At 39.9% G+C, this 57,671-nt stretch carries 61 protein-coding genes, 1 tRNA gene, 1 pseudogene and 1 other annotated feature (1 of these 64 cut by a window edge); of the genes and pseudogenes, 27 read left to right on the forward strand and 36 right to left on the reverse strand.

Going from position 1 to position 57,671, the window contains the following annotated elements; translation table 11 throughout:
- Positions 1-742: 742 nt before the first annotated feature.
- A complete protein-coding gene (locus BLR93_RS05330) occupies positions 743-1,192 on the reverse strand; it encodes a DUF305 domain-containing protein (protein WP_093211902.1) in 450 nt (149 codons plus the stop codon).
- Between the two features lie 291 nt (positions 1,193-1,483).
- Here BLR93_RS05330 and BLR93_RS05335 point away from each other — a divergent pair, with 291 nt between their 5' ends.
- The 4 genes from BLR93_RS05335 (at position 1,484) to BLR93_RS05350 (ending at position 4,774) form a co-directional block, all read left to right on the forward strand.
- Positions 1,484-1,735, forward strand: coding sequence for a hypothetical protein (locus BLR93_RS05335; protein WP_425440920.1), 252 nt, complete (start codon positions 1,484-1,486; stop codon positions 1,733-1,735).
- A gap of 441 nt (positions 1,736-2,176) precedes the next feature.
- Entirely contained in the window at positions 2,177-3,574 is a 1,398-nt protein-coding gene (locus tag BLR93_RS05340; RefSeq protein WP_093211904.1) for an L-cystine transporter, read from the forward strand.
- Positions 3,575-3,908: 334 nt separating this feature from the next.
- Complete coding sequence (locus BLR93_RS05345; RefSeq protein WP_093211906.1) at positions 3,909-4,367, forward strand: LytTR family DNA-binding domain-containing protein; 459 nt, start codon at positions 3,909-3,911, stop codon at positions 4,365-4,367.
- Positions 4,364-4,774 carry a DUF3021 domain-containing protein gene (locus tag BLR93_RS05350; protein WP_093211908.1) on the forward strand — a complete coding sequence of 137 codons (411 nt, stop codon included), beginning with the start codon at positions 4,364-4,366 and terminating at the stop codon, positions 4,772-4,774. Before BLR93_RS05345 ends, BLR93_RS05350 begins: the two co-directional genes overlap by 4 nt.
- A 213-nt stretch (positions 4,775-4,987) precedes the next feature.
- On the opposite strand, the gene BLR93_RS05355 is transcribed toward BLR93_RS05350, so the two are convergent.
- The 3 genes from BLR93_RS05355 to BLR93_RS05365 form a co-directional block, all read right to left on the reverse strand.
- Positions 4,988-5,764 (reverse strand): N-acetylmuramoyl-L-alanine amidase, encoded by a 777-nt coding sequence (locus BLR93_RS05355; protein ID WP_093211910.1) that lies wholly within the window; start codon positions 5,762-5,764, stop codon positions 4,988-4,990.
- 281 nt (positions 5,765-6,045) lie between these two features.
- Positions 6,046-6,267 (reverse strand): hypothetical protein, encoded by a 222-nt coding sequence (locus tag BLR93_RS05360; RefSeq protein WP_093211912.1) that lies wholly within the window; start codon positions 6,265-6,267, stop codon positions 6,046-6,048.
- Between the two features lie 106 nt (positions 6,268-6,373).
- Complete coding sequence (locus tag BLR93_RS05365) at positions 6,374-6,796, reverse strand: hypothetical protein (protein WP_093211914.1); 423 nt, start codon at positions 6,794-6,796, stop codon at positions 6,374-6,376.
- Between the two features lie 405 nt (positions 6,797-7,201).
- Here BLR93_RS05365 and BLR93_RS05370 point away from each other — a divergent pair, with 405 nt between their 5' ends.
- From BLR93_RS05370 to BLR93_RS05385, 4 genes are all read left to right on the forward strand, one after another.
- Positions 7,202-8,128 carry a M23 family metallopeptidase gene (locus BLR93_RS05370; RefSeq protein ID WP_093211916.1) on the forward strand — a complete coding sequence of 309 codons (927 nt, stop codon included), beginning with the start codon at positions 7,202-7,204 and terminating at the stop codon, positions 8,126-8,128.
- Between the two features lie 245 nt (positions 8,129-8,373).
- Positions 8,374-8,658, forward strand: coding sequence for a YolD-like family protein (locus BLR93_RS05375; protein WP_093211918.1), 285 nt, complete (start codon positions 8,374-8,376; stop codon positions 8,656-8,658).
- Between the two features lie 85 nt (positions 8,659-8,743).
- A complete protein-coding gene (locus tag BLR93_RS05380; protein WP_093211920.1) occupies positions 8,744-9,235 on the forward strand; it encodes a hypothetical protein in 492 nt (163 codons plus the stop codon).
- A 251-nt stretch (positions 9,236-9,486) separates the two neighbouring features.
- Complete coding sequence (locus tag BLR93_RS05385; protein ID WP_093211922.1) at positions 9,487-10,509, forward strand: hypothetical protein; 1,023 nt, start codon at positions 9,487-9,489, stop codon at positions 10,507-10,509.
- 692 nt (positions 10,510-11,201) lie between these two features.
- Here BLR93_RS05385 and BLR93_RS05390 read toward each other — a convergent pair.
- The 5 genes and pseudogenes from BLR93_RS05390 to BLR93_RS18490 form a co-directional block, all read right to left on the reverse strand.
- Positions 11,202-11,471, reverse strand: coding sequence for a hypothetical protein (locus BLR93_RS05390; RefSeq protein WP_245690065.1), 270 nt, complete (start codon positions 11,469-11,471; stop codon positions 11,202-11,204).
- Positions 11,464-11,589, reverse strand: a complete 126-nt coding sequence (locus BLR93_RS18350) for a hypothetical protein (RefSeq protein WP_281241678.1) — start codon at positions 11,587-11,589, stop codon at positions 11,464-11,466. Before BLR93_RS18350 ends, BLR93_RS05390 begins: the two co-directional genes overlap by 8 nt.
- 877 nt (positions 11,590-12,466) lie before the next feature.
- Positions 12,467-12,565 (reverse strand): hypothetical protein, encoded by a 99-nt coding sequence (locus BLR93_RS18235; RefSeq protein WP_245690066.1) that lies wholly within the window; start codon positions 12,563-12,565, stop codon positions 12,467-12,469.
- A gap of 517 nt (positions 12,566-13,082) precedes the next feature.
- Positions 13,083-14,594 (reverse strand): HNH endonuclease, encoded by a 1,512-nt coding sequence (locus BLR93_RS18240; RefSeq protein WP_245690067.1) that lies wholly within the window; start codon positions 14,592-14,594, stop codon positions 13,083-13,085.
- Between the two features lies 1 nt (position 14,595).
- Positions 14,596-14,960: pseudogene (locus tag BLR93_RS18490) on the reverse strand (DUF6884 domain-containing protein).
- 555 nt (positions 14,961-15,515) lie between these two features.
- On the opposite strand from BLR93_RS18490, the gene BLR93_RS05425 reads away from it, so the two are divergent.
- The 5 genes from BLR93_RS05425 (at position 15,516) to BLR93_RS05445 (ending at position 19,370) form a co-directional block, all read left to right on the forward strand.
- Positions 15,516-15,917 (forward strand): DNA/RNA helicase domain-containing protein, encoded by a 402-nt coding sequence (locus tag BLR93_RS05425; RefSeq protein WP_093211928.1) that lies wholly within the window; start codon positions 15,516-15,518, stop codon positions 15,915-15,917.
- The gene (locus BLR93_RS05430; RefSeq protein WP_093211930.1) at positions 15,902-16,666 is read left to right on the forward strand and encodes a hypothetical protein; all 765 of its coding nucleotides are present in this window, start codon (positions 15,902-15,904) and stop codon (positions 16,664-16,666) included. The genes BLR93_RS05425 and BLR93_RS05430 overlap by 16 nt, the downstream gene beginning before the upstream one ends.
- Before the next feature lie 209 nt (positions 16,667-16,875).
- Positions 16,876-17,088, forward strand: a complete 213-nt coding sequence (locus BLR93_RS05435; protein ID WP_093211932.1) for a hypothetical protein — start codon at positions 16,876-16,878, stop codon at positions 17,086-17,088.
- Positions 17,089-17,610: 522 nt separating this feature from the next.
- Positions 17,611-18,468 carry a hypothetical protein gene (locus tag BLR93_RS05440; RefSeq protein WP_093211934.1) on the forward strand — a complete coding sequence of 286 codons (858 nt, stop codon included), beginning with the start codon at positions 17,611-17,613 and terminating at the stop codon, positions 18,466-18,468.
- Positions 18,469-18,581: 113 nt separating this feature from the next.
- Positions 18,582-19,370, forward strand: coding sequence for a tyrosine-type recombinase/integrase (locus BLR93_RS05445; protein ID WP_175559251.1), 789 nt, complete (start codon positions 18,582-18,584; stop codon positions 19,368-19,370).
- 113 nt (positions 19,371-19,483) lie between these two features.
- Here the strand turns inward: BLR93_RS05445 and BLR93_RS05450 are convergent.
- From BLR93_RS05450 to BLR93_RS05455, 3 genes are all read right to left on the reverse strand, one after another.
- Positions 19,484-19,556: transfer RNA gene (locus BLR93_RS05450), tRNA-Val, on the reverse strand.
- A gap of 111 nt (positions 19,557-19,667) precedes the next feature.
- On the reverse strand, positions 19,668-19,826 hold the full coding sequence (locus BLR93_RS17950; RefSeq protein WP_175559252.1) for a glycine zipper domain-containing protein: 159 nt from the start codon (positions 19,824-19,826) through the stop codon (positions 19,668-19,670).
- A gap of 88 nt (positions 19,827-19,914) precedes the next feature.
- Positions 19,915-20,688 (reverse strand): HAD-IIB family hydrolase, encoded by a 774-nt coding sequence (locus tag BLR93_RS05455; protein WP_093211938.1) that lies wholly within the window; start codon positions 20,686-20,688, stop codon positions 19,915-19,917.
- A 164-nt stretch (positions 20,689-20,852) separates the two neighbouring features.
- Between BLR93_RS05455 and BLR93_RS05460 the strand changes: the two genes are divergently transcribed.
- Entirely contained in the window at positions 20,853-21,173 is a 321-nt protein-coding gene (locus tag BLR93_RS05460) for a hypothetical protein (RefSeq protein WP_093211940.1), read from the forward strand.
- A gap of 9 nt (positions 21,174-21,182) precedes the next feature.
- On the opposite strand, the gene BLR93_RS05465 is transcribed toward BLR93_RS05460, so the two are convergent.
- Positions 21,183-22,118: a VanW family protein gene (locus tag BLR93_RS05465; protein ID WP_425440926.1), complete on the reverse strand. Its 936-nt coding sequence runs from the start codon at positions 22,116-22,118 to the stop codon at positions 21,183-21,185.
- Between the two features lie 165 nt (positions 22,119-22,283).
- Between BLR93_RS05465 and BLR93_RS05470 the strand changes: the two genes are divergently transcribed.
- On the forward strand, positions 22,284-23,378 hold the full coding sequence (locus tag BLR93_RS05470; protein WP_093211944.1) for an NAD(P)-dependent alcohol dehydrogenase: 1,095 nt from the start codon (positions 22,284-22,286) through the stop codon (positions 23,376-23,378).
- Positions 23,379-23,469: 91 nt separating this feature from the next.
- On the opposite strand, the gene BLR93_RS05475 is transcribed toward BLR93_RS05470, so the two are convergent.
- Positions 23,470-24,039, reverse strand: coding sequence for a general stress protein (locus BLR93_RS05475; RefSeq protein ID WP_093211946.1), 570 nt, complete (start codon positions 24,037-24,039; stop codon positions 23,470-23,472).
- A 260-nt stretch (positions 24,040-24,299) separates the two neighbouring features.
- Between BLR93_RS05475 and BLR93_RS05480 the strand changes: the two genes are divergently transcribed.
- From BLR93_RS05480 to BLR93_RS05495, 4 genes are all read left to right on the forward strand, one after another.
- Entirely contained in the window at positions 24,300-25,022 is a 723-nt protein-coding gene (locus BLR93_RS05480) for an alpha/beta hydrolase (protein WP_093211948.1), read from the forward strand.
- A 207-nt stretch (positions 25,023-25,229) separates the two neighbouring features.
- The gene (locus BLR93_RS05485) at positions 25,230-25,748 is read left to right on the forward strand and encodes a YjcG family protein (protein WP_093211950.1); all 519 of its coding nucleotides are present in this window, start codon (positions 25,230-25,232) and stop codon (positions 25,746-25,748) included.
- A 7-nt stretch (positions 25,749-25,755) separates the two neighbouring features.
- On the forward strand, positions 25,756-26,178 hold the full coding sequence (locus BLR93_RS05490; RefSeq protein ID WP_093211952.1) for a GNAT family N-acetyltransferase: 423 nt from the start codon (positions 25,756-25,758) through the stop codon (positions 26,176-26,178).
- A gap of 261 nt (positions 26,179-26,439) precedes the next feature.
- Positions 26,440-27,117 (forward strand): DUF421 domain-containing protein, encoded by a 678-nt coding sequence (locus BLR93_RS05495; protein WP_093211954.1) that lies wholly within the window; start codon positions 26,440-26,442, stop codon positions 27,115-27,117.
- 69 nt (positions 27,118-27,186) lie between these two features.
- On the opposite strand, the gene BLR93_RS05500 is transcribed toward BLR93_RS05495, so the two are convergent.
- From BLR93_RS05500 to BLR93_RS05515, 4 genes are all read right to left on the reverse strand, one after another.
- The gene (locus BLR93_RS05500; protein WP_093211956.1) at positions 27,187-28,098 is read right to left on the reverse strand and encodes an MBL fold metallo-hydrolase; all 912 of its coding nucleotides are present in this window, start codon (positions 28,096-28,098) and stop codon (positions 27,187-27,189) included.
- Positions 28,099-28,182: 84 nt separating this feature from the next.
- Complete coding sequence (locus BLR93_RS05505; protein ID WP_093211958.1) at positions 28,183-28,473, reverse strand: hypothetical protein; 291 nt, start codon at positions 28,471-28,473, stop codon at positions 28,183-28,185.
- Between the two features lie 76 nt (positions 28,474-28,549).
- A complete protein-coding gene (locus tag BLR93_RS05510) occupies positions 28,550-28,762 on the reverse strand; it encodes a hypothetical protein (RefSeq protein ID WP_093211960.1) in 213 nt (70 codons plus the stop codon).
- A 75-nt stretch (positions 28,763-28,837) separates the two neighbouring features.
- Positions 28,838-29,065 (reverse strand): hypothetical protein, encoded by a 228-nt coding sequence (locus BLR93_RS05515; protein WP_093211962.1) that lies wholly within the window; start codon positions 29,063-29,065, stop codon positions 28,838-28,840.
- Between the two features lie 289 nt (positions 29,066-29,354).
- On the opposite strand from BLR93_RS05515, the gene BLR93_RS05520 reads away from it, so the two are divergent.
- Positions 29,355-29,810: a CotY/CotZ family spore coat protein gene (locus tag BLR93_RS05520; protein WP_093211964.1), complete on the forward strand. Its 456-nt coding sequence runs from the start codon at positions 29,355-29,357 to the stop codon at positions 29,808-29,810.
- A gap of 58 nt (positions 29,811-29,868) precedes the next feature.
- Here the strand turns inward: BLR93_RS05520 and BLR93_RS05525 are convergent, their stop codons facing one another.
- The 4 genes from BLR93_RS05525 to mgtE form a co-directional block, all read right to left on the reverse strand.
- Positions 29,869-30,447: a CotO family spore coat protein gene (locus BLR93_RS05525; protein ID WP_093211966.1), complete on the reverse strand. Its 579-nt coding sequence runs from the start codon at positions 30,445-30,447 to the stop codon at positions 29,869-29,871.
- Positions 30,448-30,621: 174 nt separating this feature from the next.
- Positions 30,622-31,398, reverse strand: coding sequence for an enoyl-ACP reductase FabI (fabI, locus tag BLR93_RS05530; RefSeq protein ID WP_093211968.1), 777 nt, complete (start codon positions 31,396-31,398; stop codon positions 30,622-30,624).
- A 291-nt stretch (positions 31,399-31,689) separates the two neighbouring features.
- Entirely contained in the window at positions 31,690-33,543 is a 1,854-nt protein-coding gene (locus BLR93_RS05535) for a monovalent cation:proton antiporter family protein (RefSeq protein WP_093211970.1), read from the reverse strand.
- 13 nt (positions 33,544-33,556) lie between these two features.
- The gene (mgtE, locus tag BLR93_RS05540) at positions 33,557-34,924 is read right to left on the reverse strand and encodes a magnesium transporter (protein WP_093211972.1); all 1,368 of its coding nucleotides are present in this window, start codon (positions 34,922-34,924) and stop codon (positions 33,557-33,559) included.
- A gap of 373 nt (positions 34,925-35,297) precedes the next feature.
- Between mgtE and BLR93_RS05545 the strand changes: the two genes are divergently transcribed.
- Together BLR93_RS05545 and prpE are read left to right on the forward strand one after the other, a co-directional pair.
- On the forward strand, positions 35,298-36,464 hold the full coding sequence (locus tag BLR93_RS05545) for an FtsW/RodA/SpoVE family cell cycle protein (RefSeq protein ID WP_093211974.1): 1,167 nt from the start codon (positions 35,298-35,300) through the stop codon (positions 36,462-36,464).
- 75 nt (positions 36,465-36,539) lie between these two features.
- Positions 36,540-37,286 (forward strand): bis(5'-nucleosyl)-tetraphosphatase PrpE, encoded by a 747-nt coding sequence (gene prpE / locus BLR93_RS05550; RefSeq protein WP_093211976.1) that lies wholly within the window; start codon positions 36,540-36,542, stop codon positions 37,284-37,286.
- A 436-nt stretch (positions 37,287-37,722) separates the two neighbouring features.
- On the opposite strand, the gene BLR93_RS05555 is transcribed toward prpE, so the two are convergent.
- The 3 genes from BLR93_RS05555 to yjbM are packed head-to-tail and all read right to left on the reverse strand — an operon-like array spanning position 37,723 to position 40,069.
- The gene (locus tag BLR93_RS05555; protein WP_245690069.1) at positions 37,723-38,601 is read right to left on the reverse strand and encodes an RluA family pseudouridine synthase; all 879 of its coding nucleotides are present in this window, start codon (positions 38,599-38,601) and stop codon (positions 37,723-37,725) included.
- Between the two features lie 27 nt (positions 38,602-38,628).
- Positions 38,629-39,429, reverse strand: a complete 801-nt coding sequence (locus BLR93_RS05560) for an NAD kinase (RefSeq protein ID WP_093211978.1) — start codon at positions 39,427-39,429, stop codon at positions 38,629-38,631.
- A 19-nt stretch (positions 39,430-39,448) separates the two neighbouring features.
- Entirely contained in the window at positions 39,449-40,069 is a 621-nt protein-coding gene (gene yjbM / locus BLR93_RS05565; RefSeq protein WP_093211980.1) for a GTP diphosphokinase, read from the reverse strand.
- Between the two features lie 215 nt (positions 40,070-40,284).
- On the opposite strand from yjbM, the gene BLR93_RS05570 reads away from it, so the two are divergent.
- From BLR93_RS05570 to BLR93_RS05580, 3 genes are all read left to right on the forward strand, one after another.
- Complete coding sequence (locus BLR93_RS05570; protein WP_093211982.1) at positions 40,285-40,863, forward strand: CYTH domain-containing protein; 579 nt, start codon at positions 40,285-40,287, stop codon at positions 40,861-40,863.
- A 162-nt stretch (positions 40,864-41,025) separates the two neighbouring features.
- On the forward strand, positions 41,026-41,427 hold the full coding sequence (locus BLR93_RS05575; RefSeq protein ID WP_093211984.1) for a globin domain-containing protein: 402 nt from the start codon (positions 41,026-41,028) through the stop codon (positions 41,425-41,427).
- Complete coding sequence (locus BLR93_RS05580) at positions 41,424-42,320, forward strand: ClpXP adapter SpxH family protein (RefSeq protein WP_093211986.1); 897 nt, start codon at positions 41,424-41,426, stop codon at positions 42,318-42,320. Before BLR93_RS05575 ends, BLR93_RS05580 begins: the two co-directional genes overlap by 4 nt.
- A 576-nt stretch (positions 42,321-42,896) precedes the next feature.
- Here BLR93_RS05580 and pepF read toward each other — a convergent pair.
- The 11 genes from pepF to BLR93_RS05640 all read right to left on the reverse strand — a co-directional run bounded on the left by pepF (position 42,897) and on the right by BLR93_RS05640 (position 56,377).
- Positions 42,897-44,714 (reverse strand): oligoendopeptidase F, encoded by a 1,818-nt coding sequence (gene pepF, locus BLR93_RS05590; RefSeq protein ID WP_093211988.1) that lies wholly within the window; start codon positions 44,712-44,714, stop codon positions 42,897-42,899.
- 115 nt (positions 44,715-44,829) lie between these two features.
- Positions 44,830-46,032 (reverse strand): competence protein CoiA, encoded by a 1,203-nt coding sequence (locus BLR93_RS05595; protein ID WP_093211990.1) that lies wholly within the window; start codon positions 46,030-46,032, stop codon positions 44,830-44,832.
- 201 nt (positions 46,033-46,233) lie between these two features.
- Positions 46,234-46,929, reverse strand: a complete 696-nt coding sequence (mecA, locus tag BLR93_RS05600) for an adaptor protein MecA (protein ID WP_093211992.1) — start codon at positions 46,927-46,929, stop codon at positions 46,234-46,236.
- Positions 46,930-47,415: 486 nt separating this feature from the next.
- A complete protein-coding gene (gene spxA / locus BLR93_RS05605; RefSeq protein WP_093211994.1) occupies positions 47,416-47,811 on the reverse strand; it encodes a transcriptional regulator SpxA in 396 nt (131 codons plus the stop codon).
- Between the two features lie 355 nt (positions 47,812-48,166).
- On the reverse strand, positions 48,167-48,760 hold the full coding sequence (locus BLR93_RS05610) for a GNAT family N-acetyltransferase (RefSeq protein WP_093211996.1): 594 nt from the start codon (positions 48,758-48,760) through the stop codon (positions 48,167-48,169).
- A 175-nt stretch (positions 48,761-48,935) separates the two neighbouring features.
- On the reverse strand, positions 48,936-50,147 hold the full coding sequence (locus BLR93_RS05615; RefSeq protein ID WP_093211998.1) for a putative glycoside hydrolase: 1,212 nt from the start codon (positions 50,145-50,147) through the stop codon (positions 48,936-48,938).
- Between the two features lie 263 nt (positions 50,148-50,410).
- Positions 50,411-51,346: an ABC transporter ATP-binding protein gene (locus BLR93_RS05620; RefSeq protein WP_093212000.1), complete on the reverse strand. Its 936-nt coding sequence runs from the start codon at positions 51,344-51,346 to the stop codon at positions 50,411-50,413.
- Complete coding sequence (locus tag BLR93_RS05625) at positions 51,343-52,410, reverse strand: ABC transporter ATP-binding protein (RefSeq protein ID WP_093212002.1); 1,068 nt, start codon at positions 52,408-52,410, stop codon at positions 51,343-51,345. Before BLR93_RS05625 ends, BLR93_RS05620 begins: the two co-directional genes overlap by 4 nt.
- A gap of 15 nt (positions 52,411-52,425) precedes the next feature.
- Positions 52,426-53,574: an oligopeptide ABC transporter permease gene (gene opp3C, locus BLR93_RS05630; RefSeq protein WP_093212004.1), complete on the reverse strand. Its 1,149-nt coding sequence runs from the start codon at positions 53,572-53,574 to the stop codon at positions 52,426-52,428.
- On the reverse strand, positions 53,574-54,503 hold the full coding sequence (opp3b, locus tag BLR93_RS05635) for an oligopeptide ABC transporter permease (RefSeq protein ID WP_093212006.1): 930 nt from the start codon (positions 54,501-54,503) through the stop codon (positions 53,574-53,576). The genes opp3C and opp3b overlap by 1 nt, the downstream gene beginning before the upstream one ends.
- A gap of 158 nt (positions 54,504-54,661) precedes the next feature.
- A complete protein-coding gene (locus tag BLR93_RS05640) occupies positions 54,662-56,377 on the reverse strand; it encodes a peptide ABC transporter substrate-binding protein (RefSeq protein WP_093212008.1) in 1,716 nt (571 codons plus the stop codon).
- 344 nt (positions 56,378-56,721) lie between these two features.
- On the opposite strand from BLR93_RS05640, the gene BLR93_RS05645 reads away from it, so the two are divergent.
- Complete coding sequence (locus BLR93_RS05645) at positions 56,722-57,090, forward strand: DUF3899 domain-containing protein (protein WP_093212010.1); 369 nt, start codon at positions 56,722-56,724, stop codon at positions 57,088-57,090.
- A 58-nt stretch (positions 57,091-57,148) separates the two neighbouring features.
- Positions 57,149-57,372: a binding site (T-box leader), on the forward strand.
- 100 nt (positions 57,373-57,472) lie between these two features.
- Positions 57,473-57,671 carry the 5' portion of a tryptophan--tRNA ligase gene (gene trpS / locus BLR93_RS05650; RefSeq protein WP_093212398.1) on the forward strand. It continues 797 nt past the right edge of the window, so 199 of the gene's 996 nt are visible here — the first part of the coding sequence; its start codon is at positions 57,473-57,475; its stop codon lies beyond the right edge, outside the window.

Below are 57,671 nucleotides of genomic sequence, written 5' to 3' on the forward strand. Positions count from 1 at the left end.
CCCCCCCCCCGGAAAATTACCGCACATTTACCAAGCCTGTATAAATCCATCCACAATTTAAAGAACAATGATAAAGTGTCCTTCTAATAATTATTCATTTCAAACTTGATATACAACCATTCCTCACATTGGTTTGAACGGGAACACCAGTAAAGGTCTTTAATCACACGGACAGATTGCCGTAAACAAACATAAATCCACTTGCAAAAACCGAACGAGGTGCCGTAATGCATATATATGGTGATGTACCAGTAAATGGTTCCTTATTAGTATCGGATAAGCATTAGTACTGCGCTGCGGAAATACACTACGCTTTCCGCGGGCGGCTGGTGAGCCTCCTCGAGCTTGCGCTCTGCGGGGTCTCACCGAGGCCTTCCTCCCGCAGGAGTCTCCGTGGATTTCCCCCTCTGAAAGACTGCGTACTGTTTCTAACCGATAGTATGGTTTACTTGAAATCGCGGTCGTTATGCAAGGTAGTGAGAACAGCCCTATCATCGCAGCCAAAAATGGCTCCTTTATTTTCAAGGAGGCTGAAGCCGTCCCCACTGAAAGCGGAGTAATCTGCCTGCGCAAGTTTAAGCACCCAACCTTGTTAGAAAGAAGAAATAGAGTTGTCACTGTGTCCGCAGTTTAAAGGAAGCATTAGCAAAGAAAAATCGAACGAGTTCGAATGTTACTCGAATCTCGTTCGATTTTTGCTTTAGCCACTATCTTTTTGTCCCAACTTCTTTTTATCCTGGAATTATTCATCCTCAATGTCTTTTATCAATTTCTTCATTTCGCTAATTTCTTTGCGTTGCGCCTTTATGATTTCATCCGCAAGTTTACGAACTCTCGGGTCTGTTATTTCTGCACGTTCACTCGTTAATATCGCAATGGAATGATGAGGAATCATAGCTTCCATATAGTCTGTATCATCAACTAACGTTTGGCTTCGCAGCAGGAACAGCGAAAGAAAAAATACTATAACACTTCCAGCAGCAATGCCAATGTTTACTTTCCGTTTTTTTAACATATGGAGCATAAAAACAAGCATAATCATAGTCATGGCTGCGCCCATCATTAGAGCCATATAAGCTCTTGTTTCGCTAAAAAAAAGATGATCAAGCTTAAAGGTACTAAAATACTTGAAGATATACATCGCAACCGTAGAGGTTAAAACCATCCCGGCAAATTTTAGGTAGGGTTTCATTATAAACACTCCTTTTATAAATTCTAATAGAAGTAAATACCCGTGTTTCATGCAAAGTATTCTAGCATTCAACATTATCCAGGAATATTTAAAAATTAATCCTTACTATATAGTGTTTTTTCTATTAAATAGAGAGCTAAGTATATTATAGGTTTCTTGCTAACCTAATGGAAATGTATAGTTAGTCTCCATTTCATCTATTCCCGTAAGTATTCACAGTAAACAGGCTACATTCTTACTTTAAGTTAATACAATATGAGAGAACGAGCAGAAAGGAGGATAAAGTGCATCATGAATTATGAACATCAGGAATATCCAGGCCCTGAACAACAGGCAATGTATGGAGAAAATAGAGGACGACCATTTTTCGGGCCACGGCCTTTTTTTGGTTATCCTCGACCTTTTTATAGACCGAGGCCATATTATGGAGGTTTCGGCAATCCCTTTATTGGAGGAGTGCTAGGCGGTCTTGTCGGCAGTACACTTTTTTACCCGCCTTACGGATATGGTTACCCGCCATATTATGGTGGGTATTACTACTGACAAAATAGCTAAAAACGACGTGAAAACAGCAAAGGAGAGACTGTTCCGCTTAACAGTCTCTTTTTCTATTAGATCCCGAGGCTTAAGACAGGCAGTTCCTGTTCTCAGACTTTCTTTAGCTCATCTGAGAGACACTTTTTGTGAACGACCACTTGGTAAGTATATTCCTTCATCCCCAATCGTCATTCCTGACAAAGCAGCCTTTATTACCGACTTTTCCCCCAGCTACTTTCTACCTTCCAACGGATTGGCTTCTCATTGGCTCCGGAAATTTTTTAAAAAAAATATAAAGTCATTAGCCGATAAATCTGGTAACAGAAACTTAACAATTCCTATAAATGAATTAAGTCATACTAGTTACCTCGGATTTATATGTATTAGTAAGCAATCAACTGTTAGGTGCATATGCTAACATAATCAAAATTAACAGGGGGTTTATGGATGGAAATTGTCTTCGTCTTCATTAATATCATCGTTTTACTTGCAATTATTGGTGTGCTAATTACGATGCAGCGCAAGCACATTTCATTTTCAAAACGGGTGTTTACCGGATTAGGATTAGGAATTGTGCTCGGTTCAGTTTTACAATGGATTTATGGCAGCGGTTCTGATGTACTCGCGACTACAACGGATTGGTATAGTATTGTCGGCCGGGGCTATATCAGCTTTTTAATGATGATTGTTATTCCACTTGTAATGGTATCGATTATCCAATCGATTATTAACTTGGACAAATCAGCAGAACTCGGAAAAATGTCCGCGTGGATCATCGGTATCCTCATTACCACGACCATGATTGCGGCATTAGTAGGAATTGGTGCCGCAAGTATATTTGATTTAAATGCCGAGCAGATTGAAGCAGGGCAAGCGGAACAGGACCGCGGGGCTTCGCTTGAAACTACACTGAGCGATGTAGTGGAAAACCAAACCACCCCTCAAAAAATCTTGAACTTCATCCCTTCCAATATCTTTTTGGATATGACTGGCCAGCGTTCCACATCGGTCATCGCAGTTGTCATTTTTTCCGTTATTGCAGGGATAGCCGTGTTAGGGCTGCGAAAGAAAAACCCTGAACAAGCGCAAATGTTCACCAATATTGTTAATGCGCTATATGGAGTAGTCATGCGGATTGTGACGCTAATTTTACGTCTAACTCCTTTTGGTATCTTGGCGTTAATGGCAAATACCGTAGCAGCTACCGACTTTGCAGGAATTCTAGAGCTTGGGAAGTTTGTACTGGCATCCTATTTGGCCTTAATTACAATGTTTGTGATTCACTTAGTATTAGTTGGCGTTTTCGGGTTAAACCCGGTGACGTTTTTGAAAAAAGTCATCCCTGTATTAGGCTTTGCATTCACTTCCCGTTCCAGCGCTGGTACAATTCCATTAAACATTTCAGCACAAAAAAATACCCTCGGTGTTGATCAGGGAATCGCAAATATATCCGCATCCTTTGGGGCAACGATGGGACAAAACGGCTGTGCAGGCATTTATCCAGCGATGCTGGCTGTTATGATTGCCCCAACCGTGGGAATCGATCCGCTGGACCCTCTATTCATACTTCAACTGGTCGTGATTATCGGAATCAGTTCCTTCGGTATTGCTGGCGTTGGCGGCGGTGCAACATTTGCCGCATTAATCGTGTTATCTTCGCTGAACATGCCGGTGGCGTTAGCAGGTTTATTGATCTCTATCGAAGCGTTCATTGATATGGGACGTACTGCATTAAATGTAAATGGCGCCATGGTTTCAGGTACACTAACCTCCCGAATATTAGGCAAGCTCAATATGAAAACATTTAATGACAAAACAGCGATTGACGAAAGCCAATCCTTATAGCGAAACGTTAATGATAGCAACTCCTTGAAAAGGTCGGCCAAATTACAAGAGGCTGTTCCAATGTTACGTTGGAACAGCCTCTATTTTTTTGAAGATCTCCATTTAAGTGGAAATCTTTATCATCAAGTTTGCTCATACATTTATCAACACCTTTACAAAAAAATTCTCAAACAGGTACAGTAATGAAGGTTTATTTGACAACTCTTCATGCAGGATGTACAGATGAATTTGCATCTTGTGGCGATAGTTCGACGCTTCGCCTCCATCATGGTGACAATTGGAATCGCCGCATCTATACTAATTTTAGAGCCTTAACTTAAAGGAGAGAGAAAGCATGAAGGTCATACTCGATGTCGATCGTAATCACGAAAAAACGGCGGTTACGATCCACTGTAAGGAAATTAGCGATTCTATTAAGGAAATCTTGGATTTTCTCGAAAAAAGAGAAACAAAATTTATCGTCGGAAGAAAGGGGGATATGCAGCATATTTTGAAACCCGAGGAAGTTCACTATTTTCACTCTGAAGGAGATACAGTCATGGCAACGACTTCTGAAGGCCTCTTCAAAGTTAAAGAAAAGTTGTATGAGCTGGAAGATTCACTTCCATCCAACCGGTTTATCCGGCTGTCGAAGTCTGTCATCGCCAACCTTCATGAAATGAGCCATTTCGAACCATCATTCAATGGCACGCTCTGTGTGTATTTTAAATCTGGAGGGAAAGAATATGCCTCCAGACATTATGTAAGCAACATAAAAGAAATATTACGACTAAACAGGAGGGAAAACAAATGAAAACTTTTTTATTCAGAAGTATTATCGGCATCTTTTTTGGAGCATTCATAGCAGTAATGGCGACTAATGCTCTTGTTTATTTTGGCGGGGAGAATGTATTAGACGGTAATCTTTTTCTGAAAAACTCCCTTGGCTGCATCTTTTGCGGTTGGTTATTTTCGGTGACACCGCTCTACTTTGAGATAAGGTCTTTACGTCTTCCGCAGCAGACAGCACTTCATTTTATAACGGTCAATATTGTCTATTTTATTTTAGCCTATAAAATCGGCTGGATTCCGGCCGGAACAATTAATATTTTGATTTTCCTGGCCATATCGCTTGTCATCTATGCAACTTTCTGGATCTGTTTCTACCTTTATTTCAAAAATGAAGCCAAAAAACTTAATGAAGATCTAAAGCATATTTAATAGCGGGTGTTCTCTTAACTGCTGTGCCAGCCGGGTTTGTTTATTGGCTCAGCAAACTTTCCCAGAGACGATCATCGACCACTATAAAAAGAGGGAGATTATTAAATTAATCCCCTCTTTTGTTTTATCGATTAAATGGCCAGCATAATGCTATTTCTATTTTTGTGTTATCGCCCGGAATGAGGCTTTAACTAGGTTACTAATATTGGTTTGTTACCTAGTATAATACCTGACATAAGTCGGATTAGCAGTAATATACAAGCCGCTCTTTATTTGATACATATAGCCGCCAGCAACTGGGAATTTGTCCCGAATAACGGTAAATACTTCCCCTCTGTTTACTACAACTGCTTTATCAGCCCAGTCAGCAGAGTTGTAAGTCCATAGTGAATCGACTATTATCTCTACATATTTTTGCGTACCGTCATCTCCCCCTCCGCTGTTTGGTGTTAGACCAAGTGCATTAGCCACTCCTATAACATGCCCGCGAGCAACTCGTGTTAAAAACGCATCTGATTTCAGAGCTGCCGCATCCGAAGAATTGTCAATGAACCCATTCTCTGTTAGGACAGCTTGCATCGCTGATTCTCTAACCATGTGGAAGTTTGCTTCTTTTTTACCGCGATCCCTAAAACCTGTTTCTATGACAATCGCATCATGAACAATGCTTCTTAGACGGTTTGTCTCCGTTTTTCCCGGATAATTTCCGTTGTACGTGTAAGATTCAAAACCGGTACCACCGCCAGCATTAATGTGAACAGAGACTAGATAGTCAGCACCCCAGCTATTTGCCATGTTGGTACGTTGGCTTAATGACAGGGTTTGATCTGTTGTACGTGAAAGCATTACAGAGTGCCCTTGATAATCACGGTTTAAAAGATCGCGAATCTTTAGTGCAATAGCTAACGTTACATCTTTCTCCTGTAATCCATTACCTATTGCCCCTGGATCATTGCCTCCATGTCCTGGATCGATAAAAATTTTTGTCATAAAATCCCTCCTTCCTATTTTTTATGCCAAAGATGCTTCTTCCGCTTGGACTAGCCATTTGACTAGTAACGAAGACAGATATGTTTTTTTGTAGAAAAAAGCACCCACCAAAGGGCTGTGTTTCGGCTTTGACGGGTACTTTTGTTCCAATAGTTTTCTTTTAGTTTCATCATCCAAAAACTCAATAACAGCTGATTTAACTCTTTGTTCATCAGTGATAGTAACACCCTCTCATTGCCTTCAACCCCAACCTTCGATAAAAGGAGGGTTCTTCCTACACTTTAATGAGCTAAAGGAGTTTGTGCCCAAAAATAAATTCCGCCTAAAACTCCTATACCAATAAAACCTCTCATTAATTTATCAGGCAACCGCAAACTCTTCGCTAGAAAACCTGTTAAAAAACCACCAGCGAGCATTATTAATAATAAAATTCCAAAATTTAATGCAAGCTCATTTACTGGACCTCTGTTTGCCCGAAGAGCTTTGCTAACTTCCCCTTCCATAGTTTCACCTCCAACTAATTCATAAAATATTTATAAAAGAAAAAGCACTCCGTTTAGGAATGCTTTAACTTACTTATTTTTAATAAAAAGACATCTTCTTTTTCATTTAGTAAACAGTTCTTAATTGAAAATCATAACCGTATGATGAAGTGGTTCCTGCCCGAACAACCAAGTAGTACCACGAATTACCATCAACTTGCATTATCCTGTCGTCGTCTTCTAAAAACGCGATTTGTGTATAGTTTTCATCATAAATTTCCATGTTGTAATATGCATCTAAAGAAAAGATGCTAAATCCTGCTTCAGTTGAATAAGGAAACATAACTTTATATACTTTAGGATCTGCATATCTGTTTATTATTGTACTAGTAATTGTCTCCCCAGCATCAATCTCGTAAGCATTATCAAAATTAATATCATCCACAGACTGCACAGTTACTTTGGTCTCCTCATCACTTGCGGATGCGTTTGTCGCAAATCCAGCAACCGCCAAGACCAATACACCTACTAATGTTAAAATCTTTTTCAAAAAATCTCCTCCTTTAAATTGGTAAATAAATACTTTCCTTACTATTATCGGTATCAATTAGATAAGGTTTAGAAAATAATTGAATTTTTTCATAATAAATCCATAACGTTTTTTTCTTAAAACAATCCCAAACGGGGCACAAGGCATCGCTGTCAATAGCCAAATAATAAACGATGGCAAGAGAAAAACAAAAAACATGCAAAATAATAAAACATCAGATTAAATTGAGACGGCTGTTTCAGGAGCGTGAAAAGTTACTGATGAAAAATGAATAATAAGGTTTCACCCCTTCTCTATATCGAGGAGGGGTTTTTATAGTTTTTCATGGAATATTTTGAATAATCTTGCAGGTGTTTTTATGGATTAGTCGAATCCATTGTATATAAACTTTTAGGAGGTTGATTTATGAAATTGATTCTTCATCGGTTTTTTATCAGTTTTCTCCTCGTAATGATCGTTTCTTCAACATTGTTAATTAGTCCTACCTTGGCTAATGCAGACACAGGGTACTTTAGATGGCCTGCTGACGGAACAATTACTTCAGACTATGGCTACAGAGATTATGACAACAAATTTCATCATGGACTTGATATCGCAAAGACGGGTACAGTACCAGTTAAAGCGGCATATTCAGGGATTGTTACGCGCTCAACTGTTAGTTCTGGTAGTTACGGAACCTATATAACTATTAAACATATCATTAATAAAACCAAATACGAGACACTATATGCCCATCTCCGTAGCAAAAGTGTATCAGTTGGCGACTTCGTGGAAATTGGGGATACCATTGGATATATGGGGAATACAGGAAATTCAACAGGACAGCATTTGCACTTTGAAGTACATCAGCCCTACTGGAACGCGAGCAGATCCTATTCTTTAAATCCTGAAAGTTATTTAGGTAGCAGAGTAGGGGTTTTAGATGGCACCGAATTCAATCCCGATAACGGCTCTTATGGTTATGTACAAATAGATACTTCCCCTGAATATGGGGTCAATTACTATGATGCCCCTAATGGTAAGTTTTTAGGTAGACTTCCCGGACAAAATATTTATGGCGTTTATGCAGAGAGAGACGGTTATTACAACCTTGGTGGCGGAAAATGGGTGAAGGAAAGCAGTGTGATTTTCAAACGTTTTAGGGCCTACGTGAATTACGATTATCGGTACGGGGTAAATGTTTATGATGCTCCTAACGGAAACTATGTTAGAAAGCTGAGTGGAAATGATGTATTTAATGTTTACACTTATAGTGATGGTTACTATGGCTTAGGTGCAGACGCCTGGGTGAAATCTGATAACTTAATCATTATCAAGCCACAATTTAATTAAAGAAAAGGTCCCGATAATAGGGGCCTTTTTATTATTACCAAAACATTTTTCCCACATGTGATTGGCCAGTTGTTCCATCAAAGAGATACCACATCTATAAATGTGATTGTCTTTTAAGCTTGACCAGTCAATGCCTAATTCAAATTCCAAATATTTCCAATTTATACAGGTAAGGTTGTCACAAATGCTAAGCCCGGTACTTCTTATCACAACGAGGCGGAAATGTTAAATGGGAAGCTTTCAAAATGATAATGCCAGAGCATGTTGAGATGTTAAATGAATGGTATGAATCAGAAAACTTTGTAGAGAAACCCATACTTAGTGAAGACCAGCTGCAAGAGATGAAGCAAACCATCCAGGAAGCAGTGAAATTCAAGCGTAAGATTTTCATATTCTTCTACGATAACGGCAAAGTGGGATTAGTCGAAGGAATAATCAAAGGTCACGGTATGGGTAAGTTGGAAGTGGAAAATAATGATGGGGTTGATTATTTGGCTCCATCTGAAGTCGTAGATGTTTCAATCGTTTGAAAAGAGGCTTACTTAAAAAGTCTCTCTTTTCTATCCTTGTCTATTTATATTCTCTTGCTATAATAATTGGATAAGAGGTGAAATTATGGCTAGACTTTCCAAAAACAACAGAAAATACATGAGTAAACCAGACATGATTAAATCTCTGGTAAAGATATATGAATTATACTCTCGATCAGAGGTGCCCTTAGCAAATGTACATATCCTTTTAGATCATTTTTTGTGGGGATGGACCGAATTTGAAGGTAAGTATAAAGGCTGCAAATGGTGGTCCGAAAATGCATATAATCAATTCATCAATTCCAAAAAGGAAACTGCTGGATTAATTCATGAACATGTAGTTCCTAGAAACGTAATAAGGGTAAAATTCCTGGAAATGCTAGATAACGGTTGTAACGAAGAAGAATTGTATCGTTTCCTGTATCAATATCTCTTTGCTTGTATAATTACAAAAGAGGAAGATCATTTGCTTAGGAATTCTGGTTTTAAAAATCAACTAGGTCAAGAACTCCATAAAGAGACGATTTGGTATAGGTATGAACAAGCAAAAATAAAGGTTAAACAGATTTCATGGTAACCATTCGAAGGTAGAGCAGTGAATAGTAGCTTTGTTCGGCTTTATAGTCGCTTCCAGGCTTTGATTTCCGTTTAGTTCTTCGGGCAGTTCGTGAGTTGCTTGTAACGGGAACTCCTTTCCTTCCAAATCCCGGACACTTAATACACATTTTGCATGGCATCACCTCCTATATAATTACTAAAATCCTATCGTTATAATAAGAAATACGTGGTACAATTAACAAAAAATATCCAAAAATCAGGGGTGTTATCATGTCTCTTTCGACTTTCATTAAGCAAAACGAAAAAGTATTCAAAGGTTCGCAAGATATCAAGTATTTCTTCTGGCCATCTGAAAAGCCTTCTAAAAACTTGGTTGTAATTTTTTCTGGTTTTAATGGTAGTGAAGCAAAAGGTGTCCCAGCCACGTATAACTACATAAAGCCAATGAGTAAAATCGATTGCAATAGATTGTTTATCCTCGATGATTATAGAGGCCATCCCTGCTATTACTTAGGCGAAAATAAAAAACTTGATTACGAAGTGTCCGTTATTTCTTTGATTTATCGTATAGCAAACAAACTCAATATACCTCCTGAGAATATTATTACTTGTGGTTCAAGTAAAGGAGGTACTGCTGCTCTTTATTTAGGTTTAAAATACCAATTCGGCCATATAGTCACCGGAGGCTTTCAAATCAAAGTAGGTGATTACTTGCATTCCGTGCATAATTATGGAAGAGATAAGGTTTTAAAGTTAATTACTGGCGGTAGTACAGGTTTATATAAAGAATATTTGAATGAATTTTATTTGGATTTTATAAATAATGTTAAAGTAAAAGATACTTCTTTATATATACACGGCGGAAAGGGTGATTCACATTATTTAGAGCATGTAACTATTTTTAATGAAACAATGAACAAAAGAAATATCCCTTATAACTTAGACATTCAAAACTATTCCTCACATGCTGAAATCGGTCCTCATTTTGTTGAATTTATCTTAGATAAAATACCAGAAATAACAAGGACGCTTTTAATTAAAGATACCTTTATTACAAAGACTCAAAATAACGAAATAAAAGTTTCCTGTACCGTTAACGACCGTAAATCAACTATTCAATACGCATATTATATCTACAAAGAAGGAAAAACTGAGCCTGTTGATAAAATCATGTACACTTCAGATACTTCAATAATATACAAAATAAAAGAACCTGGAAAATACCGAGTGCGAATTTTTGCACGAAGAGGAGATCAAAAAGTAGCTCTTGGCACATCCAGTGTTTCATTTTAGTTATCCCATCAAGAAAGATTCAAAAGAATGAAAAGTTATATTGGTATTTGGGTCAGTTAGTCTACACTCTAATCAAAAAAAGTGTTGCAGTAAGTAAAGGTAAATACCCACTGTCATTATAAAAACCCAACCTGACACTCCCCGTCTAATCAAATATTTTGTTTCGAAATTCATAAATTATCTCCCCTCCTTCGAACTAATTCGACAAAAGGAAGGGTTTTCCTCCATAATTGGAGAAAGGATACGAGAAAGGAGAGGAACTAAATGTTATATAACTTACTAAATGAAATATTAATAGAACCCATAAAACGTTTAGGTATTGTGGCCTTTTCGCTTGTGGCAGGCTTCGTTCTTGCTGGTTGGGCTCTATCTACAGTTATTAACTACGACGTAAGCAACTTTATGAGTTTTCTCAATACCACGCCTTAATTGGTGTGGTTTGTTAAAATAAAAGACACCCGTTAGGGTGCCCTTAACAACTCTCTTCGGCCAGATAACTTTGCCTCGCCGTCCTCCCTTCCAGTTTAACCACAACGCCTATGATTTGCAATTTCTCTGCAAAGTGTGCATTTTGTGCAATTCTGTCCACCACATCATCACGAAGGTTGTAAACATGACGCCTGGACAGTCCCATGTGATTGCTAATCGCTCCCATACTCATACCATCCAACAAACACTCCAGCACAGCCTTCTTACACTCGTCTACGACTACATACATGCGTTCCTGGATAAACGACCTTCTTCTCCAACTTATCAATCCAAGTATGCTTTTTATCTCTTCTGATGACTTCCCGGACGACTGGATCACCCGAGTCTCCCTGTGCTTTTGGCATAGCAGATTCGATTCCTGATTGAGCAACTAAATTAGTACCGGCATCTTTTAATAATTCTCGCTGTCTCTTAATCTCGTTCACCATCCAATGGTAGTTGCACAACGTATCTGCAATCTGTTTTTTATTCATTCCGCTCAGTTCCAATCCTCATCAATTGTTTAGCATAGTCACTCTGCTTAATCGACTTTTGCACCGGTTTATCTCTATCCCTGCGATACTCACTGATTTTCCATTGAAACTTATACATAACTAGTCCCCCTTATTTAGTAAAAAAAGGACACCAACTAAGCAGTTGCATGTGCAACTTACTTAATCAGTGTCTCCAGCTGGTAGAACTTTTTAATTTCTTTGGATAATTAATTAAACTTAAAGAATGCTTAGCTATTTTTTATTAATTCAATAATCCTAATTAGTAAAGATGAAATCAGTGCTAAAAGTAAACAAATAAATATGAGAATATGAAAAACTGCCCCTTCACTATTAACATCTAAAGCAGTTGCCGACATTATAAACAATATATATATAACTATAGCGATAGAGAAAAAATATCCTAAAACTTTAAGCAAATGTACCACCTTCCAAGAATATTTATGTAATTTTATTTGAATTATCTCTACTATTATATTAAAGATAACAGAGAAAGCATAGAATAACTAATTTAATAGCAATCTTCTCCATCAAAAGTGAAGGATTTAACTTGCACCTTTATCTGTTCTTCTCCTCTTACACCTATTATGTGGAACGAAGAAGATTGTATCTCCGGAGAACAAGGTATAAAGTCCTTTTAATTAAATCAGCTCTGGTCATTAGTTAAGCTATTTGCTCTTTTCCCTGATTTCTTCCATATATAAAATCCCTCCCCTCTTATTACGTAATGCGCAGATACATTTAGTTTGTCATACACAACAACCGATTTTTTCGTCCTTAATATACGAAACGCAACCACCTGTAATTTCGGGCATCATTTTTGGCAAAAAAAATACGCCACCTCTCGAAAGAAGTGACGCAAGTATAGTTATCGCCTATTTATTTTTATTGGACGATTAAGCTTTCCTATTACGTTATTTATCGGGATAGGCGCTTTGCTGACGGTTTATTGATCGTTGTGATAAGTAAGTATATCGTTAGACCATACGCAAATCGGAATGCCCTAGAATCATTTGCAAATGGCGTATATTTCTTCCGTTTTCGAGGAACATTGTCGCCGCGGTATGGCATAACAAATGCGGATGCCACCTCTTTTTAACTCCCGCTTTCTTTGCGTAATTGTATAACCTATTTCATACTGTTTAGCGTCGACTTTGCTCGCCCTCTGCGATTTTTTTTTCGTAAAATATTCGGTATAAATAGTTGAGATTATAGGCGGCAGTTTTCACTTTACTTTGCGTCTTCGTGCGCTTACCCTTCCGTTTGGTGGACCGTGGTTTCATCGTTCATTATATCGCTCCTCATTCGTATTTTATCGAATAAGTCCTGCGCCACCCTGTACGAAATAGCACCGTCACCTTGAGGTCTAAGTCACCGGACAAGTCACCGTTCATTGAGACGTAAAAACCGCGCTAGCACAAGGTTCCAACGCGGTAAAATTCGGTATGATTCCGATTGGGCTCGAACCAACGACCTCCACCATGTCAAGGTGGCGCTCTCCCAGCTGAGCTACGGAATAACTGCACAAATATGTGCATGATTTACGATTATCATATACTTGGTCACAACTTTGTGACCGCTATGTGACCAATACTAAAGCTCTATATTGCTTAATTGTTCTTCGTATAGATTTTCTCTATGCCAGCGAATAAATTCCAACTGATGCAAGTCAAATTGTATCCTCATGTCCTCGTATAAATTCATAAATGTTTTAGTAGGACCACCTAGGGTACTTGAAATTAAAATTCTTCCATCATCATCAAAACTTATATAACCTTTGTCAAACAAGTAATCATGATTTGGACAAAGTAATAAGCCATTGTTCACATCTAGCCGCTCCTGGTTGTTTGATTTACTCCATGGCTTAATGTGACTTGCGACTAAAAATCTTTCGTCAGTTACTCCACATAACTTGCATTTCTTTTCTCTATTTAATAATGATTTCTTAAACTGTGAATGACCAATTCTTGCCTTGATAACCTGCTCTTTTTCACTTTCTGTAATTTCTGTACTACTATCAACCTCTTCTATAAGTTCATCTATTTCTTTAATTAAAGCTTTTTCTAGTTCTGTTTCCTTTTGTAATTCATTATGATACTCATTAAACAACTCTCTTAAGACGGTTATTGAGTCTTTCTCCCATGGTTTACCGTTTGGTCTATCGAATTTAAAGTGAACCATAGTCGTGTTATTTATATTTGCATTGGAATTATACTCAAGTAAGAGCCTAATTCCTGTTTGTTTTGCTGGCGTTAATAGATTCTTGCTTTCTCGGTCAATTACAGTATCAGTTGCTACTTTATTATGATTTTCAAGCACATATACCTCATATACTAAAGTTGGATAATTAACTGTAATAATATAATACTTTGTGTCTTTCCCTTTGACATATTCTCTTTTTCTAAAAGAATCTTGGAAAAGTGCATTCTCAAACCTTCCATCTAGTATCGCTTCCCCATTAAAACTAAAGTTTTCTGTTATTGCTATTTGATACTCATTGTTATTATATTTAATAAATTTCATCTTCAACTTGCTTTGTGACTCACCTTTGGCTTTGTATTGTCCATATTCATTTGGATAGTCTAATCTAATTGCATTGGAAAGGTGTCCTGACCAACGCATTTTGGAACGAGGATTATCCATTTTATCAAATTCGATTGTTGCATCATATTGCTTTTCATTATAAATTAATGTGATATTTTGTTTTTGTCCTTCTTTAAAGTGTACAATGTCAAAAAAACTTCTAATCTCTTTAGGGAGACCTGTACCATTATGTAAAAACACAGATTTATCAATTACCTTAAATGCAACCTCGTTAGATTGAATGGTCCATGAATGACTACTTACTCCAAACTTTTCAATTTTAAAACCCAACTTTTTTAAGTAGTTATTTGTTTCCTCCCCCCCACTAAACAATTCTGGAGACAACTCTTCATCATTTGCATAAAGATTTGCTATTGACAAAACATATTTTGGAGAATACAACTTTCCGTCATAGTTCATATGAAATTTAGTAGCTTCTCTCTCTTCTGGAGTACCATACTTTTGAATGTGGAAAATTGCTTGAAGTATATGTTTCTCCTCAATATTTTTAGGTATTGGCATTCTATGAACCTCCATTGTTAAAGTTGTCGTTGTAGAACTTCATTTGTTTTCCGATATTTAAACTTTCTAAAGGAACTTTGCAAATTACTCCTTTTCGCTCAAGTAATGGTATAAGAAACTCTCTATATCTTTTCCCTGCATAAAAATCCACTTGCTTTATGTTGAAGCCGTCTAAGTCTTGTGCAACTCTTTCAGCCCAACGTCTTCTTTCTTTAACTCCCATATCATTTAAAGTCTCATAGTACGTTTCAATTCTTTCCCTTTTTGTAACAGTCCATATTTAGCAGATAAAATCAGCCAGTCATCATATTCATTGTTCTCAACATACCTTACCGCTTTTGAAAACAATTGTGACTTAGAATACATTTGGGCAGCTTCACACGTGATAATTCTTTTTTCTTTGTACAACTAATAAGAGCAATACGTTTCATATTATTCTCCTTTCTTTTAAAACTTCATACATTTACAGTTACTAAGGTTTGTCATGGCGATTCATATACTAGACTAGAAAGAAATAATAAAGTTAAGAATTATCATGAAGTATTGGAGAGTGGTATTTATTGGTGTATTATACAGGTATAAGTAACTATAAATACATGAACGGAACATGTATAAAGGAGGGGGAATTTCCAGATGTGTACATAGTTTGTTTAAACCTTCAACCTATCTAGTCTCTCCATTTAATTCAACGACCAAGTTTATAAATGGAGAGTATTTTTTAACAGACCACCAAAATAGTATAAAAAAAGATATTATAAATCTTTTCACCTCCAGCTCTGCTGAATTTGTATCAGTCATTGGTAACCCCGGTACAGGTAAGACCCTACTAACATATGATATAGCTAATCATTATATCAATAATAAGCTTAAAGTTTTGGTAGTTCATTGTGTTAAGTTAAACAATGGGCATAGTACTTTAGCATGGACTTACCATGGAATATAAAATCTATTAAATCCTTAAGCGTAATGTCATTACATGATTTTGATATATTAATTGTAGATGAAGCACAAAGACTACAACCTCATCAATTAGATAAAATTCAATGTACTGTTAATTCATTACAAGGAAAATGTATATTCAGCTATGACCCTGCTCAAACTTTTACAAATCAAGAATCTTTTCGAAAAATCGGTTCAATAATTGAACAAAATCTAGCAACTAAAACCTATTGGTTAACAGATAAAATTCGTACTAACAAAGAAATAGCATCATTTATAGTAAATCTCTTTGACTTAAGTAAAACCAACCCAATTTTTTATGCTAGAACTATATTTATGTTTCCACTTGACGAGAGGAGGGCATCCCTATGGATATTACACTAGGTTCAATAAGCAATCCAAAGATTGTCTATGAGATTCCTGTGTACATACTTTTCACAGTTTTAGCAACATTCATAGTAGCAATATTAACACAGGTACTTTCACATTTTTTCGCTAACAGAAGAGATAAAAAGAAAGAGTTTATGCAAAAATACCAAGATTTATATTCAAATACTTTAGCGCCGTTATCAAACTATATGTATATAAAAACTAATCCTATGAAGGGACACGATGTACACGAGGCTGTGGAAGAGAACGACCTACTAGAAATTACATTAATCAAATTAAAAGAAAATATTAAACATGCATCACCAGCTTTGTTAAAAGTACATGAGAGATATTTCGGACACGGATATAAATCAGATGGTTTGGGAGGTGGGAAAGAGAGAGACAAACATGCACTTGTTTACTTTCTATTAGAAGACATGCTTAGAACTAGTAAATGGACTGGAATATTTAGTAGAAGTGATAGACAAAGGTTAAAGCAGAGTAAATATTATTATGGATTGAGTGCTATCACACTTCATTTTTTTAATATGAAGTTTGCAGAGTTAGTACTCCAAATGGAGTATCGGGGGGAAGCTAGAAAAAAAGTTAAATATAGAGGTTTAGGAAAAGAACTACTCACACTTGACCATGTTAAGATGAAAAAGCAACTCCTAAAACATCTGAGTTCAGCAAATGTTAATGAAGATAAAGTATATAGAGATATTATTGAAAAATTATCATATAAAAGAGGAACATCCACATGAGATATTCCTCAAACCAATCGTATAAAAATATTAATGTTCAATTCTTTAATGATGACAACTCAGCTAAAAACTATGCTGAAAATCTTTCTAATAAGGGATAGGAAGTAATAAATTTTACTAACTCGCTATATTATAAAGTTACTTATGACAGTTACCAAAATGAACAAAATAAAAACTCACACGAAGTAATAGCACAAGAATATGATAATGTGGCAGTTTTTATTGACGAACATTTCTTTTACGATACAAATAAAAAATTATTTGCAACTTCAGTTAATGGAGGAGCTTATGCAATTGATAAAATGTTGTATCAAAATTTAACTAGAACTCGTGAAAAGCTAAATGTGATTATAATCAATAATGAAGCAATACTATCAGCTATATTAGAGATTTTATTACAAAAAACAAAAGCAGCTGTATAAACACAAAAATAGTATAAGATGTTTAAACCTTATACTATTTTTATTTTTTCTTATACCTGTCAAACCTTACTACTTTAATATTTAAAACATTCGTAACTCCTTCCGGCTCAATTAAGTATTCCCTTTTATTTTTAACGTCTTTAGCTTAATCCTTTTTGTATTCTCAATTTACGAGTAAAAGCCGATAATTTATAAATAAATCACCACAAAAATGCTTTCGAATCGCATATTTATTACTGAAGTTTCTGACTTGAAGTGTAATTGATAGTTTTTTGTTTTCAATGTTTTGAAGCGACCACATAATGTAGCAACCATAGTTCATGTTTAGTTAATCATCAAATACTCGGGGGGGGGCTACCACAAACATTGCATTCAATTCTATCATTTCTTTTAGTAAAAAAATACATTCTCATATCTTTTGAATAATTTGTATTTTTAGTGAATTTATTGTAAAAAAATAGAATTTATTGGTATAATATTTACTAGATATATTTAATCTTTCATGGTGAGGAGAGGATTTCTATGCCAATTGATGCGGTTTATAGAGATGGAAATAAATCAGTCACCGTAGATGCAAATGATGTAGACAGCAAGACATATTTAGAAAAGTACAAAGGAAAATTGTTTTGTAGTACTGATAATTGTAATGCTCGATTATCGTTGGTGTTTAGAGCCTCGAGACCGAATTTCTTTAAGACATGGCGTAATGACAATCATAATGAGGATTGCTTACATTACTTTGATAGAGTTGCTGATAGAACTGGAGTAAATGTCGAGAATGTGATTAGTCTAGCATTGTCAGAAGCACACAAGAGGAGAGCGTTAAAAGAAGCGTATGCCCAATCAAAAATGACCGAAGAACAGATAGAGGAACAAAAACAAAGAAGAAAATCAAAAAGAAGGAAAAATTCAGTTACTAACAGGAAAAGAAATAACTCGAGAGTTGATATCGCTTTGAATAGTCAAGAAGAAGATACTCAAGAAATTGAACAATTTCAAAGAAGAAAATCACCTAGTCTATATAAACGTAATGTAGACAACTTAAAAGATTCTGACATAGGTAAACCAAGATTAATAATTGGTCAAGTAGTTGATACTGTGGAAAAGGAAGATTTCGCAAGAATCACCGTAAAACATGGTAACAAAATCGTTTCAGTTAATTTTGAAGAAGCTTTCTTTGCAAATAGCGCTAATTTCAAGGGGTTATTCCACCACATTAAGAAATTCAAGGGAAGTCAAGGTAATATTACATTTACAGGAATAGGTGAAGTAAGAAGGTCAAAAAAAGATGGAGAGATAGAAGTAGCCATTTATAGCGGAGATGACTTTTATATTGAGGGTAAGCGATTACCTTCAATCGCAGCTTTACTTTCACATTAAATCTAAAAGAGTAACCTCTTAAAATAGAGGTTGCTTTTTTATTTAATATTTTTTGTTTAATACGTTAAAGTAAGCTTCTATTACTAACACTACTAACTCATATGATAGAATTAATGAAGGAAATATTTTACAAGCTTAAGAGCTTTCAGGGAGGCTCTTACTCTACTCTTAGTTCTATACACATTCAAAGTTTTATTGATGAACTAAGAAAAAACTGTTTATCGGATTCAACAATTAAGCGAATTTTTAATGTAGTTCATGCTTCTCTAAATCATGCTGTCCAAATAGAAGTTATCAAAAAAAATCCCACAAATCACATAGAAAAGCCTAAAGTATCCTTCAAGGAAAACGTTATTTGGAATTTAAATGAGGTTTCACTCTTCCTTAAAACATCTCAGAATAGCCCTTATTATATCGTTTTCCTTCTAGCACTAACTACTGGAATGCGGCAAGGGGAGATATTGGGGTTACGCTGGAAAGATATTGATTTTGAAAATGAGTGTTTATATGTTAGGAAGACTCTGACTCATGATGGTAAAGGGTTTAAAGATGGTTTAAAGAGTAAGGCTGGATACCGCTCAATTGGATTAGATACCCATACTTTAAATGCCCTTGAAAGTAAGAGAAACAAGAATAAAGTTAAAAAGCTTGAAAATGGAAGTTTGTACGTGGATTGTGACCTTGTTATTTGTACCACCAAAGGAGCTCCCATAAATCCTAGAAACTTACTCAGAGCTTTTCATAACATAATCTCTAAAACATCTCTTACCAAAATAAGATTTCATGATTTAAGACACACACACGCAAGTTTAATGCAACAAGGGGAAAATATCAAATTAATATCTGAACGATTGGGTCATGAAGCCTCTAACCGTCTTGCTAAACAATTTTTCAAGCAATAAAGGGCTATTTTAGTTGAATGTGGCCAATCTGTGACCACTTTAAGTATTTCTAGGCAAAATAAAAGAAGTGACGCGGCCTCCCCCTGATGAGAAACCGCGCCACTTTGTCTGAATGATTCCGATTGGGCTCGAACCAACGACCTCCACCCTGTCAAGGTGGCGCTCTCCCAGCTGAGCTACGGAATCATGGTATCAAGTTATATCGACATCTATTAATATAATAGCATCTTGCTTTTTTGTCAACTGGGTTGATTCTTTTAAGTTTTCGGCTTTTTTAAAAAAAACTGTTGCGATTTATTATTTCTCCTTTTTATCGGGGATGGCTACGCTAAAGACAACTCCGAGCGCTATACCTATGGCAATATTGTCCATGAGCATACCAAAGACAACCCCCGAAGCGACCACTACACCTACCTTCCATCCGAAATTAGATTTAGTATGTTTCTTTTCAGCCATGTTTCGCCTCCTCATAAAGACTTCTTATAAAATACGTTGCGCTATGTAAAAAGTTTCGCTCAGCCGTATTGGGATGCCGCTTTTGGATTTACACCTTACTAGTGTTGTAATCGTTGGTTAGTTGATGGATCTTGTCTATAATCTTCTTTTCATAGTTTCCTGTTAACGGAATAGCATCATCAGCAAACGGAGCGAGCGCCTTATGCTCACCTACCATCACTGCATGAGCGGCATCTTGGAACATGGTAATATCATTGTCGTCATTGCCGAATGCGATATAGTCGCCTTGATGGATGCCAAGTGTTTTCAAGGCCGAGCGTTTATCGATATTTTCAGGGCTTATATCTAAAACATTTTCTTGGGCATGCCTGTGGACGACTACATCTAAATTCGCTAACTCCCGGGCAAATGAGTCCATATTGTTTGCGGTCAGAATCAGTATTTTTACGACTGACGGATGCAAGTCAATCGCAATGTTTTCGGCCATCCGGGCTTGATCGACTTTTTGGAGGATCGGGTGTTCCTGGGGACCTGTAAAAGAATAATCCCACTCCCCATCTGCTAAATAGGCTGCATGTTGCTCGCCGATCAATTGCTTGATGGCTTCCAGCTGTTGTTCGGTAAAAGCGGAAGTATGCTTAAGGATTCCTTGTTCGGCAATCAGCGAGCCATTCCCGCCAATCATCGTGTAGGTATGAAAACGTTTTTCGAGGACAGGCAGCATATCACGGATTGGGCGTGCCGAAGCAAAGATTACCCGGTGGCAGCTTGTTTGGGCAATTTCCAAGGCTTGCAAAATCGTTTCCGTTACCGGCTCTCCTTTAAAACAAATCGTGCCATCCAAATCAAATACAATATTCATTTTTTCTTCACTCCCTGCAAGCTTTTCACTACAATCATGCGGAAAAATATCGTCTCTATTATAGCATGTATTTTAATGGCTGGAGGAAGGAAAAATACGTTCCATTTTAAAGCGCTTTCTTTTCTGGTAAGATGAAAGAAATTATTCGGAAGGGACTGGTAGGTATGTTCAGTCAACAGATTGCTATCAAATTGGAAATAGCTGCTAAAAGAGCGTTGAACATAAAAAAGAACAATTCGATGGCCGGTGTGATTTCGGTTGATTTCATCGAAAATAAGCAAGGGGCCTTTACAGTGCTCTGTGCTTGCCTTGCCCCTTACTATTTAAATGCTACAGACGAGGAACGTATCACGCTTGATGATTTGATTCAACGGTACAGCTATCTGCAGGATTGCAGTATTGAGTCGTACTATAAAGGAACCGATCGGGCAGCGGAGGAATTAAAGCTTTTGCTGGACGATTTAGGAGTGCAAAGTCCTGATTAATAGTTATTGCTAATCAGCCGGTACTTCTTTGGGCGTATTTTCGTTTACATTGGGAACCTGCCGTTTCTGATATTGGATGGAGTCCGCTGAATAGATGTTGATCTGCATCGTGCCTTTTACCGCTTTTGCCCTGATAAGAATCGGCTGGTTATAGGCATTCTCAAAGCTGAAGTCTGGTCCGTACCAGCTCACCGTAGCATCTCTTCCAGGCGGTACATATGGGACACTGCGGCTGTGCGAATATCTTTCCACAATCTTCACCCCAGCTTGATCGACTGCATTATAAAGGGTGGATGATACTTGGCAGATACCACCACCAATATCCTCAGCTAACTCTCCTTTAACAATGACCGGTGCGGGCTGGTAACCTTTTTCCTCTGTTCGTTTTCCGACCACTCCATTAAACGAAAAAGTTTCCCTCGGAAATACCACATGGTTGTTGATTGCCTGTGCGGCAAGTACAATGTTTTGCGACCTTTCTTTGTTGTTCGAATTGTAATAAGTAACATACTTGCCTATCGGCTTTTCCCGAATAGAAGCCAACAGTTCTTCATCCACTCGAGGATGTACCACTCGTAATGGAGCCTCTACCTCGTTTAGCTGATTGGCATAATAATAATATGCAAATAGTTCACTAAATTGCTGGCGATCCAACTGGTGGCCAGGTTTTGCCGGCTTGATGCGCCCCAGGTCATCAATTCCTGCATCGACCGGCTCCTTGTAAACTTTTTCAGCCAGTTCCTCTGTGATGCGATTGAATTTATCCATATCCAGCCACTTCTCCTCTAAGTGAGGAAGCTTTACGTCAGAACGATTGACCTTTTGAATGCTTTTGCCATTATAAATGATCGTAAACGGCTGGGATTGTACTTGCTCTATTTGTTTTTGTTCTTCCTGCTGCGGGGCGATAATTAATAATAAAGCTGTGATTAAAATTTTCATGATTGCCAACCTCCGCTATTAGTATGGTTGTTTCCGGTTATTTCATGTAGAAACAATAGAAAATAGCAGTCTCCCTCTCAGGAAGGTAAAGGGCTTTAAGTTTTGCCTTTCTGGGAAGCCTACAATATGATTCATCCTCAAATATTTTGGATAGAAAGGAGTCTGCAGATGAAAGTAAAAGCAGCGGTAATTCATGACAAGGGCGAAGAATTTCAAATTGAAGAAGTTGAACTGGGGGAGCCAAACGATAATGAAGTGCTGGTCAAGATTGTGGCAGCAGGTGTCTGCCATACAGATGCGGTAGCCAGAGATCAGGAGGTGCCGGTACCGCTTCCTGCCGTACTCGGCCATGAAGGAGCGGGAATTGTAGAAAAGGTCGGGTCCAACGTCCAAACAGTGGAAAAGGGAGATCATGTCGTTCTATCGTTTTCTTCTTGCGGACATTGCGAAAACTGCTTATCCGGACACCCAGCATATTGTCTTTCCTTTAATGATTTAAATTTTGGCGGTAAAATGAATGATAATACAAACCGAATCGAACAGGACGGCAAAAAGGTTTCAAGCTTTTTCGGACAGTCCTCCTTCGGCACATTTGCTGTTGCCAACCAGCGTAATGTTGTCAAGGTTGATAAAGATGTCGACCTGGCTTTGCTCGGGCCCTTGGGCTGCGGAATTCAAACCGGAAGTGGAACAGTCTTGAATAAGCTGCAGCCGAAGTTCGGCGAAACAATTGCCGTCTTTGGCTGCGGAGCTGTCGGTTTGAGTGCTGTAATGGCCGCCAACATTATTGGCTGCTCCAAAATTATTGCAATCGATGTCCATCAAAGCCGCTTGCAGATGGCAAAAGAATTAGGGGCTACCGATGTGCTGAACGGCAAAGAGGTTGATGTTGTCGAAGAAATCCGCCGCATCACCGGCGGAGGAACTAACTATGCTGTAGAAACGACAAGCGTCCCCGCTCTTGCCCGTCAATCTGTCCAGGCGTTAAAACCATTAGGAACCTCAGCAGTAGTTGGGGTTACCCAGGAAACAGAATTTAATGTTTTTGAGGATATTATGGCGCTTGGCAAAGGACTGGTCGGTGCGATTGAAGGCAATTCTATCCCGCAGCTGTTCATCCCTAAACTAATTGAATACTATAAAAAAGGGCTGTTTCCTTTTGATAAGCTCGTAAAATTTTATTCGTTAAAAGATATCAACCAGGCTTTTGAGGATTCCAAACAAGGAACCACCGTCAAACCGATTGTCAAAATGGATAACTGAAGAAACAGTAAATCTTTGGGAACATACCTTAGTTCTCTAAGCATAAACCAAGCCAACGCTTCTCAATGATGAGAAGGCGCTGGCTTGGTTTTTAACGATGGCCGCGCGGTTCATTTACGACAACCTCATCTGGATATATCGTGTGGTTTTCTGTTTTATTTGCCAGGAATGTCCGGTAAACTTCACGGTCATTTTCATTTGCTTCTACTAATACAATAATATTGCCATTTTTTAAATGCTGTTCATATTCCTTGGCATGTTCTTCAGGGATACCCGCGCCGACAAGGGCACCGACAATGCCGCCGCCACCTGCGCCGATTCCGGCCCCGGTCAATGCTGCGGCAATCGGGCCTGCCGCAGCGATAGCTCCCACACCGGGAATCGCTAGTAAACCGATTTCTGCAATCAATCCGGCAGTACCACCGAGGACACCGCCAGTCCCAGCACCAATTCCTAAGCCTTTTCCGGCATTTTTCCCTCTGCCGCTTTTATCCTTGGTAATGTCCGTGTTTGTTTGATCTCCAATTGCCTCTGCATCATCACTATCCTTGGCGAATACAGAGAAATCGTCTTTATGATAACCTTTGTTTTGCAGGTCTTTAATTGCCTTGATGGCATCCTCCTGTTTTTTGAAAACGCCGCCGATTACTTTGCTTTCCACGTTTACAGCCTCCTTTTTAGCTTTTGTTTACCTATACCCGGGCAGTGTTGGTTTGAATCATCTGCTCGATAAGCCGCCACTGGTTTTGTATCCTATCTCTTCCTGGCTCATGGTTAGGATTGATATGTGCCTGCGGTTTCTTGTTCGGTTCTTTTTCTACAGTTTTATGTTAAACTGGGCTTAGAATCGTTTACTAGATAGAAGAAGAGGGAAATATAAAAGGTAATCTTTTGATTTGTGCTTCAGAGGGGTGAGCGGAAATGGGTAGAAAAGGTACTATGCTTGATAAGCAAATAAACAGTAAATATTTGAATGAGACAATAACGGTGAAATGGTATCAGCCGGAGTCATTCTCTTCTTTATACAAATACCATGTCTGCATCATGCAGGATGGTGACGACTATTTTCAGCTTGGCAGGATCGCGACATTAAGTGATCGGCTGCACAGTGCCGGTGAAATTGAAAATACCGTCTTCGTCGGGATACAGTATAATGATAAATATGACCGTCAGGACAAGTACCACCCCAGCGGCAGCAAGCAAGCTGATTATATGAACTTTTTGCTTCATGAAGTGGTTCCGCTTCTTGATGAAGAACTTCCGACGTATAATATGGGAGGCAGCCGGGCTTTAATGGGAGATTCCCTGGCCGGCAGTTTAGCTTTGATGACTGCCTTGAAATACCCGAATACATTTGGAAAGGTGATTATGCAGTCGCCGTATGTCGATGATAAAGTCATTGATGCTGTAAAGGCTGCCAAATCACTCGATACACTGAATATTTACCATACGATCGGCAATGAGGAAACAGATGTAGCAACAACGGCTGGCGATAAAAAGAATTTCCTCGAACCTAACCGTGAGCTGCAGGAATTGTTAGAAAATCATGGCCTGCAATATACTTATCATGAACTGGATGGTAAGCATACATGGAAATATTGGCAGCAAGATTTAAAAAGAGCATTAACGACGATGTTCAATTAACTCAATTGCTAAACAGCCGTTAGTTACGGCTATAAGGGAAATTTTTCTGAAATTCTTTCGTTTTCTCTCTTTTTATTATTCCTGTTTTACCAATTTTTGATATAATTAAGGATAACCTAAATTGGAATTAGCTGCATGTGCAAAGCAACGAAATACCAGGACATTAAATATTGCCTAACTTAAATTAATTATACAGGAGGAATATCTATGAGATATGGTATCGCTATCTTTCCAGAGAAGAAAATACAAGATACGGCTAATTCATACAGAAAGCGGTATGACCCGCATTACGCATTGATTCCACCGCATATAACGCTGAAAGAGCCGTTCGATGCGAGTGATGATGACATTGATGCCATTGTCAGTGAGTTAAGAGACGTGGCCAGAAAAACAAGGCCTTTTCCATTACAGATTAATAAGGTAAGTTCATTCTCGCCTGTGACCAACACTATTTACTTAAAAGTCGAGCCTGTGGCAGAACTGGTTAAACTAAACGAAAGATTACATTCCGGAAAGCTTCCGCAGGAGAAGACTTATTCCTTTGTCCCGCATATAACGATTGCTCAAAAGCTTTCCCACGACGAATATTCTGATGTATTCGGAAGTCTGAAAATGCAGAACTTTAACTTACAACAAACAGCGGACAGGTTCCAGCTGATGTACCAATTGGAGAACGGGGCCTGGACAGTTTATGAGACATTCACTTTCAGCGGAGAACAGGAGTAAGGAAGAAATGGAAGTAAAAAGAGCAGTAACAGACGCAGAAATAAAACAAGCATACTACGTGAGAAATACTGTTTTTGTTGAAGAACAAAAGGTTCCGCCAGAGTTAGAGATCGATGAACTGGAGAAAGAATCGATTCATTTTGTCGGCTATCAAAACGGTGAGCCTGTGGCAGCCAGCCGGCTTCGTTTTGTTGACAATTATGGCAAGTTGGAACGGATTTGCGTGCTAAAAGAATACCGCGGCCGTTCCTTTGGTTCTCAGATAATCAGCGAAATGGAAGCAGCTATTCAAACGGATGGTTATGAAAAAGCGAAGCTGAATGCACAAACCCGTGCCGAAGATTTTTATAAAACACTAGGCTATCAAACGGTCTCCGGCGAATTTATGGATGCCGGTATTCCACACGTTACCATGGTTAAACAGTTGTAGCAGCAAACCCTTGCCAAATCGGCAAGGGTTTTTTTTGTGTGTTGTTACGTCTGCCGCGTGTTTCCTTCTGGTAATTCTATAGGGCAAAAAACTCCTGCTCCGTCCGATAAGTCAACATCATCGCTTACGCGCTGTGTTTCCTTTATCTCCTCTGCACCAGTCCAGTTCTATCGCTGCTAAACGGTCGCCTCCGCTTTTCTGGGTATATCCTGTCTTTTTGTTGGTTAGGATAAGAAGGAATTTTTGTTGGGGGTTGTGAAAATGGATAATGCTTTTTCTATATTAGTAGAGACCTTCTTTGGTTTCTTCGCTTTGTTTTTAATAACTAAGTTTCTCGGAAAAACACAAATCACCCAGCTGACTGCGTTTGATTTTATTGCTGCTTTGATTTTAGGTGAATTGGTCGGAAACGCTCTCTTTGATGACAAAGCTGGTATTTTGGAAATTGGCTATGCGGTTTTCTTGTGGGGAGCACTCTTGTATGTAACTGAAATTGTCACCCAAAAGTTCAAGCGGAGCCGGAGTCTACTTGAGGGTATGCCGTCAATAATTATCAACAAAGGCCATCTTCAGAGGGAACAAATGAAGAGTAGTAAGCTGGATATCAATCAGTTACAGCATTTGCTGCGGGCAAAAGGGGCTTTCTCTATCAATGAAGTTGCTTATGCCATCCTTGAGACCGATGGCAGTATTTCGGTGATGAAGAAATCAGAAGCCCAGACGCCAACCCGGAAAGATATGGCACTCCAGCCGCAAAATCCGATCCTGGCTGTCACAGTTATTTCCGACGGGGAAATTTTATATGACAATTTGCGAGAGTCCAATCTTGATGAGCAGTGGCTCGATGCAGAGTTGTTAAAACAAGGAGTTAAGTCGACTAGTGACGTGTTTTATGCAGAGTGGATCGAAGGTCAGCCTTTGCATATCCAGCCGTACTAACCTTGTGCACTCTGCGAAAATTGTCGAAACACTCCTCATTGTTACCACCTCTGCTATTTTCAAAGCAGTTCAGCTAACGTCTTCATTTTTTTTGAACACCCAGCGGAATTCATCGACTGATCCTATAACTTTTCTTTGCCTTAACAGGGCAGTTAGATAGGCTGTAACAGCGGTACGGAACAGCAGCCATTGTGATAACTGGGGGGCGCTCACTTGATAATGGGCGCACATCCGGGCAACGATAGCTTCGTGGGTAATGCCTGCTGGTTCATTGGTGATTTCTTTTTCAAGCCAGTCAAGGAGCTGCTGATGGTAGGAAAGGTTTGCCTTGATGGTCGGCTGAAAATCCTTTTCAAATCCTCCATGCCCGGGAACTGCCCCTTCACATTTGACATTTTGCAGTTTTTCCAGACTCTCGATTGCCTGCTTTGTATCCGTCATAAAAGGAATTTTATGCTTGCGGAGCTGACTTTCGCCAAAATAGCTATCTCCTGCATATAAAATTCCTTCAAATAATAAACCAAGCTGAAAATAACTATGACCTGGCAAGTGGATTGTTTCGAACTGAAATCCATCTACTTCCCAGCTTCCTTCGCCTATCGACTGATCTACTCTGACCGGGGCACCTTCCAAAAACTTATTCCGCAGCTCTGACAAGGGATCATTTCCGCCAAACAAATAAAGCGGCTCCAGGATTGGATGCTGCAAAATCGCAGTTTCGAGGATTGGGGCGATGGTATGGACATCTGCTTGTTTTTGCAAATAACTTGCCCCTCCATAGTGATCGGAATGAGCATGAGTAATGAAAAGATGGGTAATCGGCAGCCTGTCCTGTTTTAACATTTTCAACACCCTTTTCATCGTAGACGCATCGATGCCAGCATCGATTAACATACCTCTCTCGCCTTGCCGGATATAACCTATATTTACGGGCCCATGAAAACAATAACAAGCGTCAGCTTTCAGTGTTTGAAATTCCATATAACCAGCTCCTTTTTTACAATACAAAAAAAAGTCCACCCCTTTGGGAACTTTCTTCCATTCCGGAGTGAACCAATACTTTTGTTATATAGTTTCGCTAAACAGCCGCCCTTTTCCTGTCACATCTGCATAAACTTTTTCGGTAATTATCGGTTTATGGATAGTTCGGGGAGCATATAGAGAATGGTGCGAGGGTTGGACATCCTGGTGATTATGGCTGTCCTTCCGGCTCTCTTCTGCTTCGATTTCTTTATGCCTGGTGCTGAAGTTTGCTTTATATACGCCATCAATATAAAAAGGACGTTGCTTGGTTCTCGTTACACGTTCCTGGTAATCCTGGTACTGGTAAAGCTGTACTGGCAGCATATATCCCATTTTGTTTTCCTCCTCCATCTCAAATGCATGCTATTTCAATTATCTATACCCGCTTTCCCGAAAAATATACTAGGCCTTAATACTCATTTAAAAACTTTTCTAAATCAGCCATGACAGCTTCAAACTCGGCTATTTGCTTAGTGAAATCGCTGTGGAAAACTGCTGACTCTTTTTCCAGCTTGGCCATTGACTTCTCAGGAAGCCTTAGCCACTTCTCGTTTTTCTCAAGATGCTTTTCAATAACCTGCAGATTTTTTTTCATAGGAAAAGTACGGTGATTGTCATCCATATTGTGACTCCTTTACAATTTTCTTAACACCTTAAAGGTAACAAAAAGAGACAGCAAAACAGCTGTCCCTGGTTTTTATATCCAACTGAATGGTCTTCTTCCTCCATCCTCTTTGTCATTCTCTTTGTCGTCTTCATCACCTAATACTTCATCATCTACTTTTTCTTCAACTTCCTCTGATTCTATCCGTCTCGGGCCGAAAAATGGATCCACCTGATGCCGGGATTGAGCTGGTTCGACTGTCACGTTATCCGCTTTGATGACAAGATCTTTAACGTAAATCACTTTTTTCTTTTCTGACATGCTTCTTTCACTCCCTTATTATTATGCTCTTAGTAGCAGGAGTTCTGTCGTCCTCCTGCCGATACGACAATATAGGTTTAGCTGTTAAAACTGCTGCCCTTTTATAAAACCTTGATCGCTATTATCCTATGTTGATGTCTTGATTTGGGTATGGACATCCGCCCTGTTCTGCTAAGAAGCGAAGTAAAATGTTTTTATGGAAGAGAGGTGTTTGCCCACACACTAACCTGCGCTGTACATATTCTAGTAGAGACAAAAGTCAATCATCATTGGAAAGGGGTTAGATAGAATGGGTTGTGGAAGTGACTATAAAACAGGCAGCTGTGTTGCCGACATTCTAAGAGAAATCGCTGATGCACAGTCAGATGTACTTTCTGATTGTACCACCAGTTGTGAGCAATCAATCAGTGATTTGCTAGGCGGTAATGATCCGAACAATAACGGATTGGATACTGTACCAGTAATTCTTTACTGTAAAGGGGATTGTAAACCGTTCAAGGGTTATGGTGTCCCAGCTGGCGATCTAGGAGATGCGACAAGCAGCTTTTATTTCCGGGTTAAGTCTGTAGACGAAGATGGTTGTGCAGTTTTGGAGCTATTGCGCGAAACTGATGACCACGATGATGACCCGAAATCACCAGTAGACCAAGATACTAGTGACCTTGAAGTAACTGGTATTTGTATCACCGTTGACTTGAATTGTTTCTGCCATGTAACTTGTCTTCCAGCTATCAGCGCACTGTAATTTTTATTGTAATGGAAACAAGGGTCCGGTCGCTATTCAGTGGCCGGACCCTCTGTACTTAGAATCCCAGCAAACGGATTTTTTTAATTTCCTGCTGTTTGATTTCTGCTTTAAAGGGCCGTTTTATCGTTTTCATATAAACAACGTCATTACGGCGATCGTAAATTACCCCTCGATAAGTTTGGTTATCCGTAGTTACCTCGCATTTCATCCGGGGAACTGTTTGCGGAATCCCGACAAAATAATCCACTTTTTCTGTAATCGTCATATCCCTGAACCTTTTACGTTTTGTCCGCTGGGATGTTACCGCGTTCTCCGGTGATTCTTCTTGTACTTCCTCCCTTTCCCCCTTTAACTCATCTTTATTAGCAGATTCACTGTGCTCTGTCGTTGAATCATCAGAAAGTTCTTTATATATCTCTCCTTCTACTATATCAACTGCTGAAACTTCTTCCGGTTCTTTGCCTGAATGGCGTTTTCTCATCTCTTTTGTAGCCGCGGGAATCTTATCTGCCGGCTTCCGTTTCTTTTTTCTTGGCGTCCGGTAGTTGGTTTGCATGGAAGCAGCAGGCTTTTCCAGACTTGGCTGGGTGATGTAAAGCATAGGTTCCCGTGCGTTTTTATCGTTTCGACTCATAAATTCAGCTTCCTCCCTTATTCAGAACTGTTCCAGACATTATATGAAGAAATATAGGAAATGTGCCTATCTGAATAGAAAAACCACTCACTATATAATAAGGAAGGCATCGGGGCAGCAATTTACGATTTTAAAAAACAAAAAACCGCACACCATTTGGCATGCGGTTATCTCTTATAGTCCTAAGATGTTAAATCCGGAATCGACGTGGATGATCTCTCCTGTTACGCCGCGGGATAAATCGCTCATCAAGTAATAAGCAGTATCGCCGACTTCTTCCTGTGTTACTGTTCGGCGCAGTGGCGCTTTTTCCTCAATTTGCTTTAAAACGGTATTAAAGTCTCCAACCCCTTTTGCAGATAAGGTGCGGATCGGGCCGGCGGAAATTCCGTTGACACGAATATTGTTTTTGCCTAAATCGTTGGCCAAATACTTCATGCTGGCATCAAGGCTTGCTTTTGCAACACCCATCACATTGTAATTTTGGACAACTCTTTCGCCGCCAAGATAAGTCATTGTTACAATGCTTCCACCCTCAGTCATAAGTGGCTTGGCAGCTCTGGTGACTGCTACAAGCGAGTAGGCACTGATATTTTGTGAAAGGAGATAACCATCTCTGCTAGTATCGACAAATTCACCCTTCAAGTCTTCTTTGTCTGCAAAAGCGATGCAATGGGCAAGTCCATGAATAGTGCCAACATCATTGCCGATTTGCTGAAATGTAGCGTCAACCGCTTCATCATTTGTAACATCACATTCGTAAAACAAAGCATCCTGCCCTTCTAATGTTGATACTAAATCTCTAACCGGTTTTTCAAAACGCTCGTTGGCATAGGTGAAAATTAACCGGGCTCCTGCTTCATGCAGCGACCTGGCAATTCCCCAGGCAATACTCCTTTTATTGGCAACACCCATCACTACATATGTACGGCCCTCTAATGAAAAGTTCATGCTTTCGTCCTCCTTGAGGTATCTTTTAAAAAATTATCACTAGTTATTAGTACCTGATACTATTCCTATCTTATCGAATCTGGCACCGAAATACAATCTATTTACTAAGTTTTTTGATGGAAACAAGCACGCTGTTTAAATTGGTTCTACGATAATCAATTGCCATGGAACACCCTCTTTTTCCACACCCTTTTCGCATAACTGCTTATCAAAAGAATTCGCCATCTTAAAATAATAATCCTGCCCGAACATTTGCAGGCAGGATTATCATAGGATTAGCGATATGAGTTTTTATATTCTATATTCCAAAATGGACTGCAGTTCTTCCACATATTCAGATGACCCCGTTACAATCAGACGGTCACCAAGCCGTAATTCTGTATCTCCATGAGGAACAATCGAATCTTTGCCCCGGAAAATCCGGACCATGATGACGTCACCGGTGAATGGAAACTCTCTGATCAATGTCTCATTGTATTCTGGGTTGCTCATGGTGATTTCATAAAGCGCACTTTCCTGATTGGTCAAAATATCAACTACACTTGGTGCCACAATCAACGCTTTAAGTAATGTTTTTGTCGATAACAGCACAGAGAAAACATCTATGCCTTTCTCCTTCAACTCTTTGTCCAAGCCTGGTTTCTCGACACGGGCAATTACGCGATCAACGCCTTTTTCTTTGGCATAAGAGGCAATCTCAGCATTCTTATCTTCTTCACCAGTGGAAACAACAAGCATGTCAACATCGAACACGTTTTTTTCCTCCATAAGAGGGATATCATAGCTCTCCAGCTGGTTAATATCGAAAATCGAGCGGCTGATCTTTTCGTCGATTTTTTCTAATTTTGTATGGTACATATAAATCTCGAAGATATTATTATCAAGCTCTCTCACTACCGGCAAGGTTGCCTGATTAGTGCCGATAAAAGCCACAATCTGCTTATGGTCAGGTTCCGCACTGTTCACATAGAACTTTTTAAAAAATGGCGGTGTAATCAAACAAGTCAATACAGCTACAAGTATCAAAGCACCTTCCATTTGGTCGTCAATGACACCCATTCGCTCGCCGATGGTAGCAGCTGCTATTACCAGCGAAAGGGTAGAAGTCAGAATCATCCCGGAACTAAAGACCGTTCGCCAGTCGTACCACTTCTTCATAATCAACACCGGTACCAGCTTCGATAACAATAAGGCAATTAACAGCAACGGTATCAATGCGAGCACCTTCGGGTCACTGAACAATGACCAGAGATCGATGTCTACCCCAACCATCACAAAAAAGATAGGAATCAGGAAACCATATCCGAAGCTGTCCAGCTTCTGGACGAGATCCTGGTTTGGGGATAACAAAGAAACCAATGCACCAGCAAGGAAGGCTCCTAAAATATTTTCGGCTCCGACTGTTTCAGACAGGGCAACAAGAAAAATAATCAATGTGAATACTGCTCTGGTGCCTATTTGGATCGTCCCTTTCGACATCGTTTCCAGGAAGGTTTGATTTCGGAATCGTTTGCCGACAAAATAAAGCAGAATGCCTGCTCCAAACAGTATCAACAGCAGCCACATATTGCCTGCTTCTTCTCCATAAAAGGATACAAATACTGCAAGTAAAATCATGGTAACCAGGTCGGCGATGACGGCTATTAATAAAATCGTCTGCCCGACAGTAGTTTTCATTGCCTGCGCTTCCTTCAGTGTCGGCACTACTACACCTAATGATATTGTCGAAATGATCAATGTCATCAGGAACATATTATCGATAAACCCGCCAAGCACAAATAAATAGGATAGACCTAACGACAGGATGAGGATGGCCAGGAATACGATTGTGGCAACCACCACCGCATTCGGCGCCTGATTCGTTGTATTATTTTTATTTTTTCTCCTTTTTTTAGCGAAAATCGAAAAATCAATTTCCAGTCCGCTGAGAAACATCAGGAAAATAAACCCTAATGTCGATAAGGTCTCCAGCCAAGTACTGTCATCCACAATATTAAAGCCGCTGTGTCCGATAATTAATCCGACGATAATTTCAGCAACCACAACAGGAATGGCTTTTAACCGCAAGCGGTGCATTAAAATAGGAGTAAAAAAAGCAGCTAAAATAACAATCACAAGGGAGGTAACTGATTCTCCATGCTCCATTGTTCTAACCTCCTTAATGTAATAATAGATTCATAAATGCTGTAGCCATTCCAAAATAAATCAAAATGGAAATAATGTCATTTATCGTCGTGATAAATGGCCCGGATGCTACCGCCGGGTCCACTTTCAGCCGGTGCATAAGGATCGGTATTAACGATCCAGCGATAGTAGCGACAATTAATGTTGCCATAATCGAAATACCGACTAACAGGCCAAGAAAGATATCCCCTTGCCAAAAATAAACAATCAAGGTGATTAACACACCACAGCAAGTACCCGTTATCAAGCCTGTGCCTGCTTCACGGCCAATCATTTTCCACTTGCCCTGCTTTTCAAACTCGCCGGTCGCAATTCCTCTAACTGCAACGGCAAGGGCTTGTGTCCCAGTATTGCCGGCCATCCCGGCAATCAATGGAATAAAAATGGCCAAAATGGCTACTTGGTCCAAGGTGTCTTCAAAACGGCCAATTAAACTGGCTGTCAACATTCCTAAAAACAATAGGATGATCAGCCAAGGCAGCCGCTTTTTTGCTGAAGTAAATGCACTATCGTCCGGTCCATCTACATCAGAAATACCGGCAAGCTTGGAATAGTCATCGCTTGCTTCCTCTTCCATAACGTCCATGATATCATCGACCGTTATAATTCCAAGTAAATGATTCTGAAAATCAACGACAGGCAGGGCCAGAAAGTCATAGTCGCGCATCATTTGAGCAATCTCTTCCTGGTCTTCTCCGACAGGAACCGAAACAACACGGTCACTCATGACTTCAGAAACCAGCCAATCACCTTCAGCAATAATTAAATCCCTCAATGACAAAACGCCTACCAAGCGTTTCTGATTGTCAATCACATACGTATAGTAGATGGTTTCTGCTTCAGGAGCTTCCTTCCTTAAATGCCGCATTGCTTCTTTAATAGTCAAATTGGCATTAAGGACGACAAACTCCGTTGTCATGATACTCCCTGCTGTCTTTTCTTCATAATGAAGCAGCTCTTTGATTTCCCCTGCTGCTTCTTTATCCATTATGGTAAGAAAGCTAGCAACTTTGTTCTTATCCAATTCATTTAAAATATCTACCGCGTCATCTGTAGACATTTCTGCCAGAACATTGGCAGCAAATGGCGGTGTCATCTCGGAAAAAAATGGTTCTATATCATCTATATCGATATTTTCCATTACATCGGCAATTTCTTCAGACGATAAGTATGAATAAATTTGCATTCGGACTTTTTCCGACTGTGTTTCAAATATTTTCGCCTGATCATAGGGATGAAGTTCCAAAAACTCAGCACGAAATTGATCAATTTGCTCATTAAATAAGGCGTCCTGGATTTTTTCCCAATATTGCTCCCGTTCTAGTTCATCTAAATGCTCCATAATCCTAACCCTCCTTATCGCCTAGACCGTATTATCGTAAGTTCCGTTCAGCAATTTGTCAACGACAGAAAAGTGAACATATTGTTATGTTTTTAACTTAACATTAATAAGAGTACTGCTAATGCTTAAAAAAAACAGGTTTTTGATGTACACTGAAATATGTATGATCGCGAATTTTTGAATCAGTTCGATTAATTTTATTTACTATTCTATCTGAAAAATTTATTTTCAGATACTTTTTTGCATTTATATCCACTTTAGATGTTCTTCGTATAAGCTGTAGATTTTTATGCCCTGGTTTTTCTTTTAAAAAGGCTGTCTTCACATCGGATCATCAAAAGATTCCAAGCAATCGAGAAGGAAAGGGAACCCTATGAATAAAAATAATACAAATATAGATTACACGCTGATTTTCATCGTCTTTTTATTAGGTCTTGTCAGTTGTCTTACCCTTTATACTGTTGAACCTTACTTACCGGCTAATGCTCCGGATAATAGTTATATTAGGCAAGCTGTCTGGTATATAGCGGGCAGCATACTTGTGGCTGGGGTAATGTTGATAGACTATGATCGTTTCCGCCAAGTCTCCTGGTACTTGTATGGAATTGGCATGATCACCTTACTGATGCTCTTCTTCGGATTTCCTCCGCAGATAATCCATACAGCAAATAATGCGACAAGCTGGTTTATATTCCCAGGGATAGGAACCATTCAGCCGGCAGAGTTTTTTAAAGTGATATTAGTAATTGTACTAGCACATATTATGGTGAAACATAACGAAAAATTTCAACTAAGAACCAATAATAGTGACCTTTGGCTATTGTTTAAAATTATGCTCATCAGCTTGCCGCCTATGGGGTTAATTGCTGTCCAGCCTGATTTAGGCGGTTTTCTCGTGCTGGCTGCCATCGTTGGCTGCATGGTGCTGGTTTCCGGTATCCGCTGGCGGGTCTTATTTGCCGTAACCATGATTCTATTACTTTTTATCGGTGCAGCGGGGGTGCTATCCATTATGTTTCCGGAAACTGTTGGAGCAACACTGGAAGAAAGTGTTTTTAAACACGTAGAAAGCCGATTCTACGGCTGGCTGCAGCCTGAAAAGTATTTAGACTCTGGTTACCAGCTAAAAAAAGCGATGATGGCGATTGGTTCCGGTCAGCTAACAGGTAAAGGGCTTCGGGACTTTGAAGTCGATGTTCCTGAACGTCATACAGATATGATTTTCACGGCGATTGCCGAGCAGTTTGGTTTCATTGGAGCCAGTATTGTGATTACCTTGCTTTTCTTGTTGATTTATCGTCTTCTCTATATTGCTTTACAAAGCAATGACCAATTTGGCAGCTTTTTAGTGACAGGGCTTATTGGTATGTTCGCATTCCAAATCTTTCAAAATATCGGCATGTCGATACAGCTTTTACCGATTACCGGCCTGCCGCTACCGTTTCTAAGTTACGGAGGGAGCTCAACCCTGACGTATATGCTGGCCATAGGCCTCGCACTGAATATCCGCTCACGGACAAAACAATATATGTTTGATTAATTATGAGGGTGGATATGCTATATCAAGTAGCTTCCACCCTTCCCTTTTTTATCGGTATTTAAGGAGGAAAATATAATGAAAATTGATGTCATCGGTGATATTCATGGCTGTTTCAATGAATTGCATGCCTTGTTTCGTAAAATGGGGTACCAAATTAGTGAGGCTGGAATTCCTGTCCATCCCGACGGGCGGACACCTGTTTTTGTTGGCGACCTGACCGACCGCGGCCCAGATTCTATATCGGTTATCAAACTAGTCTATGACATGGTAATCAGCCAAGGAGCAGCTAAATATGTCCCTGGAAATCACTGCAATAAGCTTTACCGTTATTTTCTGGGCAACAATGTCAAACAGCAGCACGGGCTTGAAACTACCGTGGCAGAGTACAAAGCTTTAAGCAGCAAGGATCAACAAGCCATCCGCCAACAGTTCATGAAATTATACGAGGACTCCCCCCTTTATTTGCAGCTTCCCGAGGCGCAGGCCGTTGTAGCTCATGCAGGTATTAGGGAAGCGTTAATTGGGAAAACAGGCGAAAAAGTTAAGACTTTCGTTCTCTACGGAGACATAACTGGAGAAACGTACGAGGATGGCCGTCCTGTAAGAAGAGACTGGGCCCGCCATTATTCAGGCGACCAATGGATTGTATATGGCCATACTCCAGTAAAGGAACCAAGAATAGTTAATCGAACCATCAATATCGATACCGGATGTGTATTCGGAAATAAACTAACAGCATTTCGGCTTCTAGAAGAAGAAACCATCTCCGTCCCCTCCAACCAGGATTATGTGGAAGAAAAATTCCGCTCATTCGATGAATAAAAAACAAGGCGCTGGGCAAAATCCGGCGCCTTAACTTGATTCATTTAATGAAGTTGCGAGATGTCTAACGGCTTTGAGCGACTACCCCGAAGTAGAGCAACTTTTCCTGCAAGTGGAGCGACTCTTTACCAAAGTAGATCAACTTTCCGCTTAAGTGGAGCGACTGCCCCGAAGTAGAGCAACTTTTCCTGCAAGTGGAGCGACTCTTCACCAAAGTAGATCAACTTTCCGCTTAAGTGGAGCGACTACCCCGAAGTAGAGCAGCTTTTCCTGCAAGTAGAGCGACTCTTCACCAAAGTAGATCAACTTTCCGCTTAGGTGGAGCGACTACCCCGAAGTAGAGCAGCTTTTCCTGCAAGTAGAGCGACTCTTCACCAAAGTAGATCAACTTTCCGCTTAAGTGGAGCGACTACTCTGAAGTAGAGCAGCACCCCGTTCAACACTTTCGCAAGGAGGTCATATCCTTGGGCATTTCTGCTGTGAATTCCAGGCGTTCTCCGCTTGCCGGGTGGCTGAATGCCAAGGTTTTACAATGAAGCGCTTGTCTGGCAATGCGGCTGCTGTTACCCCCGTATAAATCATCGCCGATCAGCGGATGGCCGATATAAGAAAAATGGACGCGGATTTGGTGGGTTCTGCCTGTCTCCAATTGGATATCAACCAATGAATAGCCATCAAGCTCTTCTATCACTTGATAATGGGTAATCGCCTGCTGTCCATGCTCTGTTACTTCTCGTTCAATAATAGAACCATGCTTTCTTCCGATGGCTGCATTAATTGTTCCTGCTTTTTGCTCCATCTTTCCCTCGACAAATGCGGAGTAGCTGCGCTTAATACAGCCCTGCTTTTGCTGGTCAGATAAACGTGAGTGGCTGAACCGGTGTTTAGCAACTAACATTAGTCCTGACGTGTCTTTGTCAAGCCTTGTCACTATATGGACAGTGTAAGCAAGCTGTTTTTTTTCATAGTAGTTGATCAGGCCATTAGCGATTGTACTTGATGGATGTTGATGGGATGGAATCGATGCAATACCTGCCGGCTTGTCCAGCACAAGGACATCGTCATCCTCATAAATAAGATGCAACGGGACATTAGCAGCCTGCATATGGTTTCCTCTTTGTTCAGGCGGAAAGATTACTTGCAGCCTGTCGCCAGCAGTCAATTTTTTCCGGACAGTTGCCGGTTTTCCATTTTGCAGGATAGTTCCGCCGTCAAACTTGACTGCTTTAAGGATTCTCCGGGAAAACCCTTGAATTTGCTGTAAGTATTCTTTAATAAGCATGCCATCATGCCCGGATGAAATCTTCCATTTCACGTTTCTCACCTTTTCATTAAAATAGCTTTAGCGTTCATCGGAGACAAAGGAATCATGCACTCTTTTCCAAAAAGGAAAGGAGCGGAACCTGGCAAACCGTATCTTTTCTTCAGCTACCTTGCATTCTATTTTTTCCACATTTGAATAATTTTTCGTTATATGGTCGATGGTGATCAAAAAGCTTTTATCATAGATCGGCCGAAAATCACAGGCGTGGTGCTTCGGCAGAATCAATGGAGAACCAATTGTCCGAAATACACGGTTATTGATCGATGCCATTTCAGTAATTTGGATCGATTCCAGCGAAGGGTGGATAATGCCGCCGCCCAATGCCTTATTATAAGCCGTACTCCCTGAAGGAGTAGAAATGCACAACCCGTCCCCGCGGAATGTTTCGAAATGCTCACCCTTGATTTCTACATCAAGCACCACTGATCCCTCGGCAGTCTTAATCGAACATTCATTGAGAGCTAGAAAATGGTCGACTTGTCCACTCCCTTTCGGACAGATTGTTACTTCTAATAAAGGATACTCAACCACCTGGAAAGGGTTCTTGGCTATTTCTATGATTAGTTTTTCTACTTCATCAGGCACCCAGTCTGCATAGAAGCCCAAATGCCCGGTATGAATCCCGATAAAAGCAGTTTTATCCAGTCGATCAATATATGTATGGAAAGCCTCAAGAAAAGTGCCGTCTCCGCCAACAGATATTACTAAGTCAGGCTCTTCCTCATCATAAGTTAGCTTAAAGTCAATCAAGTACTGCTTAATAGTAGCTTTTAATTCTTCAGACTTTTTATCCCCTTTAGAAGTAATTGCAAATTTCATAACTGTTCATCTGCCTCCCTCAGTGGCTGCTTTTATTTTTATGGAATATTCGCTGTGCTTCTTGTACTTCGTCTTTAATTTTTGCCATTTCTTCATCCAGTTTAAAGGCTGCCTCACCGGCACGCTTCAGCCTGGCTTTTATATCGGCAGGAATCTGCCCTTCATATTTATAGTTTAAAGAATGCTCATTCGTCGCCCAAAAGTTCATGGCAAGCGTACGGATTTGGACTTCTGCGATTACCATCTTTTCTCCATGGATCGTTTCCACGGGATATTCAATGATCATATGATAGGATCGATACCCACTGTCCTTTTTGCATGATATATAATCCTTCTCCTCAATAATCGTGAAATCTTTTCGTGTCCGCATCATGTCGATAACAGTGTAAATATCATCGACGAACTGACAGACGACCCTTACACCAGCAATGTCCTGAATCTCATCCTCGATTTCTTCCATTGTAGAATGCTTACGATGAGCTTTTTCAAGAATGCTTGGTACTGGTTTTACCCTTCCAGTAATGAATTCAATCGGCGAATGCCTGGATTCAAACTCAAATTGGGCCCGCATCCCTTTTAATTTCACCTTTAATTCCTCGACCACCTGGACATATGGAGCAAGAAAGGCTTCCCAATTCATAATACATACCACCTTCAACCATCATACTCGTGTTTCAAACTACTGTCATAAATATCTGACAAAATACATGTCAATTGTATCATAAAAGCACGGGATGATTGGTTAATACGTTTTGCGGAAAAACCACTAATTTTGCTTAGGACGTTAACTTTTGCATTTTCATGTTTGTTTGCACCATAATAAAAAACAAGCCTATTTGATTGGAGGAACATGTAATGGCACAGGAAATAGAAATTGAATTTAAAAATCTACTGACTGAATCAGAATATAACCGCTTAAAGGGCTTTTTACAAGCAGATGAATCTAACGCCCAAACACATACCAATCACTATTTCGAGACAGCTGGTTTCGACTTAAAAAAGCATGGAGCGGCACTGCGGATCAGGGAAAAAAACAAGCAGTGGCAATTAACTCTTAAAGAACCTCATCAGGAAGGGCTCCTAGAGACGCATGACACATTAACCGAACTCGAAGCACAATCCTGGCTGGAAGGGAATATTATTCCCAAACCGCAGGTAGCAGTCCAGCTCAATCAGCTAGGGATTGACTTTGCTGAATTAGTCTATGGAGGCCAGCTGAAAACGAAACGAATCGAAACAGATTATAAACAAACAATTGTAGTACTTGACCATAGCAGCTTTAACGGCGAAGCGGATTTTGAACTCGAAGTAGAAGCACGCGACAGGGATCATGGAAAAAAGGTTTTTGAAGAATTGCTGGAACGGGTAAACATTACTAAAAAGGAAACACCAAATAAGATAAAAAGATTCTATTCTACTCTTCAAAACAGATAAGTTGCCCAACTTATGCGGCGATTGTTACAATAAGGAAAAATCTAGTTGAGATTGTTGAACTAGGATTGCCAGAAAGCTGTCCTTTCACAAGGGATGGCAGCCAAATCCTTGTTAATCAGCTTATAAAAGATACTTTCTGTAAAGTTAGAGAGGAACTTGAATATGAATTCTTCAGGAACTCTGTACGAAGCCATCGGCGGCCGTGTTAAAATCGAACGGCTTGTCCAGGCATTTTATAAAAGAGTAGCCAAACATCCAGAACTAATACCGATTTTTCCAGATGACTTAACAGAGACCGCCAGAAAACAGGAGCAGTTTCTCACCCAGCTATTTGGCGGTCCTGCGTTATATAGTGAAGAGCACGGACATCCGATGTTAAGGAGAAGGCATCTCCCTTTTCCGATAACTCCTTCCAGAAAAAATGCCTGGCTTGAGTGCATGAATCAAGCATTAGATGAAGCAGAAGTAGATGAGCCTTACCGGAGTGCCATATTTGAACGATTAACAATGACAGCAGAGCATATGATGAACACACCAGAGGATGAGAAAGGAGAATCGTTGTGAATTGGAAACCGACTGGGCCATCAAACACCCAAGAACAAAAAAACTCGGCACAGTATGGCTTTTTTGATCTATTAAAAAAACCGGTTGAAATTTATGTCTTCGTTGATCCTTTATGTCCAGAGTGTTGGTCTTTAGAACCCAGTCTTAAAAAGTTATCGATAGAATACGGCAGGTTTTTTACCATTCGGCCGATTTTAAGCGGACAATTGACTGTTCTAAACAAAGATAAATTTGATAAACCGAAAAAACTAAAGGAAATTTGGGAGAAAACAGCAAGCCGCACTGGCATGAGCTGTGACGGCGATTTGTGGCTTGAAAACCCGGTCAACTTGCCTTGGCTTGCTTCGATTGCGATAAAAGCAGCTGAACTGCAAGGCAAAAAAGCTGGCAGAAACTTTTTACGGAAAGTCCAGGAAAACTTGTTTTTAAGTAAACGGGACATTTCCGACGAAGCTACACTTATGGAGTGTGCGAAGGAAGTTAATCTGGACATTAATGAGTTTACCCAGGATTTATATTCCAATTCCGCCAAAAAAGCGTTGCAGTGTGATTTAAAATTAACGCAGGAAATGGAAGTCGAATATATCCCGACAATGGTTTTCTTTAATGAATCCGAGGAAGAAGGCGGCTTAAAGGTATCTGGTGTTTATCCTTATGAAATCTATGTAAAAGTATTAAAGCAAATGCTGCAAATGGATCCGCCACCCGCCAAAACACCGGATCTTGAAGATTTCATTGCCTACTACGGGTTTGTCGGCAACAAGGAGATTTCTGTTGTATATGATTGGTCGAAGGAAAAAACAGAAAAAGAAATGAAAAAACTCCAGCTTAAACAAATGGTAGAAAAAGTACCAGTTAAATATGGTACCTTTTACCGTCATGTAAAAGGTTAAGGTTATCCCTTGTATGATAAGCAAGGGGTTTTTTTATTGCTCCCTGCTTACTCTTGCAGATTATTTGAAAAAGGAAGGATATACCTTAGGTATATCCTTCCTGCTGTCTAACTATATATAGACAAAGGGGGATGGGAGAAAGTTAAGTCAAACAAAGGGGTATTGTTTGTTAATTATCTCACAAATAAAATATACCAAGTTTCCTTGTTCGGTGCAATTGTTTTGCTCACACATTCACAAAAATGTCATACTTCTAACCAAGCTTCTCTGAGCATACAATTTTTAAAAAAAATGAGCGAGGTGATGCTAGTGCCAAGACTTTTCCCCTATCTGTTTTTATTGCTCACGGCTATTGCCTTTTTATTCAATTTATTCGGGATATTGCGGCTAGTCCCGTTGTATTTCACCATGCCGATTTTGTTTATTTCTATTTACTTAACGATTTTCTCGTTTGCTTACAAAAATACATTTAGAGGTTTTTCTAAGATAAGCCGCAGATTATAAAAGAAGGCGCCCGTTTTTATACCGGCCGCCTTCTTTTTTGGTTGTTTATCTAGTTACTGCCAACGTTGGCTGCTACTCAACTCTGTCCAGCAATGTCTCCATCTCAGAGAGCTTATCTTCAAACACCCGCAAAGCATCCAGGATTGGTTTCTTTGATGTCATGTCTACTCCTGCTTTCTTTAGAACCTCAATTGGATAATCACTGCTGCCGGACTTCAGGAATTCTAAATAACGATCTACAGCCGGCTGTTTTTCTTTTAATATTTGCGAAGCCAGAGAGGTTGCCGCTGAATAGCCTGTAGCATATTGGTACACATAGTAATTGTAGTAGAAATGCGGGATTCTGGCCCATTCCAGCCCTATTTCATCATCAATCACCAGTTCATCGCCGAAGTACTTTTTATTTAAGTCGTAATACATTTGCGTCAGTTTATCAGCTGTCAATGCCTCTCCTTTTTGCATTTGCACATGAATGTCATGCTCAAACTCCGCAAACATAGTCTGTCTGAAGACGGTTCCTCTAAAGCCCTCTAAGAAATGGTTTAAAAGAAACAATTTTTTCTTCTCATCTTCTGTGTTTTCCACCAAATATTCATTCAGGAGTGCTTCGTTACAGGTGGAAGCTACTTCAGCGACAAAGATGGAATAGTTTCCATACCGGAACGGCTGGTGTTTTCTTGAATAATAGCTGTGCATGGAGTGCCCTAACTCATGGGCGAGTGTAAACAAATTGTTCAAGTTGTTTTGCCAGTTTAACAGGATATATGGATTAGTGCCATACGACCCAGATGAATACGCCCCGCTTCTTTTTCCTTTATTTTCTTCAACATCGATCCAGCGGTCCTTATAGCCTTCTTTAATGATGTTGACATACTCGTCTCCCAACGGCGCCAACCCCTTCAGAACATGCTCTTGAGCTTGCTCGTAAGGGATTTTCATGTCCACGTCTTTAACTAATGGCGTATATAAGTCATACATGTGCAGTTCATCCAGCTGCAGCACGCGCTTGCGCAATTCTACATAACGATGCAGCAATGGCAGGCGTTCATTTACTGCGCTTACCAGGTTATCATAAACTTCTTCTGGTATATTATTATTATCCAGTGCTGCCTGGCGGGCGGAATTGTAATTGCGCACCTTCGCATAAAAATTGTTCTTTTTCACTGCACCTGACAAAGTAGAAGCAAACGTATTTTTAAAGCTGCCGAATGTATCGTACATTGCCTGGAAGGCTTCTCTTCTTACTCGAGGATCATCAGACTCCAGAAAGTTAATATAGCGGCCATGTGTTAGATCCACCTCATTGCCTTCCTCATCTTTAACTGCCGGAAAAGTCAAATCAGCATTGTTCAGCATACCAAAAGTCTGGGACGGGTTGTCAGTGACTTCCGAGACCTCTGCAAGCAGCTCTTCTTCCTTCTCTGACAATACATGCGGCCGCTGTCTGTTAATTTCATTTAATGTATGCTCATACTGTTTTAATTCTTGATTTTCTTCGATAAAAGACTTCAGCCGGTCCTCATCTAAAGAGAGAATTTCCGGTACGATAAAACTCATCGCGCTGGACGCCTGTGTAAGAATGTTATCCGCTTTAGCATTAATTGCCTGGTATAACGAATTAGTCGTGTCCTGATCATATCTCATACGAGCATATGTATAGAGCTTGCCAATCCGTTCCGAAATCTCATCCTGAAATTTAAGGACTTTATATAAGTTGTCTGCGGATTCATTGATCTTTCCTTGGAACTCCTTAAAAGCCGGCAGCTGTTTTTTTACAGCTTCAAATTCCTTTTCCCATTCTTCATCTATGACAAAGATATCTTCCAGTCTCCACGTTTTGTCTAAAGGTACTTCTTCCCGGCTTTTTAATTGCTTGTCGGTTTGTGCCAAACATATTCCTCCTTCATAATAACTTCTTTCCATTTTCACATTCTCGATTTCCTTTGTAAAATCCTTCCTTTCCTCTCACAAAGTAATCTCTTTGTTATTATATCGTTATCCTTTCTTATTCATGCGAAGAGATGCTCGCAATCGGATAACGAGTTTGCAGAATTTTGATGATTTGGTTATCTGCCCTTAATGCTAATTCCACATTTTTTGGAAAGCTAATCGGCCTAAGCTTGATGATTTCCTGATTAGAGATAAATTTGACGATGTGCAGGGATGCGAGCAGATGCAAATATTCACGCACCGGGTCAGATTTAACGAGGATGAGCGGAAACAAGGAAGGGGGAAGGAAGTCTTGCTCCAGTAGATGATAACACCTTTGAAGACTAATGGGTTGCTGTTCATCAATAGGCGCCAAAAGCTCCAGACAAAGTTTGCTCTGCCATATCCATGGCGGGGTTTTCATCCTATATTGCCCTGGGACAGGTAAATGGATAAACCCCGGCAGCAGACTATGATGTGTCCGCTTTTCATACAGCCAATCCTGCCATGCCTTCTCGGATGCACTTGCCCGCCGGGATAAAATTTTTGTTCGAAATTGGTATTTTTCCTTTTTCCAAAACTGATAAAGGTTGAAGCTGGCGGACTTTTTTACTTTTAATAAGTCTGACAAGCTGCTGTTGTTTAATGAGAAATAATTCAAATGCCCATAAGCGCTTCTTTTGCCTGTTAACTGAATATCTTTAAAGAGGGAAAATTGTTGAGTGTTTGGACAGTAGAAAAACATCGTCAAAGGAAAGTCGGGGGTAAACTTGTGGATGAAAAATTTTTCATTGGCGGTTATTTTCACTTTATTGCGACCAGCTCTATTTAAACGGTTGCCGCCTAGTATCCAAAAAGGAATAATGCTCAGTTCCTGATAGGCTGCATTCCTGCGGTAAAACTCATCGGCCGGCATCGCTGCACACTGGTATTCAACTGCAATCGTTTTGCTGCCGATTTTGGCCAATATATCAGGCCTTCGTTTAATCTCCGGAAGATACGCCTCTAATTCGATATGAATTTCTTGTCCTGCCAGCCACTGGAAGATGTCTAATTTTCCTTTTTCATGGTAGGCACCTTCTCCCTTACCGGTGTGGACGCATTTGCTGCCGGATTTGTGGGAAAAGTGCGGTACTACCTGACTTCCCGCCTTTACGGTTAAAGTTTCATTGCAAACGGGACAAAAAAATGAACATTCGCTTCGCATTTTTCGGATATCAGCCTTGCTCTTTAACGCTAGAACAACAGAGTTGCCATGTTGATCATTTGCTTGAAGCATTCATACATTCACCTCCCGTAAGAAAATTTCTCGATAGGGGTTCATTAATCCTGCTTTTTTTTCTAAACATCGTCAGCTTAAATCGGAATAACCAGAAGACAGGAAACAGCGACAACTTTCCTTACAGCTTGATTCGCCGGAGAAAAAAGCGGAGAATAAAAACATAAAAAAGAAGCACCCGAACTTGTCGAATGCTCCAATTTACTTAACTGGGAAGTATTGTTTGATTTGTACGAGTGCATTTTCAGCAAAAATTGTTTTTCCGTATTCTTGCAGGCGGTGGATCGTAATATTAGATTCATGCCCGAATTCAAGCAGCTGGCTTAAAATGTTTTCCTGCTCATCATCGTTCATGCTTCCTTCTTCAAACTCCAAATAAAGCAGATACTGATCCTCAAAGTGATATAGACTATCTGTAAGTCCTTCCGTTTCCGGGAAGTAATGACTTAGTTGAATGACGTCCTCAAAATCTTTAAAACTAACCACAAAAGATAAGTTCCCCTCTTCTTCCAAAGTGTTATCATTGTCTTCATGATCAGCTTCATGGGAAGCACCGAACTTCTCGTCCAGCATCGATTCAATCTTTTCGTCAACCGGCATATCGATGGTCTTGCCATTTTCGGTAGGCAATTCCAGATTTTGGCCATCCTTAGACAGCTGCGCCTTGGTTACGACGATTTCCAAGCCTTTATCGAGTGCCTGTACTTGAATCCATAAAGGACCTTCCACATTAAAGTCATCTTCTTTATAGTTGACTTCGTCCATCACCTGCCAGAAAAGCTGTTCGCTGCGCTCGCGATTATACCAGATTTCCTCACGGTCAAAGCCTCTATCTTCAATATCAATATAAGAAATATAAAATTTGACTGTATTTTCATTTATACGTTCTATTTCCATTTATTCTCTCTCCCTTCTACTTATTATTAGGTGGAAGAGAATAACTTCACCTATTTGTAGACTTATAAATCAATACCCGAAACAAGTTTCCATCAACCGTAAAAATCAACAATGACTACTTAATTTTATTTTATGATAAAAATATTTATTTTGAAAATATAAAAGCCTATATTTTTCTTAAAAAACAAAAAAAAATTAAGAAAAGGGCTGTTAGCTTTGCCATTATCATTATCTCAACTTATTGTTAATCAACTACGACTATAACTATATATTTTAGCTTATTCAATGGAAAAAGTCATCCCTAAAAGATTATGAAAGGATAGTAATACTTGGCAAACATTACACCAAGAGGAAGTGGCGTAAGCAGGAGCTATCCAGCTGTACCGGGCCGTGAGCGGAGGACGCTTCGGCATACAGACTGCAGAATTCACTTCTTAGGTTAGAAAAAAGCACAGATCTTAGAAGACCTGCGCTTGGTATGCTATATTAGTTAACCATTCTTTGAGCTTCCCGTAACTGGAATGTACGGACAGTTCTAGGTAAGAATCTGCGGATTTCATCTTCGTTATAACCAACCTGCAATCTTTTTTCGTCAAGAATGATCGGGCGGCGAAGAAGACCAGGATTCTCTTGAATAAGGTTAAAGAGGTCCTTTAACGGAAGTTGATCAAGATTCATATCTAGTTTTTGAAAAACTTTAGATCTCGTGGAAATAATTTCATCAGTACCATCTTCTGTCATTCTCAGTATTTCTTTAATCTCATCCAGAGTTAAAGACTCTGAGAAAATGTTTCTCTCACTGAAAGGTATATCATGCTCTTCTAACCATGCTTTTGCTTTACGGCAAGATGTACAACTTGGTGAGGTATAAAGTGTTACCATTGAAACTTCACTCCTCGTAACGCAGATTATTTATCGTCATTTTATGATTTTGAAGAAGATATTAAATTAAAATTACTTTAAATAACTCTTCTATGTATAGTATACTATACTTGTCAAGATTAGGGGAGATTTTTTGGGAATTTAATTAGCTAATTCGCCATCTTCTTTTATTACACAAAATGATTTTAAAGTTATGTTTAAAGTACCCCATGTTTGAAACCATTAAACATCTTTTTTCCAAAAATCAAAGAAAAATATTAAAAAATCAAAGAATGCTTGGTTTGGCCACAGACCAACAGACTAATATGTATCAATAATGGAGGGCTGCCCGTTTCCAGGCAGCCCTTCTTAATGCTTAAACGCCTTCTGTTTCCTTCAAGGCGTCGAAAATGTCATCTGCTTCGCGCTTACTATCGTAAGACAAAACCTCATCTACCGGCTGGTAGGATTTTCCGTAAATCTCTTCATCTTTATACGTGTGAATGTCTTCATACATCTTCTTCATTTGATTATAGATCGCTTCTTCATCTTCATCGTTTGGTGTCCAATAAAGGATTTCCATTGGGTTATCTTTATTGGTAGCTAAGCTGCGTCGATTATAGCCAATTGATTGCGCATGGACAAAGCCTTCTCGCTGATAAAAACGCAATCTTTTCTCTGTATCTGTTTCCTCGTAATCTACAGGTTCGACCTCCAAAATAATCGGCTTATTTTTTGCCTTTAACTTGTCGATTAGCTTGTGCCCTAACCCCTGTCCTCTGGAAGCGGCAGAGACATACACGTAATCGATAAAAATAAACGACTTGAACTCTGCGTACATAAGCACATGATGCGGACCTTCGTCTTTGTAATAGACGTCCCCTTTTTCCTTCAACAGCATTTCCATATGCTCCTGAGACTTCATCTCTTCTACCGGAAAATACTTATTTAGCTTTTCGTACCAGTTCATTGATCTACTCCTTGTATTTGTAGTCCTCTTTATTATAACGAATAATCCGCCAATTGTTAAATCTTCTTACAAGATTCATTATTTCTTTTGCCCTAATCTGTTTAAAATAAACAGTTATTCGTTAACCAATGAATTAAAAAAAGCCCTTGCCGGTAAAAAACGGCAAGGGCTTTTTTTAGTCAAGCGGTGTATAATCGACATTTTCTGTATAGCTGTTTCCTGAATTCCAAATGAGAAATTCATCGATGCCATTCTCATTTAGAGCTTTAATTTGCGCTTCCACTTCTGCTTTGCCATATTGCTTGGCAGCACCACTATAAAGCCAAGGTGCCTCAAAATCCTGAATCCACGGACGGGAAACAGGCGGATCTTCCAATTTGCCAAGAACTTGATTTTCCACTTTGGCATATTCTGTGACCAGTTTATATGGTTCTTTATCTGGTTTATCTATGCCAAAATAAGAAGTCCAGTGGCTTGGATAAATCATCGAGGAAATGACATCTACATTATCAGCAATTTTCGAGAAGTTCTGCCCGATACCTGGTGTTTCTTCAATGGTCGCTGCATAACCAAAGATATCTACCGATACATCAACGTCATAGGAGGCCAATTCCTCTCTGGCATGTGCCACAAAGTCAGTTACTGCCTTTACCCGCTTCTTGATTTCGTTCATCTCTAAGTCCTTATACATGCCCTGGTCATATTCCAATTCATCATCCCTGTTTTCAAATCCTTCCGGGAAGCGGACATAATCAAACTGAATCTCTTGAAAGCCCATTTCGGCTGCCAGCTTAGCTAATTCTATGTTGTAATCCCAGACTTCTTCCTGGTATGGGCTTACGAAGGCTTCACCTTTGCTATTTGTCCAAACTTCGCCATTTTTCGTGAAAGATAAGTCAGGACGCTTTTCAGCCAATACAGAGTCTTTGAATACCACTATCCTGGCAATTGGATAGATTCCTTCCTTTTCGAGTCTCTCTAGCATTTTCCTCGGGTCACTAATGAAGTTTTTTCCAATATCGGCATAAGGGGAATCCTCATCCATTTTAAAAGTGACGTTCCCATGATCTTCTTTGACGTCGATTACCATCGAGTTTAATTCGGTATTGTTTATCAGTTTTATTAACCGTTCGAACCGTTCTCCTCCTGCTGAATTACCTGTGACATAGACACCTCTTACAGCATCAGGATAGTCAAAGGTCAGGCCAGAATTATACGAGAAACGAGACATCCTGTCAGGAAGCTCATAGGTTTCTAACGTTTTCATGCTTCGATGGTGTGTTTTCATCGTTTTACCGTCTTCCGCAGCCTTTACAGGCGAATCAGGCACGGCTATTCCTAGAAGGAGTGTAGCAGTTATAATCATCTTAAGCTGTAGTTTCCCCATCCTTTATCAAACTCCTATTTTATGTATTTACCTCTATTATAAAAGATAAACGACAGCTAATGTAACCCAATTTCATTAAATGATGTCGTTTTTTTACTGTTTCTGTCATTTCTTATAGGCAGGCATAGGTGTAGTACCCTTTATTTAAAAAGCATAAACGATTGAATCTTCCATTTTCTTCCTAGCATTAACTAAAGAAAAAAGCCGCCCACGTTTTATGGCGGCTTTAAGTTCTTCATGTATATCAAACGATTACTATTTTTTTAATTTTTATTTAATTCTTGTTTATATGCTTCGAATTCTTTTGTTGTACATGAGACCCAGTGTCCAGGAGAGATTTCCCGAAATTCTGGCTCCTCGCTAGTATCATGCTGGCTGGGATCGTAAGCAATTCGTTGGCGGTTCCGCTCGTAATCAGGGTCTGGGAGCGGGATCGCGGATAACAATGATTTTGTATATGGATGAAGCGGATTTTTATACAATTCATCACTGTCAGCCAATTCTACAAGCTTGCCAAAATACATAACGCCGATACGGTCACTGATATATTTTACCATTGAAAGGTCATGAGCGATAAATAGATAGGTCAATCCGTGTTCTTTTTGCAATTTTTTTAACAAGTTGACTACTTGCGCCTGGATCGATACGTCCAACGCAGAGATCGGTTCATCGGCTATTATAAATTCAGGATCGACTGCTAACGCACGAGCGATGCCAATCCGCTGGCGCTGCCCACCACTGAATTCATGCGGGTAACGGTTTGCGTGTTCCTTGTTCAAGCCTACTCTTTCCAATAATTCTTCTACTCTTTGTTTCCGTGCTTTTTCGTCTTTTACCAATCCATGTACATCCAGGCCTTCTGCAATAATGTCTAGAACTGTCATGCGAGGGTTCAAGGAAGCATATGGATCCTGGAAAATCATTTGCATCTTTTGGTTGAATTTCTTCAAATCACGGTTCGATTTTTTTCCGTGGACATCCTCGCCTTTAAACTTCACATCGCCATCGGTAGCATCATATAAACGAATAATTGTCCGGCCGGTAGTAGATTTTCCACAGCCGGATTCTCCTACCAAACCAAAAGTCTCTCCCTGGTAGATATCAAAAGAGATGCCGTCGATAGCTTTAACTACACTGTGCCTACCTGTTTTGAAGTGCTGTTTAAGGTTAGTTACTTCTAACAATTTTTCCTGACTCACCGCTGTTCACCTTCTTTCGAATTGCTGTCGGCGCCCGTATTGGAAAAGCCTTTCATCCGACGCAAAACGGGTGCGGGCGGCTGAACATCCGGCGCATATTCGTGTAATAGCCATGTTGCCGCATAGTGAGTGTCCGATACTTTGAACATCGGCGGCTCCATTTCCTTATCGATTTCCAATGCATACTCATTCCTTGGAGCGAATGCATCGCCTTTTGGCGGCTTAAGCATGTCTGGGGGAGAACCGGGAATTGCAATTAAATCGTCACCGGTGTTGTCCAATGTCGGCATCGATCCTAACAGCCCCCAAGTATATGGGTGTTTCGGATTGTAGAAAATCTCATCAACTGTACCAATTTCTACAATCTTGCCGGCATACATAACTGCTACTCTGTCAGCAACATTAGCAACCACTCCTAAATCGTGAGTGATAAAAATAATAGAGCTGTCTGTTTTCTTTTGAATATCTTTCATCAATTCCAAGATTTGCGCCTGAATTGTCACATCTAAAGCCGTTGTTGGTTCATCAGCAATCAATATTTTTGGATTACACGCCAAAGCAATCGCAATAACTACCCGCTGCCGCTGGCCGCCGGAAAATTGGTGGGGATACTGGTCGATTCTTTCGGTCGGGTTTGGTAAACCAACCAATTCCAATAATTCGACCGCCCGCTTCTTCGCTTGGCTTTTGCTCATCTTTTGATGCTTGATGAGTCCTTCCATAATTTGATTGCCTATTTTCATAGTCGGGTTAAGAGAAGTCATCGGATCCTGAAAAATCGTCGATATATCTTTCCCGCGGATTTTCTGCATGTCATTTTCTTTTAATTTAGCCAAATCTTTTCCATCAAACAGTATTTCCCCTTCTTTAATACGTCCGGGTGGTGAAGGAATCAGGCGTGCCAATGCTCTGGTAGTAACTGATTTACCTGACCCCGACTCTCCCACTATAGCCAATGTTTCTCCTTTTTTTAAATCAAAGGAAACACCGCGGACAGCTTTTACTTCGCCGCCGAACGTATCAAAGGAGATGTGTAAGTCTTTTACTTCTAAAATGTTTTCCATATCAGCACCTGCCTCCTATTCACGCATCTTCGGATCTAGAGCATCGCGAAGTCCGTCTGCAAATATATTAAAGCCAATCATAATCAAAGATATTACAATCGCAGGGAAGATCATTACATGCGGGTTGATCTGCAATGCTTTAAAGCCATCGTTGATCAATGTTCCCAAAGACGCCTCTGGTGCTTGTAGTCCCAGTCCAATAAAGCTTAAGAAAGCTTCAAAGAATATTGCAGATGGAATGGTGAACATTGTATTTACGATGATCATACCCAACGTATTTGGAATAAGATGTTTAGACAAAATTCTCGTGTTGGAGGAACCGAGTGTCCTTGATGCCAAGACAAACTCCTGGCCTTTCAATTTTAGCACTTGCCCCCTTACAATACGTGCCATGCCTGTCCACCCGGTTATCGTAAGGGCAATGGTTATCGAAATAATACCTGGATCCAAAATCATGATCATTAAAATAACCACGACTAAGTTCGGAATTCCGACAAGTATTTCAATAATTCGCTGCATGACATTATCGACTCTGCCGCCGTAATAGGCAGATATACCGCCATAAGCAACACCGATAATCATATCAATCGCCGCGGCCAAGAAAGCAATATACAAGGAAATCCTTGTCCCATACCATGTTCTTGAAAATAAATCACGGCCTAATGTATCTGTACCAAACCAGTAGTATGTGTCGCTGAGATCTTTTGCTTCATAAATGTGATAGTAGCCGGTTACCTTTGCAGATTCCGGACTTCCATCTCCTTCGCGTTTTACGTCATAAGTGATAAACTCATCATCTCTCTGTGTAAACCGTTGACGGATTCGTTCCTTGGCAGATTCCACATCAGCTGTTTCATACGTTTCCGATTTAGTTCCGTCCAGCCGGAGCCATTGGATTGATTCGAGACCCTGCACACGCGGCGGCAGCTTGGACAAGCCTAAGTCCTGATCATCTAGTCCATGCTCATTGAAATACGGGCCAATTATCGCCATAAGTGCAATTAGGGCGATAACAACCATTCCAAAAATCGCACCTTTATTTTTCTTTAAACGTCTCCAGGCATCCTGCCAATAGGTAAGGCTCGGGCGCTGGATTTGTTCACTGGCATTTTCATCTGTTTTCGCGGGTACAAATAAATCTTTATTTAGCTTTTCTTTATCCATCAATCTTTACCTCCAGCCAATCGAATACGCGGATCAATGATACCGTACAGTATATCGATTATCAGAATTATCAAGATGAAGAAAAAGGCGTAAAATAACGTAGTACCCATGATAATCGGGAAGTCATCAGTCGTAACCGAAGTAACAAACTGTTCACCAATACCCGGAATCGAAAATATTTGTTCGATAACTAATGTACCTGTCATTAAGCTAACCGCCATGGGACCCATAACAGTTACCAATGGGATTAGAGCATTCCTAAGGCCATGCTTGAACATAATACCAGAGTTACTTACACCTTTTGCCCGTGCTGTTACAATATAGTCCGAGCCCAACACTTCAATCATCTCTGTCCTTAAGAAACGGGCTGCAATTGCCAGTGGGAAAATAGCCAGAGAAATCGTCGGCATTATTGTGTGTTTAAAACTATCCCAGAAAGCAATAGGTAAGATTCCCAGTTGCACCCCAACGTAATATTGGAGCAAGCCTGCAAATATAAATGAAGGAATCGATATACCAATCACCGATACGACATTCGCCGTGTAGTCTATCCACGAATTATTTTTGATGGCCGCCACTAATCCGAGTATCATACCTATAATTGTTCCTAATATCATTGCCTGGATTCCCAAGTGAGCTGAAACAGGAATGCGATTAGCCAGTATATCTGTTACCGGCTGGTTATTCAGCTGGAAGGATACCCCTAAATCTCCTTGAACTAGGTTTCCTAAGTAATTAATATATTGAATTGGTACAGGGTCATTTAAGTCATACTTTTCATAAAGAATTTCCAACTGGGCCTCTGAGAGCTTTTCTTCAGCTTTCAGCGGTGAACCTGGCAGAAGCTTCATGAGAAAAAATGAAAAAGTAGCAATTAAAAACATCGTAATCAACATATAGCCGAGTCGCTGCAGTATATATCTCGCCATCCCTATCCCTCCTATTCTAATGGGATTATTTTAATCTTCAAATAATTCTAACAATCAGGTCAAACTGAAAAAGAGAGTATACGCCGGCAAGCAGCTGGCAGTACACTCTCCTCTCCCCTAAACCAAAGAGGTATTACATAAATCTCATATTATCAAGTTTATTCTTCGATATAAGCCCACTTATATGAGAAGTCTGCCCCCATTGGCTGGAATAGAACACCTTTAACAGATGGTCTCCACAAGTATGCGCGAGAACGCTGGTACAATGGAGCGATTGCCGCATCATCCATCAGCACTTTTTCTGCTTCAAGGAAGTTGTTATAACGCGCAGGCAAATCTGTTAATAGTTCGTTGTTTGCTTCTTTAATTAAAGCATCATACTCTTCGTTGTGGTAGTTCATTGTCATATATGGGCTGTCAGAAGTCCACATATTCAACCATGTACTAGGGTCAAGGTAGTCAGGGCCCCAACCAGAGTTTTGGATGTCATAATCAGAAGCTTCATCTCTTGCAAGACGCTCTTCGAAAGGAACAGAAGAAATGTTAACAGTCAAGCCTTCAAGTGTTTCTTCCAATTGGTTCTTGATATAAGCATCCATTTCTGTAGCAGTTTCTGTGTCACCGCCAAGGTATCCTAGTTCAACAGAGTCTACACCAAGTGCATCCAGACCAGCTTGCCAATGTTCCTTGGCAGCTTCTTTGTCAGTAGTCAGCAAGTCTCCATTTAAATCACGGAAATCTTCCCCGCTTTCAGGATGGGTAGTGAAATCTACTGGTACAGCTGCATTGGCCGGGATTGAACCGTTAGCAAGGATAACGTCAACCAAGTCTTGCTTGTTGATTGCCATTGCAATTGCTTTACGGATATCCTGGTTTGCAAGAGCTTCGTTCTCCTGGTTCATCTTCAAGTAGAACAAAGTCGGCTCAGGCAATGTACGGTAATCTTCCGTACCTGCATACTGCTCAACGAATTCAGCTGTTAAACTAGCACGGTCAACTTCGCCAGTATCATAAAGGTTAACTGATGTACTCGTTTCTTTTACGACACTTACATTGATTTCTTCCAACTGGACAGTTTCAGCATCCCAGTAGTCTTCGTTCTTTTTCAGTGTCCATTGTTCATTTGCTTTTGGATCCCAGTCTTCCAGCACAAACGGACCGTTAAAAATCAAGTTTTCAGAAGTTAGCGCATAGTCGTCGCCTTGTTCTGTTACAAACTTTTCATTTTGCGGCAGGTAAGTACCGAATGTGAGCAAGCTGTGGAAATATGGTACAGCTTTCTCTAGCGTAATTTTTAATTCATAGTCGCTTACTGCTTCTACACCAAGCTCTTCAACTTCAGCTTCGCCGTTGTTGATTGCTGTAGCGTTTTTCAATACATCGTTCATCATGAACGGGCCATATTCAGATCCAGTATCAGGGTTGATTGCTCGTCTCCAAGCAAACACGAAATCGTGGGCAGTTACAGGGTCGCCATTCGACCAAACTGCATCTTCACGTAGTTTAATGGTCCAAGTTATTCCGTCTTCACTTACTTCTGGCTCGCCTTCCGCAATACCAGGAACAGGCTCCGCATTTTCACCTAGACGGTAAAGACCTTCCATTGTTTCCCCTAAGTATTGGAAAGCAACTGCATCTGTTGCGTGTGAGGAATCCATGGTAGGGATTTGAGAAGTATCTAACAGGTTAAGTACCTGCTCGCCACTCGCTTCTCCGCCTTCAGTTTCTCCTTCGCCTTCTGTGTCAGTACCTTCTGTTGTTTCTGTGTCATCACCGCTGTTATCTCCTTCGGAACTAGAGCCGCCGGAACAAGCTGCAAGGAACACACTCAATAGTAGTGCCATCGCAAGCAATAGCCAATTTGCCTTTCTCATGAAGTAAATGACCTCCCCTTAGATTAAATTTTCTAAATATTTGTGCAGATAAATTATCCACATTTTGAATTATACAAGTTTTCATACAATTTTGCATCATCTTTTTTACAAAAATTTTATGAAAACGCGTAAACATTACATTCGGATTACGCAAAATAGTGCTTTTTTCCTAGTTAATTGTAAGTGATTTCTTTTTATCAGAGGAAAGTATTTCATGTCGAAAGGCAGTTTAGCGAAAGAACTTTCTGATTTTATCCATATATTCACTTGGCAGCAGAATACATTTCACCGACCTATTCAGTCATGCTATAATACTTCATATCTATTGTAAGGTTGGTGCATATATGAACTTTTTAAAAAACAAATGGATCCTGCTTGCCATTAACTTGACCGCCAGCCTCGTTATCTTTTTGGCCAGTACGCCTGGATTGCAATTGGAACATTTCATCAATGCGCTCTTCTATGTCGGCGGTATTTATTTTTTCGTTGGCTTGTTTTTATGGGTAGTGCGCGGGCGTTTTTTTGACGGAGTTACCGTTGGTTTCCAAAAAACATATGAACGTGTTTTCAAAAGAAGAGACTATCTGTCAGAAGCTGAAGAAAAAGCACTGCCATCAGATAAAGTAAGTAAATCCCTAATCAGTATGTTCATGTTCCAGGCAGCTTTCCTGCTGGCTGTCATGCTCCTCTTTCTGGCGCTGTTCTATCTCTGATCAGGTTATCTTGCAATTGGCCGGCTTTTTATATATAATGCCATTACAAATAAATGTATAGCAAGCGATGATAAAGATAAGTACAAACTCCCGCTGGATGTCAGAGAATCTGTGGTTGGTGGAAACAGATACCATGGAGTATTGGAATTGGGCTTTAGAGCTGTGTTTAGCAGTACAGTTGTTAATCACCGTATTCCCGGCGTTACTTGGGAGCCATGAGCAATTAAGCGATCTCTTTCAAAGAGATAACAAGGGTGGCACCGCGGTTCATTCGTCCCTTCTACGAGGGGAAAGGAATGAGCTTTTTTTATTTGCTCAGAATCCATTCCATTCACTTGAGCCTATCTTTATCAGACTTGCTTGCTGCAAAGAGGTGAAAGAAATGAAGACAATATTTTCAGGAATTCAACCGAGTGGTACTCTAACCCTCGGAAATTATTTAGGTGCCATGAAACATTTTGTGGACCTGCAGCAGGAAAACGATTGTTATTTTTGTATTGTAGACGAACATGCTATCACTGTTCCACAGGACAGACTGAAGCTTCGTGATAACATCCGTTCATTGGCCGCCCTTTATTTGG

This window comes from Sediminibacillus albus, assembly GCF_900101125.1.
Classification (GTDB): domain Bacteria; phylum Bacillota; class Bacilli; order Bacillales; family Amphibacillaceae; genus Sediminibacillus; species Sediminibacillus albus.

Coding starts and splice junctions, on each gene's coding strand:
- BLR93_RS05440 (WP_093211934.1), top strand. CDS start 17,611: ATGCCAATTGATGCGGTTTATAGAGATGGAAATAAATCAGTCACCGTA.
- opp3b (WP_093212006.1), bottom strand. CDS start 54,503: ATGGCGAGATATATACTGCAGCGACTCGGCTATATGTTGATTACGATG.
- BLR93_RS05570 (WP_093211982.1), top strand. CDS start 40,285: ATGGCACAGGAAATAGAAATTGAATTTAAAAATCTACTGACTGAATCA.
- BLR93_RS05510 (WP_093211960.1), bottom strand. CDS start 28,762: ATGGATGACAATCACCGTACTTTTCCTATGAAAAAAAATCTGCAGGTT.
- BLR93_RS05645 (WP_093212010.1), top strand. CDS start 56,722: ATGAACTTTTTAAAAAACAAATGGATCCTGCTTGCCATTAACTTGACC.
- BLR93_RS05625 (WP_093212002.1), bottom strand. CDS start 52,410: ATGGAAAACATTTTAGAAGTAAAAGACTTACACATCTCCTTTGATACG.
- BLR93_RS05430 (WP_093211930.1), top strand. CDS start 15,902: ATGGATATTACACTAGGTTCAATAAGCAATCCAAAGATTGTCTATGAG.
- BLR93_RS05445 (WP_175559251.1), top strand. CDS start 18,582: ATGAAGGAAATATTTTACAAGCTTAAGAGCTTTCAGGGAGGCTCTTAC.
- BLR93_RS05520 (WP_093211964.1), top strand. CDS start 29,355: ATGGGTTGTGGAAGTGACTATAAAACAGGCAGCTGTGTTGCCGACATT.
- BLR93_RS05385 (WP_093211922.1), top strand. CDS start 9,487: ATGTCTCTTTCGACTTTCATTAAGCAAAACGAAAAAGTATTCAAAGGT.
- prpE (WP_093211976.1), top strand. CDS start 36,540: ATGAAAATTGATGTCATCGGTGATATTCATGGCTGTTTCAATGAATTG.
- opp3C (WP_093212004.1), bottom strand. CDS start 53,574: ATGGATAAAGAAAAGCTAAATAAAGATTTATTTGTACCCGCGAAAACA.
- BLR93_RS05340 (WP_093211904.1), top strand. CDS start 2,177: ATGGAAATTGTCTTCGTCTTCATTAATATCATCGTTTTACTTGCAATT.
- BLR93_RS05495 (WP_093211954.1), top strand. CDS start 26,440: ATGGATAATGCTTTTTCTATATTAGTAGAGACCTTCTTTGGTTTCTTC.
- BLR93_RS05330 (WP_093211902.1), bottom strand. CDS start 1,192: ATGAAACCCTACCTAAAATTTGCCGGGATGGTTTTAACCTCTACGGTT.
- BLR93_RS05525 (WP_093211966.1), bottom strand. CDS start 30,447: ATGAGTCGAAACGATAAAAACGCACGGGAACCTATGCTTTACATCACC.
- BLR93_RS18350 (WP_281241678.1), bottom strand. CDS start 11,589: ATGTATAAGTTTCAATGGAAAATCAGTGAGTATCGCAGGGATAGAGAT.
- yjbM (WP_093211980.1), bottom strand. CDS start 40,069: ATGAATTGGGAAGCCTTTCTTGCTCCATATGTCCAGGTGGTCGAGGAA.
- BLR93_RS05575 (WP_093211984.1), top strand. CDS start 41,026: ATGAATTCTTCAGGAACTCTGTACGAAGCCATCGGCGGCCGTGTTAAA.
- BLR93_RS05505 (WP_093211958.1), bottom strand. CDS start 28,473: ATGGGATATATGCTGCCAGTACAGCTTTACCAGTACCAGGATTACCAG.
- BLR93_RS05560 (WP_093211978.1), bottom strand. CDS start 39,429: ATGAAATTTGCAATTACTTCTAAAGGGGATAAAAAGTCTGAAGAATTA.
- BLR93_RS05335 (WP_425440920.1), top strand. CDS start 1,484: ATGAATTATGAACATCAGGAATATCCAGGCCCTGAACAACAGGCAATG.
- BLR93_RS05375 (WP_093211918.1), top strand. CDS start 8,374: ATGATAATGCCAGAGCATGTTGAGATGTTAAATGAATGGTATGAATCA.
- BLR93_RS18240 (WP_245690067.1), bottom strand. CDS start 14,594: ATGCCAATACCTAAAAATATTGAGGAGAAACATATACTTCAAGCAATT.
- BLR93_RS05595 (WP_093211990.1), bottom strand. CDS start 46,032: ATGCTTCAAGCAAATGATCAACATGGCAACTCTGTTGTTCTAGCGTTA.
- BLR93_RS05640 (WP_093212008.1), bottom strand. CDS start 56,377: ATGAGAAAGGCAAATTGGCTATTGCTTGCGATGGCACTACTATTGAGT.
- mecA (WP_093211992.1), bottom strand. CDS start 46,929: ATGGAAATAGAACGTATAAATGAAAATACAGTCAAATTTTATATTTCT.
- BLR93_RS05460 (WP_093211940.1), top strand. CDS start 20,853: ATGTTCAGTCAACAGATTGCTATCAAATTGGAAATAGCTGCTAAAAGA.
- BLR93_RS05480 (WP_093211948.1), top strand. CDS start 24,300: ATGGGTAGAAAAGGTACTATGCTTGATAAGCAAATAAACAGTAAATAT.
- BLR93_RS17950 (WP_175559252.1), bottom strand. CDS start 19,826: ATGGCTGAAAAGAAACATACTAAATCTAATTTCGGATGGAAGGTAGGT.
- BLR93_RS05610 (WP_093211996.1), bottom strand. CDS start 48,760: ATGAACTGGTACGAAAAGCTAAATAAGTATTTTCCGGTAGAAGAGATG.
- BLR93_RS05470 (WP_093211944.1), top strand. CDS start 22,284: ATGAAAGTAAAAGCAGCGGTAATTCATGACAAGGGCGAAGAATTTCAA.
- BLR93_RS05370 (WP_093211916.1), top strand. CDS start 7,202: ATGAAATTGATTCTTCATCGGTTTTTTATCAGTTTTCTCCTCGTAATG.
- BLR93_RS05350 (WP_093211908.1), top strand. CDS start 4,364: ATGAAAACTTTTTTATTCAGAAGTATTATCGGCATCTTTTTTGGAGCA.
- BLR93_RS05515 (WP_093211962.1), bottom strand. CDS start 29,065: ATGTCAGAAAAGAAAAAAGTGATTTACGTTAAAGATCTTGTCATCAAA.
- BLR93_RS05455 (WP_093211938.1), bottom strand. CDS start 20,688: ATGAATATTGTATTTGATTTGGATGGCACGATTTGTTTTAAAGGAGAG.
- BLR93_RS05535 (WP_093211970.1), bottom strand. CDS start 33,543: ATGGAGCATGGAGAATCAGTTACCTCCCTTGTGATTGTTATTTTAGCT.
- BLR93_RS05485 (WP_093211950.1), top strand. CDS start 25,230: ATGAGATATGGTATCGCTATCTTTCCAGAGAAGAAAATACAAGATACG.
- BLR93_RS05380 (WP_093211920.1), top strand. CDS start 8,744: ATGGCTAGACTTTCCAAAAACAACAGAAAATACATGAGTAAACCAGAC.
- BLR93_RS05490 (WP_093211952.1), top strand. CDS start 25,756: ATGGAAGTAAAAAGAGCAGTAACAGACGCAGAAATAAAACAAGCATAC.
- BLR93_RS05545 (WP_093211974.1), top strand. CDS start 35,298: ATGAATAAAAATAATACAAATATAGATTACACGCTGATTTTCATCGTC.
- BLR93_RS05345 (WP_093211906.1), top strand. CDS start 3,909: ATGAAGGTCATACTCGATGTCGATCGTAATCACGAAAAAACGGCGGTT.
- BLR93_RS05500 (WP_093211956.1), bottom strand. CDS start 28,098: ATGGAATTTCAAACACTGAAAGCTGACGCTTGTTATTGTTTTCATGGG.
- BLR93_RS05355 (WP_093211910.1), bottom strand. CDS start 5,764: ATGACAAAAATTTTTATCGATCCAGGACATGGAGGCAATGATCCAGGG.
- fabI (WP_093211968.1), bottom strand. CDS start 31,398: ATGAACTTTTCATTAGAGGGCCGTACATATGTAGTGATGGGTGTTGCC.
- mgtE (WP_093211972.1), bottom strand. CDS start 34,924: ATGGAGCATTTAGATGAACTAGAACGGGAGCAATATTGGGAAAAAATC.
- BLR93_RS05360 (WP_093211912.1), bottom strand. CDS start 6,267: ATGGAAGGGGAAGTTAGCAAAGCTCTTCGGGCAAACAGAGGTCCAGTA.
- BLR93_RS05390 (WP_245690065.1), bottom strand. CDS start 11,471: ATGAATAAAAAACAGATTGCAGATACGTTGTGCAACTACCATTGGATG.
- BLR93_RS05615 (WP_093211998.1), bottom strand. CDS start 50,147: ATGGGGAAACTACAGCTTAAGATGATTATAACTGCTACACTCCTTCTA.
- BLR93_RS05425 (WP_093211928.1), top strand. CDS start 15,516: ATGGACTTACCATGGAATATAAAATCTATTAAATCCTTAAGCGTAATG.
- spxA (WP_093211994.1), bottom strand. CDS start 47,811: ATGGTAACACTTTATACCTCACCAAGTTGTACATCTTGCCGTAAAGCA.